Raw genomic sequence first — 55935 nt, forward strand, 5'->3', positions numbered from 1 at the left:
CGACGAGGACCAGGACGAGGCGCTCGACGACCTCCGCACCTCGCTGGTCATGTTCGGCCCGGCCCGAGAGCACATCAAGACGCTGTACTTCCAGTGGGAGCTGATCGACCTCTCGCGACTGATTCTCTACATCGCGATTCCCGCGCTGCTCGTCTCGGGAATGATGATGACGTTCGTCGACGAGACGACGCTCGTCGGAACGGTACTCGGCGTCGAACTCCTCGTCTGGGTCGTCGCCGCGAGCTTTACGTTCACGCTCGCGCCGTTCTTCATGCTGACCGCGTACGTCATGCGGATCGCGACGGCCGCGAAACGGACGCTCGCGATCGGGCCGCTGATCCTGCGCGACTCCCAGCGCTGAGCGCGAGGCGTTCGCGACGGAGGTCTTTTTACTCGACTGCGACCGAGGAGCCGTCCTCGCTCGATCGGTAGATCGCGTCGATCACTCGCTGGACGGTCAGGGCCTGCTCGACCGTGTTCAGTTCGGGCGCTTCGCCGGCTTCGACGGCCTCGAGGAACCGTCTGTCGCTTCCCTCCCAGCCGGTGTAGTCGAGTTCGCCGCCCGTGAGCGTGGAGTCGAGGAGGTGGTCGGTGCCCTGTCTGCCGGCCTGGTACATCGTCAGCTCCTCGCCGCCGAGCTCGAGTTCTGCGCCACCCTCGGTGCCGCGGGCGATGAAGTCGTTCGTCTCGGCCTGGTTCGCAGCCCACGTGACCTCGAGTGAGACCGTCCGGTCGCCTTCACAGCGGATCATCGCCGTCGCCGAGTCCTCGACGTCGAAGACGGCCTCCTCGGTCTCGTCGTACCAGTCGCCGGGGTCCACGTACTCGTCGCGGTGGCCGAACTCCGTCCGCGTGGTGGCGAAGACCTCCTCGACGTCGGGGTAGTCCATCAGGTAGAGCGCGAAGTCGATCGCGTGGACGCCGATGTCGACGACGGCGCCGCCGCCGGACAGTTCCTGGTTCGTGAACCAGGAGCCGACGCCGGGGATCCCACGCCGCCGGACGTAGTTCGCGTCGACGTGGGTGATATCGCCGAAGAGCCCCTCCTCCTGGTAGTCCTTGAACACTTCCGCTGCCGTCGAGACGCGGTTGTGGAAGTTCACCATACAGAAGCCGTCGGCGTCGGCCGCAGCCGCGGCGATCCGTTCGGCGCTCGCGAGGTCGTTCGCGAGCGGCTTCTCGCAGAAGACGTCGTAGCCGTGCTCGAGGGCAGCGATGACGGCGGGTTCGTGGAACGCGTTTGGCGTCGAGACCGCGACGGCGTCGAGTTCCTCGGCCTCGTACATCGCCTCGAACTCCTCGTAGACCGTCGCGCCGTAGGCCTGTGCGAACTCGTCGCGCGTATTGGCGACGAGATCGGCACCCGCGACGACGTCGTGGCCAAACGTCTGGGCGTTCGTGGCGTGGGTCTGTCCCATGAATCCGAGTCCAACTACACCGAGTCGGACGCTGCCCGCTGAGTTACTCATCAGTTCGTGTGAGTGGGCACACCACGGAAAGCGTTGGCGTTGCGGCGAAGACGACGCCTGCCGCCGCGGGACGCAACCGACGACGCTTTGGCCCCGGTGGACGGTCCCTGGCACATGGCCATTCGATTCGTCACGGGAAACGAGGGGAAGGTCGGGGAAGCCCGCGAGTACCTCGAGGGGATCGACGCCGTCGAACAGGTCGACTACGACTACGCCGAACTCCAGAGCGACTCGCTCGAGGAGATCGTCACCCGCGGCGCTCGCGAGGCGTTCGACGCGCTCGGGAGCGAAGAGCCGGTGCTGGTCGACGACACGGGGCTGTTCGTCGACGCGCTGGGCGGCTTTCCGGGCCCGTACTCGGCGTACGTCGAGGACACCGTCGGGATCGAACGCCTCTGGCGGCTCGCGAGCGAGGAGGAGAACCGCCGGGCGCGCTTCCGGACGGTGATGGCGTACGCCGACGGAGAGCGAACCGAGACCTTCGAGGGGACGGTCGCCGGGACGCTCGTCCCCCCGCGGGGCGAAGGTGGCTTCGGCTACGACCCGATTTTCGAATACAACGGGCAGACGCTGGCCGAGATGGACACCGAGGAAAAGAACGCGATCTCACACCGCGGCCGGGCGCTGGCCGCGTTCGCGGAGTGGTACGCCGATCAGCAGTAGCAGTAGTTGGAAATACAGTTTCGTTGTTCAGTCTTCGTTCCGAATCTGAGCCGGCCGAATCGTTACGTAGGCGGGCGAATAGAACACCTAGCGTTGTGTCTGCAGCCTCGACCAACCACCGCCGGGTGGGACTGAAAGGGGCTGGCCCGCTCGAGGTGCGAGGGGACGCAAGCACCGCAGGGAGCGACGCGACCGAGGAGCGCAGCGAGCCGCAGCCCTCGAGCGGGCTAGGGGCTTTCGCGGTATTCACGACGGGAGCAGCTCCTGCTCGCACGAACACACTGGATTGCCACACCCTCCCCAGCCGATTCGCTCACCGCGTTCGCTCATCCCTCGCGCAGTATTATCGACCGACCTTACTGACGTTCGGTCGGTCGACAGCGCGCGCCACCGGAGCAAAGGGTGGGAATCCACGGATGATACATCGTCCGCCTGTACGTAACACGATTGTTACGCGATAGTCTGAATAAAAACCGTGCTACTGTCTACTGGTAGCGCGTCGACAACTGATCGGCCGCCAGCGCTAGCTGATGTCTCACACACTACGCAAAGATTGAACAACTCTGGTTCAGTAGCCGACGGTAATGGTCGAGAAGAACGCCGTTCGTCGGTCGTACGACGAGATCGCCGAGGCGTACGCCGCACAGCGGTCCGAGAACGGTCGGGCAACGCAGTTCCTGGAAGGGTTTCTCGAGTCGCTGCCCGATTCGGCCCGCGTTCTCGACGCCGGCTGTGGACAGGGGACGCCGGTGCTCACCCGGCTGAGCGAGTCGACGACGGCGACGGCGTTCGGCGTCGATTTTTCGCGTGGACAGCTAGAACTGGCCGCGGCCAACGCGCCCGGCGCATCCCTCGTGCAGGGCGACATGACGACGCTTCCGCTCGAGGCCGCGACGGTCGACGCCGTCGTCGCCTACTGGTCGCTGATCCACATCCCGATGGACGACCACCAGGCGGTCGTCGACGAGTTCGCCCGCGTCTTGCGGCCGGGCGGTCGGCTACTGCTGTGTGAGGGTACGAACCGGTGGGCCGGCGAGAACCCCGACTGGCTCGAGAGCGGCGTTCGGATGGAGTGGAACATCGCCGGCGCGGACGCCACGCGGGAACAGTTACGGACCGCCGGCTTCGAGATCGCCGACGAGTGGGGGGTTCCGGAGGAACTGAACGAGGAGAAAGACGCTGACGACGAAGACGCTGACGGCGCTGACGCCGCCGACGAAGACGGTGATGAGAACGCCGGGGAATACCCGTGGACGTTCTTTGCCGCGCGACTCCAACCGGACGGGAACGACTGAAATCGACTATTTTCGATTCGTCTGTAGAGGATCACTGGCAGAGTACTGGTCGATCTAGTTGACTATACTGCTCTCAGTACGATCCAGAGGTATATAGCCGTCGATACCCAACCTACTCGAGCGAAGGCGTGGCTCGGGCTCCCACCCGATACCAGCAGAACAAATCGAACATACACGATATGTCTGAGACCAACGAGACGCTCGAGGAGGTCTGTCGAACCCTCGAGCAACTGTACGACGACGAGGATCCGACCGCGGGACTCGAACAGCGCCGGCCCAACGAGGACGCGGTGGAAACGCAGGCGACTGTCTTCGGGGCGCTCGCGAACGACCACCGAATTCGCGTGCTCGAGGCGCTCCGTGAGGGCGAACTGTGCGCCTGCGAGTTGCAGGTCGTCCTCGAGGCCCCCCAGTCGACGGTCGCGAGCCACCTGCGAACGCTTCGGGATGCGGGGCTGGTAAAATCCAGAAAGAAGGGGAAGTGGACGTACTACCGGATCGCGGACACCGCGGTCCTCGAGTTGCTCGACCTCGCGACCGCCGTTGCGGTTCCGGAGAACGACTGATTCGACACGACAGTTATGACAGACACGGCTAACACACCGACTGACGACACGCCGACCGACGACGTGTCAGCCAACGACACATCGACCGATGTACCGGACTCCGACCAGCGAACGAACGTTCGCGAGGAGTACGGCGAAATCGCCGGTAGCGACGAGGGGTGTTGTGGCTCGAACGCCGAGAGTTTCGACGTGACGGAATCGGAGACGACCACCGATCGAACGCTCTCGCTGGGCTACGAGCGGGACGACCTCGAGGACACCCCCGAGGGCTCGAACCTCGGCCTCGGCTGCGGCAACCCGGTCGCGATTTCGCAACTCGAACCCGGCGAGACGGTGCTCGACCTCGGCTCCGGCGGCGGGTTCGATTGCTTCCTCGCGGCGCGGGAGGTCGGCCCCGAGGGGCGCGTCATCGGCGTCGACATGACGCCGGAGATGCTCGAGCGCGCCAGGGAGAACGCCCGGGAGAGCGACCTCGAGAACGTCGAGTTCCGTCTCGGCGAGATCGAACACCTGCCCGTCGCGGACGAGTCGGTCGACGCGATCATCTCGAACTGCGTCGTCAACCTCTCGCCGGCGAAGCCGCGGGTGCTCGCCGAGGCGTTCAGGGTGCTTCGACCCGGCGGCAGGCTCGCGATTTCCGACCTGGTCGCGACCGAACCGCTCCCTCGAGAGGTTCGAGAGAATCCCGACGCCGTTTCGGCCTGCGTCGGCGGCGCCGCGACGATAGCCGAGATGGAGACCTGGCTCGACGACGCGGGGTTCGTCGACGGCTCGATCACGGTCGAAGGCGAGTGGACCGACGGGGAGCTTCCGATCGTCTCCGCCCGGATCGAGGGTCGAAAGCCAACGTAGGGTAGCGAACGCGGGAGCAGGGGAACGCAGCTACGCTCGAGGATCGCAGTCCGGTCCCGGATACTCGCCGTCTTCGGCCGCCTCGTAGAGGCTCTCGGGATCGAACAGACGGGCGAACGCGTCCGGCGGACGAACGCTCACCGAGACGCGGGGCTGGAGCGAGAGCCCTGCCTTCGCCGAACTGAGTCGCTCGTCGTAGGAGAGGAGGTGTGCCGCCTCCCCGCGATAGGCCGAGGCGAGCGCCGGATGGTCGTCCTCCGGGTGGTCGACGACGACGCGATCGGCCTCGAGTCGCTCGCGGTGGTCCGCGGCGAGGTTCTCGTCCGCGAGCGCGGCGACGAGCCGTTCGGTCTCCTCGAGCAGGTGATCGCTCGCGACGAGTTCGATCCAGGAGTGCCGACGGACGTGATCGAGTGCCGCGCGGGCGTCGCCGCCGACGAGCAGGTCGGCCGCGAGCACCGCCGGATCGGCGACGACGCGGGTCGGGTCGGGCTCGTCGCGGCGCTCACTCATCTCGCTCCTCAGTCTGCGCGTCGTACGTTTCTCGGACGTCCTCGAGGTCGATGTCGTACTCGGTGCCTCGATCGAACAAATCCTCCCAGCTAGCGGTCATTAGCGGACGTTCGATGCGAGGGGAAAAAGGAACTCCGCTCCCGGAGGGATTTTCGTCTCTCGGGAGTCGACGCGACGACTGGCCTCGAGCCGAACCGGTTTCCCGACCGGACGTCGCTTCAGGCGTGCTCGAGGTACTGCTCGACACACCAGACCCACTCGCCGTAGCTGGGGAAGTGGATCCCCCACCAGGTGTAGCCGTCGTTTTCCTCGGGGCCGTTCATGATCTCTCCCTCGGTGCCTTCCGGGTACGTCCGCTTGACCTCGTAGTCGAGGCCGGGGCCTTCGCGGCCGTTGAGATCGGCCGTGGTTCGGACCTGGTCGCCGTCCTGGAACTTGTGATCGCCACCGCCGCCACCGCCATCGCCGGAGAGGAAGTCTCTGTAACGGTCGTTCTCCCAGTCGGGGCCGGGACAGCTCTTGGCCGGCATGTCGTCGCACGTCCCGTTAGACGTGTAGTCCTGTGGCGAGTGCCGGTGCGTGAGGATCCCACCCTCGTACTGACACATCGCGTCCGGGTGGTCGTAGAAGTTCACCGGGATGTCGTAGTGGTCGGCCAGATAGTGGACGAGATCGGCCGACGTCTGGTAACACTCGTCGGTGAAGTAGTTCCCGTAATCCTCGTGCCACTCGTGTTCGATGCCGATCGAGTTGGCGTTCGACCCCCGTGCGTGGTGAGCGATGTCGCCGTGGTTGACCATCTGCGTACAGTGGCCCGGCGCTCCCGACGTATGGTCGTAGTTGCTGACCACGTAGTGGGCGCTGACGTTGCGGTCGTTGTCCCGCTCGAAGTAGTCGATACAGCCCTGGTAGGTGGTCACCGCACAGTGGACGACGATCCAGTTGATGTCCGCCGCGCCGCGGCTCGACGAGGTGTAGTTGTTCGAGTGAGCCGAGACGTACTGATCCGACGGATGATCGTCCCGGTGGTGTGCGCTCGCCTGCATCGAGGCGCTGCCGGCAATCCCCGTCACCGCGAGACCGGATACGGCGGTCTTCTTCAACAAACTCCGTCGTGAGTCCGTGTCGACTTTGGGACCCCGAGGGCGGTCGCCCCCGCCCGCCCCGCCAGTACTCTCTACCGGCCGAACGTCGCTGTAATCGTCGATCTGTTCCGCTGTCTCGTCCGAGTCGTGATATCGACACATCGGTTGGTGTTGCTGATTGTTTCGGCAGATGCCGCTGCCTGCCCGTTAGCTACCCTGTCCGCCAGATTTCACCTCCGAATTGCGTTTCCTGTATAGAACCTCTGTATGAGAATAATACACATAAAATCCATTGTAAGTATTGATATAATAATAGCTAGAACTGTAGTTGGATTTAAACCTGGAAAACCGCCGCCAGTCTCGGCGGGGCAACTGACGAACGGGGACGGATCCACCGAGCGTCACCAGTCTCCGACTGAGCACCCCGACAGAGCGGACCGGTTTCACCGTCGCTACTCTCGGACGATTCAGATCGCACTAACGGATGAGTACCCCCATCTCAATCCAGGCGCGAAACTCCCCAGAACGCGACGGCACCGAGGACGAACGCGACGCCGACGTTGATCGCGAGGCCGACGACCCCGACGCCGACGACGAGCGCGAGCGAGCGTCCGTCGGTAACGGGTTCGAACGCCGCCCGACCGAGCTCGAGCGCGACGACGACCAGCAGGACGCCGAGCAGGGCGAGCGGGAACGCGGCGAGCAGGGCTCCCGCGGCGACCAGCGCGAGCGCGAGGTAACCGATCCCGAGAAGGACGTTCGCGCCGCCGGTTCGCGCGCCGAAGGCGTGTTTGCCCGCCAGCCCGCCGCTGCCGTGACACATCGGGACGCCACCGAACGGGATCGCGGCGAGGCAGGTGACGCCCATACTCTGGGAGAGGTCGTCAGCCCTCACCTCCCGGTCGTAGAGATCGCCACAGAGCAGCGCCGTCGCGATCGCCGCGTTGCCGATCGTCATCCCGAGCTGGGCGACGGTTCCCTCGAGCGCGGCCGTCGTGATCGCCGGCGAACCAGCGGGAAAGAGCGCCGGATCTGGTACTCGAGGCGTCGGAACGCCGGTCGCCGCGACGGCCGCGGTCGCACCGAGCGCGAGGACGACCAGCACGCTCACCCGCCGGTAGCCGACGAGTGCGAGCGCGACGACCACGGCGAGTCCTGCGATCGCGACGGGTACGTTCCCCATCGAGAGGCCGACGGCGGCCTCGAGCAACAGCAGGGCGACGGCGAACTGGACGCCCCGAATCACGGGTTCGCCGACGATGCGCTGGAGGTGGCCGACGAAGCCGAATCGTCCGACTGCGAGCAAAACCCCGCCCGCGAGCAGCCCGGCCGCCGCGAGTTCCGGATAGGAGAGCGAGCCGACGATCGCCAGTCCGACGAGGGCCTTCATCGGCTCGACCGAGAGGGGAATGCCGTAGTAGAGCCCCCAGACGATCTGGAAGACGCCGAAGCCGACGAGGACGTGTGGCAGCGAGACAGTCGTCGTCGCGGCCAGCGCCACGAGAAGCGGAAGGACCGTAATCGAATCACCTAGCGCACCCGTCAGCTCACCCGTCGTGAACTCGAGATCCGGCCACGTCTCGAAACGGACCGAGTACGCCATCTACGGCCGCTTGGACGCCGACGGACTTCACCCTTGTCAGTAATCGTTCGCGATTCATTCGATCAGATAGTGAAACGGGATTCGGTTACGACTCGAGCGCCCGAGAGAGGATCGACTCGAGTTCGGTCTCGTCGTCAGCCTCGAGTGGCCGGAGCGGTCGACGGAGTCGACCCGCGGGCTGATCGCGGAGTTCGAGGGCGGCTTTGACGCCCGGCACGCCGAACCGCGCGGTGACCGCGTGGTTGAGTTCGACGAACGCGGCGTTGCGGTCGCGCGCCTCGTCGGTCCGACCCTCGCGGTGGAGCCGAAACACCTCGCTCGCCGCCTCGGGAACGACGTTCGCGACCGCCAGGACGCCGCCGTCGGCGCCGGCCGCGAGTCCGGCCGCGTAGGTGCTGCCGCTGCCGACCAGCACCGAGAACGACTCCTCGTCAGTGTGATCGACGATCCGCTGGATCGAGCCGAGGCTCCCGCTCGAGTCCTTGATGCCGGCGATATTCTCGTGGCCCGCGAGCGCACCGACCGTTCGCGGCGAGAGCGCGTGGTCCGTAAACTTGGGGACGCTGTAGAGGTAGATCGGAATCGGCGACGCGTCGGCGACGTCCCGGTAGTAGGCGGCCAGCTCCGCGTCGTCGGAGCCGTAGTAGGACGGCGTGATCACGAGCGCTGCGTCAGCGCCCGCCGCCGCGGCGCGTTCGGTGGTCTCGAGCGTCGGCTCGAGCCCCTCCTGGCCCGTGCCCGCGAGCACCGGGAGGTCGGTCGCCTCGGCGACGGTTTCGATAACTTCGACGCGCTCGTCGATCGTCAGCAACGGTGCCTCGCCGGTCGACCCGCAGGGGACGAGGAAGTCGACGCCGGCCGCCTCGAGCCACTCGACGAGCGACGTCAGTCGCTCGTGATCGATCGCGCCGTCGGAAAACGGTGTGACGATGGGAACGCCAGTTCCGTGCATAGGACGGGGTACGGAGAGCCCCGTCAAGGAAGGTGCGGTTCGGGCAGGCCACGTCGCGTCGGTTGCGAACGCCTACCCGGGGTGGCACCGAGTACTCCGGATGGCATCCGATGGCACGGCACCCGAGGTGTTTTACCGGGTGTCAACGAGGTGCCAGTATGGAGATCCGGCGATTCGACGCCGAGGGAACGGCCGACGCACGCGCGATCACTCGCATCAACGCGCTGGCCTGGCGCGAGGCCTACGCCGACCTGCTTCCCGACGAGGTGATCGCGCAGTTCGGGGCCGACCCGTCCGACGAACAGCTACGCGAGTACGCCAACCGACTGACGCACGACCGGGACGGGATCTTCCTCGCGGAGATCGACGGCACCGCTCGAGGCTACAGCTACGTCCGGTGGGGCGACGAGACGAAGGACTTCGTCGGCGACGACGAGGCTGGTCTCAAAGAGATCTACGTCGAACCCGACTACTGGGGCGAGGGGATCGGCACGGCGCTGCTCGAGCGCAGCATCGACGTGCTACCGGAGGGCATCGAGCGGCTGCGCCTCGAGATGCTGGACGGCAACGAGGTCGGCCACCGCTTCTACGCGGCTCGCGGCTTCGACCGAACCGGCAGTTCCGAGTTCGAGATCGCCGGCGAGGCGTATCCGACGGCGATCTACACGCTCGAGTTGTAACGGATTCGCTCGTCCAACCTCTCACTCCGACGGATCATGCACAGCGCTTTTTCGGCAGCCGGGATGGGAACCACACGTGAACGTACTCGTAGCGGGCGCCCACGGCCAGGTCGGACAGCACGCGACCGAACTGCTCGCGCAGAGCGAGCACGACGTACACGGGATGGTCCGTGACGAGGACCAGACGGAAGCTATCGAATCTCTCGGCGCCGAACCGGTCCTCGCCGACTTGACCGAAGACGTCACACACGCCGTCGAGGGACGCGACGCGATCGTCTTTGCCGCAGGATCCGGCGGCGACGACGTGTGGGGCGTCGACCGCGACGGGGCGATCAACATCGTCGACGCCGCGGAAGCCGAGGGGGTAGAGCGCTTCGTGATGTTGAGTTCGATCAACGCCGATCAGCCGGAAAACAGCCCCGAAGCGCTACGGGAGTACCTCCGCGCGAAGGCCGAGGCCGACGACTACCTCCGTGAGAGCGACCTGACGTACACCATCGTCCGTCCCGGACCGCTCACGAACGAGGAGGGGACCGGCGAGATCCGGACCGGGTCGGATCTCGACCGCGACGACGTCGAGATCCCCCGCGAGGACGTCGCGGAGACGCTCGTTATGGCGCTCACGATGGATAGCACGCACGGGAAGACGTTCGAACTCGCGGCCGGAGACGACCCGATCGAACGGGCGCTCGAGGATCCGCTGGGGGACTGATCGGCGCTCGACCGGCGAGTTGGAAAGCGGCCGCCGGCGCGGATCAGCACCGCTAAGAAGGCGCGATCGAATTCACCACCCGTGAGCGACCTCGGCAAGATCGATCGACAGTTCTTCGAGCGCCGCATCGCGCCGAACCTCGGCGCCGACCGGGACGACGTCGCGCTCGGTCCCAGTCACGGCGTCGACTTCGGCGTCCTCGACGTGGGCGGACAGGCGCTGGTCACCGCCACCGATCCGCTCTCGATTCTCCCCGAACTCGGCCTCGAGCGCGCCGCGCGGTTCGCACTCGACCTCGTGCTCGCGGACGTCGCCGTCAGCGGCGTTCCGCCGTCCCACCTCTCGATCTGTTTTACGTTGCCCGAGACGATGAGCGACGACGAGTTCGGGACAGTCTGGGAGACGATCCACGCGGAGTGTGCCGACCTCGGCGTCGCCGTCGTGACGGGCCACACGGCGCGGTACTCGGGCCAGTCCCATCCCTGGGTCGGCGCCGCGACCGCGATGGGCGTCGGCGACCACGACGATATCGTCCGTCCGGACGGCGCACGCGACGGTGATCGACTCCTGTTGACGACCGGTCCCGCCGTCGAGTCGGTCGGCCTCCTGAGCACGCTCTTTGGCGACCAACTTGCGCTCCCCGACGACGTGATCGCGGACGCCCAGGAGCGACTCGAGGAGGTCCACTGCGTCCGCGACGCCCTGACGGCCGCCGCCGCAGGTCCCGTGACGGCGATGCACGACGTAACCGAGGGCGGCCTCGCGGGGGCGTTGAACGAGATGGCCGCCGGCGCGGACGCCCGGTTCGCCGTCGACCGCACGGCGGTTCCGATGCGCCCCGGCGTCGCCGAAGTGTGCGACCACCTCGAGATCGACCCCTGGGCGGCGACCAGTTGCGGCTCGCTCGTGATCGCCGTCGATCCGGACGGCGTCGATGCTGTTCAGGAAGCGCTCGAGGAGCGAGGGACCGTCGTCGCCGAGATCGGCCGCGTCGAGTCGAGCGAGGACGATCGGGGGGCAGTAGTAGACGGGGAGCGACTCGAGCACCCGCGAGTCGACCCCTCGTGGGACGCGTACGCCGAACTGGCCGGCGAGTAGCCCGACAACGAGGCGGTCGTTCGTCGGTCGCCGTCACCGAGTCCGACGGTTTGATTCCAGCCAACTTGGTGGAACTTTACGCGTCGCGTACCTGAGTAGAGGCATGCACTCCGTCGATGCGGTTCTGGCGCTTTCTGACTCTCCGATAGTCCTCCAGACGCTGTCACAGGAAACCATCACCGTCCTCGGCGTCGCCGCGATCGGCGTGCTGATCGCGCTCTCCGCGTTCTTCGCGTCCTCGGAGATCGCTATCTTCTCGCTGGCCGATCACCGGATCGGCTCGCTGGTCGAGGACGACGTCGCCGGCGCCGGGACCCTCGCGGAGCTGAAAGCGAATCCGCGGCGGCTGCTGGTCACGATCCTCGTCGGGAACAACATCGCGAACATCGCCATGTCGAGCATCGCGACCGGACTGCTCGGAATGTACTTCGGTGCGAGCGAAGCCGTGCTCATCGCGACGTTCGGGGTTACCTCGATCGTGTTGCTGTTCGGCGAGAGCGCGCCCAAGTCCTACGCCGTCGAGAACAGCGAGTCGTGGGCGCTGCGGATCTCGAAACCGCTCCGGCTCTCCCAGTATCTGCTCTACCCGCTCGTCGCCGTGTTCGACGTCCTCACCCGCGGCGTCAACAAGATCATGGGAAGCGAAGGGGACTTCGAGAGCGCGTACGTCACGCGCTCGGAGATCGGCGACGTGATCCAGGCGGGCCAGCGTGAGGGCGTCTTAGAGGAGGAAGAACACCGGATGCTTCAGCGGATCCTCCGGTTCCGCAACCGGACCGCCAAGGAGACGATGGTTCCCCGTCTGGACGTGGTCGCGGTGGCCGCAGACGAGGAGCTGTCGACGGCGATCGAAACGTGTATCGACAGCGAATTCCGGCGGCTGCCGGTCTACGAGGGGACCCTCGACGAGATCGTCGGCGTCGTCGACGCGATCGACCTGCTAGCGGCCCGTGAGCGCGATCCGGACGCCTCGCTGCGATCTCTCGCGGCCGAGCCGTACATCGTCCCCGAGACGAAAGACGTCGACGAGATCCTAGAAGAACTCCGCGAGCAGCGTCGAAACATCGCTATCGTCGTCGACGAGTTCGGCACGACCGCGGGCGTCCTGACGATCGAGAACATCGTCGAGGAGATCATCGGCGAGGTCCTCAGGGAGATGGAGCGCGTCCCGATCCGCTTCCTCGACGACGACACGGCCCTCGTCCGCGGCGAAGTGAACCTCCACGAAGTAAACGAGACGCTCGAGACCGATCTCCCCGAAACGGGCGAGTTCGAGTCCATCGCGGGGTTCATCTTTGACAGGGCCGGTCGCATCGTCGAGGAGGGAGAGTCGGTCACCTACGACGACGTGCGACTCGTCGTCGAAACCGCGGAGAACAACCGCATCCTCGAGGTTCGCGTCGAGAAACTCGCTGACCAGCCGCCGGCGTAGGTCCGCCGGAGATCAATCGAGCGTCTCGACCGCACCGGACGAACCGTCACCGCATCGACCACTACCGATTAGTACAACGGACCGATAGCTACACCCATGAGAACGCCAGCACCCGACGCGCGTCCCGTCGCGCTCACGATCGCAGGGAGCGACTCCGGCGGCGGGGCCGGAATCCAGGCGGACCTCGCGACGATGACCGCCCACGGCGTCTTCGGGACGTCGGCGATCACCGCCGTCACCGCCCAGCACACCCGCGGCGTCGAGTCCTCGTTCGCGCTGCCACTCGAGGAGGTCGAGGCCCAGATCGAGGCCGTCACCGGTGATTTCGCGGTCGGCGCGGCGAAGACGGGAATGCTCGCGACGACCGAGATCGTCCAGCTGGTCGCCGACCAGGCACCGGCGTTCGAGTTCCCGCTGATCGTCGACCCGGTCATGGTCGCTTCCTCCGGTGACCGACTGCTCGAGCCGGAAGCCGAACGCGCCTACGAGGACCTGCTCTCGGCCGCGACGCTCGCGACGCCGAACGCCGACGAGGCCGAGGTGCTGTCGGGGATCGAGGTCACCGACCTGGAGAGCGCTCGAGACGCGGCCGAGACGATCCTCGAGACGGGCGTCGACGCGGTGCTCCTCAAGGGCGGCCACGTCCCCGGCGAGACGGTCCGGGACGTGCTCGTCACCGCCGACGGCACCAGAACGTTCGAACATCCACGAATTCGGACCGACGCGACTCACGGCTCCGGCTGTACGCTGGCGTCGGCGATCACCGCCCGCCTGGCGAAAGGAGAGCCCCTCGAGGTGGCCGTCGAGGGGGCGACCGACTTCCTCGCGCGGGCGGTGCGCTACTACTCCGACGTCGGCGAGGGCCACGGCGCGGTCAACCACGCCGTCGAACTCCGGAACGCGGCCGCTCGCGAGCCGACCGCCGAGGCGGTCCAGGCGGTCGTCGATCGGTTCGTCGCCGCGGACGTGTCGGGGCTCGTCCCCGAGGTCGGGGTGAACGTCGTCGGCGCGACGCCGTACGCCGAATCGATCGCCGAGACGGCCGCCGTCGAGGGCAGGATCACGCGAACGCTCGACGGCGTCCAGCCCAACCGCGGCGTCCGCTTTGGCGCCTCGAGCCACCTCGCCGACTTCCTCGTCTCGGCCCGCGAGTACGCCCCCGACCTGCGCTTCGCCGTCAACTGCCGGTTCGACGAGGACGTCGAGCGCGCGCTCGAGACCCTCGAGTGGCCGGTCGCCGAGACCGATCGCTCGACCGACCCGGCGGACGTCTTCGGCGACCGGGAGACGCGACCCGTCGCGGTGATCGACCGCGGCGACGTCGGGAAAGAGGCGATGACCCGACTCGTCGCCGAGGAGCCGGAGACGCTCGCCGACCGACTGCTGACGCTCGACGCGGAGGTGAAGGAGTGAGCGCCCTCGACGCCGATGTCGGCGTGATCCTCCCACAGTACGGGACCGATATCGAGACGATCCGACGCGTCGCGACCGAGGCAGAATCGCTCGGCTACGACGCGGTCTGGCTCGAGGATCACCTCCAGTCCTGGATCGGCGATCCGCGCCGGGAGACCGCCGAGTGCTGGACGACTCTCGCCACGGTCGCCGAGGCGACCGAACGGATCCGCCTCGGCTCGCTCGTCACGAGCCAGTCCTACCGCCACCCGTCGCTGCTCGCGAAGATGGCGACGACGGTCGATCACGTCAGCGACGGCCGACTCGAGGTCGGCCTGGGCGCGGGCTGGTACGCCGAGGAGTACGACCGCTTCGGCTACGAGTTTCGTGAGCCCCCTGCCGAGCGAATCCGGCGGCTCCGCGAGACGGTCGAGATTCTGCAGGGACTGTGGACGAACGAGTCCTTCAGCTACGAGGGCGAGGCACTCGACGTCACGCTCGAGGACGCGTTCTGCGAACCGCAGCCGGTGCAGGATCCCCACCCGCCGATCTGGATCGGCGGCGGCGGCGAGCAGTTCACGCTGCGGTACGCCGCCGAACTGGCCGACGGCTGGAACTACGGCACCCTCGAGCCCGAGGGGTTCGCCGAGAAGCTCTCGGTGCTGCGCGAGCACTGCGAGAGCGAGGAGCGGTACGACGCGATCGAGAAGTCCGCCGAACTGTTCGTCTTCGTCGACGAGACGGACGAGACCGCCGAGCGCAAACGGTCGCAGTTCGCAGAGCAGTACCTGCCCGACGAGCCGTCCGAACCCCGAGAGTTCTTCCTCTCGGCGTACGTCGAGACGGCCCCGACGGGATCTCCGCAGATGATCCGCGAGCGCCTCGAGGAGTACGAAGACGTCGGCATCGAGACGTTCATGCTCGCGGTTCCGAACGCGGTCGACGACGACAGCCTCGCGCTGCTACGCGACGGGCTGCTCGAGTAGCGAGACGGCGAGATGGGCGGAACTGCGAACGCGTAATAGGCGTCGCCCGTTCCGGTTCTCCGTCTCGCAGTTGCGATCGATTCCTCTCGAACGGAGGGAGACGAGAACACGATGGTGAGACTGTGGAGCGAGACCGGAACTCAGTCGGTCGAACGGGTTTCGACGGAGACCGTTCCGTCGCTTTCGATCGTCACGTCGTATCCACAGTAAGTGAAACTCACGCTGGCGTCGACTTCGTGTGGGGTGTCACTCGCCGATCTCCAGAGTCGATCCAGCGTTTCGGGGTCGACGACACTGTAAAGCGGTGGCCGGAGCTCCGACGGCTGGCAGTCCTCGCGCTCGGCCACCGCCGAAATCACCTCGAGACTCGGCCGGCCGAATTCTGCACCGTTCTCTATCGGTACTATCTCAGACATCGTCTCTAGTCTCCAGAGAGAGACGGTTCGGTTTACCGTCTCATAATCAGGCGTCTTATATCAGGTGGAATACTACAGGTGGAGAGAGACTACTACAGGTAGGCCCGCGGATTTTCCACGAAGAGTTCGTCGTACACCTTGTTCGTGATGAGCCGCAGGTGACCCGAAAGCGTCGATCTGGAGATGTCGAGTTCGTCGGCTACTTCGTCAGCCCCTGCGCCGTCGGGATCGAAGTACCCCATCGCCGCCGCCGTCGTCGCGACCTCTTGCTGTCGGTCCGTCAACTCCAGGCCGAGACGCGCCTCACACTGCAGATCGGCGTACGTTTCGACGGGGTACAACCGCTTCAGCTGGTACGTAATCCCCGCTCGGTCGCAGTGCTCGGTCAGTCCAGTAAGGATCTCCCTGTCGCTGACGTACAGCAGATACGTCCAGACTCCCTCGTAGCTACTGGCGGCGAGAACACAGCCGTCGAGATCCGAGATTACCGGCGAGACCGTTCGTACGTCCGGATCCGAGGTCACCCGGTAGAGCCCGGTGTCGTCTATCTCGAGGAGTCGATCCCAGTCGGTGATCGAATCGATCTCGTTGCAGGCTGACTCGAACGCGCCCGTATCGACGTTCGTGACGGAGTAGAACAGCGTCGGTTCGGTGAGATCCGTCACCGGTTGCGGTTTGATCTCGGCGACGGCTTCCGGGAGCGACTCGAGTACCGCCCCCAGATGGAGTCTGGGATGGGTGAACGAAACTTCGGCGATATAACTCATTGCGTCGCACCGTCTATTGCACACCTGTTCGAATGCGATTTATATAAACCCATTATCAATATTCGTGGAATAGTCGGGGAAGATTAACTGAACGATCGTGCTAGTACGCGTCGGCGAGCGGCTCGAATCCTGCTGGGACGATCGATTTTTGATGCACCGATCAGAAAGGAAGATTATGGCAGACATCGAGAGTCCGTTCGACGTCGAGATCCGTGTCGGCGAAGTACTCGAGGCGGAGTCGTTTCCGGAAGCGAACAAGCCGAAGATGACGAAGCTCTGGATCGACCTCGGAGAGGACGACGGCGAGATCCAGTCTGCCGCGCAGCTGGATCACCACTACGAACCCGACGAACTCGAGGGCCGGCAGGTGCTGTGTGCGACGAACCTCGGCACGGTCCGAATCGCCGGCTTCAAATCCGAGGCGCTGACCGTCGGCGTCCCCGACGAGGAAGGGTATCCAGTTCTCGTGGAGCCGGAGGCGGACGTCCCACTCGGCGGACTCCTGTTCTAATCGACGTCGGCGGTATCACGCCGACGGCAGTCGTTCATGTGGTACAATAAAATACGCTGGCGTGAATCATACCCACTATGGGTGATCCATCGCCGCCGGTCGAGGGTAGCAATATCGAGGGTGAGTCGCCCCAGATCGAGCCGACGGTCGAAACCGACGAGGCGTCGATCACCGACGAGGCCGAACTCGAGCGAACGCTCGGACTCTCCGGCGGACTCGCGATCGGGATCGGAACGATGATCGGTGCCGGTATTTTCGTCTTCCCTGGACTCGCGGCTGGTCGGGCCGGGCCCGCCGCAGCGGCGTCGTTCGCCATCGGGGCCGTCGTCGCGCTGTTGGTTGCACTGCCGGCCTCCGAACTCGCGACGGCGATGCCCAAAAGCGGCGGCGGCTACTACTTCATTTCGCGCGGACTGGGCACGCTCGCCGGGGCCGTCGTCGGGCTCTCGCTGTGGTTCGGGCTGGTGTTCGCGACGGCCTTCTATCTCGTCGGCTTCGGCTACTACGCCGTCGACACGCTCGCCGAACTCGGGCTCGCGGTCGGTGGGGAACTCGTCATCCCGCTGGCGCTGTTGTTCGGTGCGGGCTTTACGGTTCTAAACGTCACGGGTACGGAAAACGCAGCGAAGCTCCAGAACGGAATCGTCGCGCTGTTGCTGTCGATCCTGGTCGTTTTTCTGGGATACGGCGGCCTCGACGCAGCCGGGCTCGTGGGCGAACCGACGGCACCCGAGCAGTTCGCTCCGCTCGGGACGATGCCCATACTGACGACGGCGGCGCTCGTCTTCACCTCCTATCTCGGCTTCGCGCAGGTGGCGACCGTCGCCGGGGAGATGAAAGATCCTGGGCGGAACCTGCCGCTGGCGATGGTCGGCTCGGTGCTCGTCGTCGGCGTTCTCTACGTGGCGACGATCTTTATCGCCACGAGCGCGTTCGGGAGCGAACAGCTCTCGCAGTTCGGCGAGACGGCGATGGTCGAAGTGGGTCGCCACTACCTCGGCGCCGTCGGCGCGTTCGCGATCGTCTTCGGGGGGTTGCTCGCGACGATGTCGAGCGCCAACGCGTCGGTGCTCAGCACGTCTCGAGCCATCTATGCCGTCTCGAAGGACGCCCTGTTACCGCGGGGAGCGAGCCGCATCAACCTCCGGTACGGCACGCCACACGTCGCGCTGGGGCTGGCCGGCGGACCGATCCTCGTCCTGACTGCGACCGGTCGCGTGGAGCTCCTCGCCGAGGTCGCCTCGTTCCTGCATCTCATCATGTACGGGCTGATCTGCGTGGCGCTGATCGCACTGCGGCGAAACGAACCGGAGTGGTACGACCCCGATTTCCGGGTGCCCGGCTACCCCGTCGTTCCGGCGCTCGGTGCGATCGCCAGCTTCGCGCTGATCGGGTTCATGCAGCCTGCCTCGCAGTTCGTCGGCATCGGGATCATGATCGCGACCGCCGGCTGGTACCTCTACTACGCTCGCGACGTCAACCTGAAAGGTGCACTATGACACGCATACTCGTTCCGCTGGCGATACTGAAGGGCGAATCGGTCTCGGCCGGGCTGACGACGCTGCTCGAGCCGATGAACGTCACCGTGCTGGGCTATCACGTGTTGCCCGAGCAGACGCCGCCCGACCAGGCACGGCTGCAGTACGAGGAGCGTGCGACCGACGCGCTCGAGGATCTCGCGACGGAGTTCGGGGCAGCGGACGGGACCGCCGACTACCGCCTCGTCTTTACGCACGACCGAAAGCAGACGTTCGATCGAGTCGCTGCGGAGACGAAGTCGGACGTCTACGCCATCCCGGGCGCGACCGGTCCGATCGATCGGCTCCTCGTGGCGCTGACGGGCGACGTCGCCGTCCAGCGAATCGTCTCGTTCGTGGGGGAACTGGTCGGCGAGCGCGACATCGGCGTCACGCTCTTTCTCGCGACCGACGACGGACCCGGTGGCCGAGAACTGCTCGAGACGGCCGCCGTCCCCCTCGCAAACCGCGGTATCGACGTGCAAACCGAGCTCGCGGTCGGCGAACCGCCGCTCGAGGCGCTCGCCGACGCGGCGGTCGACCACGACGCGATCGTCATGGGTGAGCGAGCGCCGTCGCTCCGGACGCTTGTCTTCGGCGAGGACGCCGAACGCGTCGCCGCCGAATCGGTCGGACCGGTGCTCGTCGTCCGGAACGTCGAAGAAAGCGACGAGAGCAACAAACGCGCCGATCGAGCGGCGGCCATGAAGGATTCGTAATCGGAACCGTCCCCGCTGTTCACACGGCTCTCGCCGTGGTTCGTTCTCGGTGGTACGGCGTATCAGTGCGAGCCTATGTGCTCTCGGCAGCGTTCTCTATCCATGGATCAAAAATTCGTTCTGTTCGAGGAGCTGGACGGTCGTCGAGCCGGGAAACTCGTCGGCATCACCGCTCTCGCGGTCGCACTCGTACTCGTCCTTCTGGTCGGCGTGCTCTTCGTGGGAGCGACGGCGGTGGCGTACAACTCGCACGCGAGCGAGTACCAGTACGACGCCAGCGTCACGACGGATCGGGCCGTCGACGAACTGATGGTCACCCTGCCGGTTCCCGCCGACGAGGAGGGTGCGGTCGTCGGTGAGTTTTCCGTCGACACCTACGGTGCGTCCGTCGGATCGTGGGAGGCTGACGTGGCCGAAACCGAGCACGGGCCGATGCTCGAGGTCCACCTCTCGAACGTGTCGCTCGAAGAACGCACGGTCCATCGACAGCCCGACGACGGAGTTCCGGCCGGGCCGGGCAACGTCGAGGACGACGATACCGATCTCCCGGAGATACCCTCGGGGACGATACACCTGCGTACCGTCGTCGAGTCGGACGATCCCATCGAAACCCGATCGCCCCTCGGCAGCGAGCCGGTCGTTTCGCCCGCCTACAACGTGACGGAGGTCCCCAACACGGGTCACGCCGGCTGGGCCGACCGGGCAGAGAGCTACACGTTCGACAGCCGCGTCATGATCGATGGAACAGGTGCCGAGAACGCGTCGATCGACCTCTTCGTCGACCACGCCGGCCAGAACAGCTGGTGGTCCGGCGGGTGGAGCGGGAACTACTACGACGGCCGCGTTTCGGCGGTCGACCGTTCCGTCGACGAGGAGTGGCAGTCCGTCTCGGGCGAGTTCCACTCGGGGAAGGGAAGTTATCCGTGGATCTTTCGGTAGGCGCTTCCGTCGGGGCACACGCCGCCTCGAGACGGATCAGGGGGAGTCGTTGATCACGTCGACGTCGTCCGTCTCCACGGTCTCGCTGCCGGTCGCGTCTCCGTTGTCCCCCTCGTCCGCCTCGAGATACTCTCCGCGAATCACCAGCACCGGATCGACCGTCCCTCTGGCCAGCGTCTTCGCCCGGTCGCGGAAGATGAACCGGCGAATCGACGGTCGACTCTCGCCGACGACGAGCAGGTCCTGATCGCTCGCGGCGTCGAGAATCTCCCGGGTCGGTGAGCCGTCGACGACGAGCGAGGTGTCGATCCGGTCGCGGCCGACGCCGGTGTCGGCCAGCTCGTCGACGGCAGTGTCGAGGAGTTCGGTACCGCGCTCTCGCTCGTCCTCGTCGGGGACGACGTGGAAGAACGTCACCTCGAGATCCGTGTCGATGAGCAGTCCCCCGAGGAAACGGGCGATGTACTCGAGATTGACGTCGCCGCGGATCGCGACGAGAACGCTCTCGAGAACCGGTGCAGGGTTGAGCAGCAAGACCGCGTCGCACGACGTTTCGACCGCGACGCGTTCGAACGTCTTCAGCCGGTCGTGCGTGAAGACGAGCCGCGACGAGACGTCGAGGCAGCCGGCGTCTTCGAACACCTCGTGCAGTTCGTCGAGTTCGGCGCGGGCGCGCGTCCCGTACTGGTCGCGCGCCTGGTCCGGCGGCGTCTGTTCGGGGAGTTCGTGGTAGCCCAGCAGGACGACCGGAACCGACGCGAACGCGTCGATAACCGTCCGCGGGACGCTCTCGCCGCCGAGGACGTCGATCGGAACGAGCACGCGGTAGTCGCGAGGAGCAGCCATGATGGGGGTAAACAACATACGACAGCGAGCGTAATAGTCCTCCGTAGCAACGTCGATGACTGTCATCACGGACAACCACATCGGATGATCACTTTCACCGCGGATCCCGCAGGGTTTTTGTCGTGGCCCGCCAGTCACCGCGTATGACCGAGGCGACGGGCATCGTCGGCGAATTCTTCTCGCTCAAAGAGGGCACCGACGCCGACTTGCTGGCGATGCAGTGTGGCGACTTCTACGAATTCTTCGGCGAGGACGCCGAACTCGTCAGCGAGGAACTCGATCTCAAAGTCTCCCAGAAATCCTCGCACGGCTCCTCGTACCCGATGGCCGGCGTGCCGCTCGACGATCTGACGCCGTATCTGAAGGCGCTGGTCGAACGCGGCTACCGCGTGGCCGTCGCCGATCAGTACGAGACCGACTCCGGACACGCACGCGAGGTCGTCAGAGTCGTCACGCCTGGCACCCTGCTCGAGACGAGCGACGCCGACGCCCAGTACCTGGCCGCGATCGTGGCCGACTCGAGCGCCGGGTCGGCGGACGACCCTGCGTACGGACTCGCCTTCGCCGACGTGACGACCGGCCGGTTCCTCGTCGCGGAGGCCGGCGACGCCGACGAAACGCTGACGGAACTCTACCGGTTCGACCCCGTCGAGGTGCTTCCGGGCCCCGACGTTCGGACCGACGACGACCTGCTGAATCTGGTCCGCGAGCGCGTCGACGCGACGCTGACGCTCCACGACACGGAGGCGTTCGCCCCGAAGCGGGCGACCCACGCCGTCCGCGATCAGTTCGGCGGAGAGACCGTCGAGCGGCTGGCGGTCGACGAACCGGCGGTCGCCGCCGCGGGCGCGGTGCTCGACTACGTCGAGGAGACCGGCGCCGGCGTGCTGGCCTCGATGACGCGCATCCAGGCCCACCGCGGCGACGACCACGTCACGCTCGACGCGACCACCCAGCGCAACCTCGAGCTCACCGAGACGATGCAGGGCGAGCGCGAGGGATCGCTGTTCGCGACGATCGACCACACCGCGACGAGCGCCGGCGGCCGCCTGCTGAAGGAGTGGCTCCAGCGTCCCCGTCGGTCGCTCGAGGTCCTCGAGCGCCGCCAGGAGAGCGTCGCGGCGCTGTCGACGGCCGCGCTCGCTCGCGACGAGATCCAGGACACCCTCGGCGACGCCTACGACCTGGCGCGGCTGGCCTCGAAGGCGAGCCACGGCAGCGCCGACGCGCGGGATCTGCTGGCCGTCCAGGAGACGCTGGGCGTGTTGCCCGCGGTGGCCGACGCCGTCGCCTCGAACCCGGAGCTGGCCGACTCGCCGCTCTCGGGGATCGTCGATCGACCGGATCGAGACGCCGCCCGCGAGTTGCGCGAGACGCTCGAGGAGGCCATCGCCGAGGAGCCGCCGTCGACGGTGACACAGGGCGAACTCCTCCAGTACGGCTACGACGACGAACTCGACGAGGTGATCGAGCGCCACGACGAAATCAAGGGGTGGCTCGACACGCTCGCCGAGCGCGAGAAGCGCCAGTACGGCCTCTCACACGTGACTGTCGACCGGAACAAGACCGACGGCTACTACATCCAGGTGGGCAAGTCCGCGGCCGACGGCGTCCCGGACCACTACGAGCAGATCAAGACGCTGAAGAACTCGAAGCGGTTCACGACCGACGAACTCGAGGAGAAAGAACGCGAGATCCTGCGCTTAGAGGAGCGACGCGGCGACCTCGAGTACGATCTGTTCGAGGAGCTTCGGGAGGAGGTAGCGACGCGGGCCGAACTGTTGCAGGACGTCGGCCGGACGCTTGCGACCGTCGACGCGCTCGCGAGCCTGGCGACCCACGCGGCGGAGAACCGGTGGGTCAAACCCGACCTGCAGCGGGGCGACCGACTCGATATCGACCAGGGTCGTCACCCGGTCGTCGAGCAGACGACGGAGTTCGTCCCGAACGACGTGCGACTGGGGCCGGCGGCTGGCGCCGCCGGCCAAGAACGCGCCAGTGGGCGCGCAGACGAAGACCGGGGCTTCCTCGTCGTCACCGGCCCCAACATGTCCGGGAAGTCGACGTACATGCGCCAGGTCGCCGGGATCGTCCTGTTAGCCCAGATCGGGAGCTTCGTTCCGGCGAAGGAGGCCGAGATCGGGCTGGTCGACGGCATCTTTACTCGAGTGGGAGCGCTCGACGAACTCGCACAGGGTCGCTCGACGTTCATGGTCGAGATGAGCGAACTCTCGAACATCCTGCATACGGCCACCGAGGAGTCGCTCGTGATCCTCGACGAAGTCGGTCGCGGGACCGCGACGTACGACGGCATCTCCATCGCCTGGGCCGCCACGGAGTACCTCCACAACGAGGTCAAGGCGAAGACGCTGTTCGCGACTCACTACCACGAACTGACGGGGCTCGCCGAGCGGCTCCCCCGCGTCGCCAACGTCCACGTCGCGGCCGACGAGCGCGACGGCGACGTCACCTTCCTTCGAACGGTTCGAGACGGCCCGACCGACCGCAGCTACGGGATCCACGTCGCCGACCTTGCCGGCGTCCCCGACCCCGTCGTCGACCGAGCGCAGGACGTCCTCGAGCGCCTGCGGGAGGAGAAGGCCATCGAGGCCAAAGGCGGGGGCTCGAGCGAGCCCGTCCAGACGGTGTTCGACGTCTCGAGCGGGCAGTTCCGGGGGCCAGCAAATGCGGATGGGGGTGAGCGAACCAACGGTGAGCGCGAGCGAAGCGAGCGCGATCCACATCGGAACGCATCGCGTTCCGAGGGCGGTTCGCGATCCTCGTCGGAGGGGACCTCTGACGGAGGCGACCCCAACGAGACACTCGATCCCGATGCGAAGCGCGTGCTCGAGGACCTCGAGGATATCGACGTGAACGAGACGGCGCCGGTCGAGTTGCTCTCGAAGGTCCAGGAGTGGAAACGGACGCTCGAGGAGAACTGATACGGTCCGCTGGAAGCCGTTGCCGGGGCAACCGCAGACGTATCGCGGTTGCCCCGGTAAATCGTTACGACAGGCCGTATGAGCCGCCGTCGAGGCGGGCTGTCGATTAGGGGTCCCGGACGGTTCGATCGACGGATGGCGGTAGGATTATTCCACTGTCGGGTGACGAGACAGTATGATCGACGGTATTTTTCTCGGTGCAGAGGTCGTGCTACAGAACGGCGTCGACGTCGACACCGGGCTCGACGGGCCGTCCAGCCTCGTCAGCGGTGCGATCGGGGCGTTCCTGACGACCCTCATTATCGGCGCGATCCTGGTTGCAGTGTCCCCCGAATACACCGAGCGGATGGTCGAAGACGTCCCCCAGGATCCGCTCGCGTCCTTCCTCTACGGGTTCCTCGCTCTGATACTGCTGGCGCTAGCCATCGCCGTTCTCGTGCTCACGATCGTCGGAATTCTGGTAGCGATCCCGCTCGTCATCGTCGCCTATCTCGCCTGGGCGGTGGGGGCGACGATCGCGCTTCTGGCTATCGGTGTCCGACTGGTAGGCCGCGAGGACGGATGGACGAAGCCACTCCTCGTCGCTGCAGCGATCAACGGCGGGCTCGCGCTGACCGGCGTCGGGGGACTCGTTTCGTTCGTCATCGGCGCCGTCGGGTTCGGCGCGGTCCTGCGGGGCGTTTTCGGCTGACCGGTTCGCTGAGCAGGAGTTCGAGTTTTGTCGGCTGGCACCCTACGTAGCGTATGCGATCCCGCACTGCCGCCCTGATTTCCGCCGCCGGCGCCCTCCTCACAGCCTGGATCGGCTGGGGCGCGTACGTCATCAAGACGACCGAGCGCGTTCCCTACGATACCCTCGACTCTGCGGACGATTTCGAAATCCGTCGCTACCCGCAGACCGTGCTGGTCGAGACGACCGCCGAGAGCGAGAACGACGCCTTCTGGCGCCTGTACCGGTACATCACCGGGGAGAACGAGGCGAGCGAGGAGATCGCGATGACCGCACCGGTCGCCTCGAGCGGCGAGTCGATTCCGATGACGGCACCGGTACGAACGACCCGCGGCGACGGCGAGTCGGTCGCGATGACGGCACCGGTTCGAACCGACCGAGCGGCGGAGACGGTGTCGATGGCGTTCTACCTCCCGCCGGAGTACACGCCCGAAAGCGCGCCGATGCCGACCGATCCGTCGGTCCGGCTCGTCGTCGATCCACCGCAAACGGTTGCAGCGCGGCGCTTTTCCTGGTACGCGACGGACGGGCGCGTCGAACGGAACGAGCGAGCGCTGCTCGAGGCCCTCGGCGAACGGGGGCTCGAGGCCCGCGGCAAGCCGGTCCTCTATCAGTACAACGATCCGTGGACGCCGCCGTTCATGCGGCGAAACGAGGTCGTGGCGCCGGTCGACTACTGATCCAGAGCGAGGCCACGGGTTCGAACTCACACGCGAACGGGTTCCGTCGAGTCCGTTTCGTCGTCGGTGTCCGTTCCGTCGTCGGTTCCGAACTCCTCACCGGCGGTGTGGTAGCCGCCGATCACGACGTTCACTGCCGTGCCGACGAGCAGGACGAGCGCGTTGCCGTAGAGCCAGACGAGCAACAGGATGACCGCCCCGAGCGTCTCGTAGGTGCCGACGGTGTCGACGAGGCCGACGTAGACGCCGAAGACGCCCTCGAGCAGGACCCACCCCGCGGCGGCGACGATCGCCCCGGGCAGGGCCTCGCGAACGGCCAGATCGGGGTCGGGAAAGACGTAGTACATCGGGAAGAACGCGACGGTCAGCCCGGCGAACAGCGCGAACGGGGCGACCGCCTCGACGAGCGGATGATCGACCGCGGCGAACGTGGCCGCGACGAACCCCGCGCCGACGGTCGCGATCAGGATCACGCCGAAGACGACGACGCCGTCGAGCAGTTTTTTCGGGAACGAACTCCCCTCCCCGCCGTAGAGTTCGTCGAACGCCGTGTTGATGCCGCGGAAGATCCGCAACATACCCCACAGCAGCGAGGCGACGCCGATGAGCGACGCGCCGGCGCGCTCGGAGGCGTGGGTCAGCGCCTCGAACACCAGCCCCTCGCCGGCGGGGCTGAGGTGTTCGTGTGCCATCGCGACGACCTGTTCGGTCAGGTACTCGTTACCGACCGCGCCGACGACGATGAACAGCAACAACAGCAGCGGAAGGATCGAGAGAAACGCCGCGTGGGCGATGCTCCCGGCCATGAACGTCACGTTGTTTTCGCGGATGACGCTCACCACGTCTCGAGCGACGGAGCCGGCCCGTCGCAGGTCCATACCGAACGGACGGCCGCGACGCCGAAAAACACCGGGCCGGCAGACGCTCGAGGCCGTCGGATCGAGGCGCGATCCGTAGTCATAGGTGTCGACTTCGACGGCTCGAACTCCTACCGTTTACGGTTCGCCGCAGTAGAGCGAACGTCGTACACGAATTTGAAACTCGTAGCTTCCATCGATAAAAATATGGTGGCGAGCGATCCAGTAAGGATGATGCACGAACCGGAGTTCGGAGTTGCGGGGAAGACAGCGATCGTCACGGGTGCGAGTCAGGGAATCGGACGTGCCATCGCGGAGACGCTGGCGGCGGGCGGCGCCGACGTCGCGATCTGTTCTCGCTCGATGGATCGCGTCGGCCCGGTCGCCGAGGAGATCAACGAGGCCGAGGACGCCGGTGAGGCGTTCGCCATCGAGTGTAACGTCCGGGAGCGCGAGCAGGTCGAGGCGTTCGTCGAGGAGACGGTCGAGGAGTTCGGCGACATTGACATCCTCGTGAACAACGCCGGCGGGGAGTTCGTCGCACCCTTCGAGGACATCTCGCCGAACGGTTGGAACTCGATCATCGACCTGAACCTCAACAGCACGGTCCACTGCGCGCAGGTCGTCGGCGAGGTCATGCGCGAGGGCGACGGCGGGGTCATCGTCAACCTCTCGAGCGTGAACGGCCAGCATCCGGCGCCGAACGAGAGCCACTACAGCGCGGCGAAGGCCGCGATCATCCGGCTGACAGAGACGCTCGCCGTCGAGTGGGCCGACGACGGGATCCGGGTCAACTGCGTGGCGCCCGGGCTGATCCAGACGCCCGGCGTCGCGGACACGCTCGGCATCCGGAGCGAGCAGATGCCGTCGCGCGAGGAGACCGACCGCCGGATCGGCCACAGCGAAGAGATCGCCGACGTCGTCCAGTTTCTCGTGAGTCCGGCCGCCTCGTTCGTGACCGGCGAGACGATCACCGCGAAGGGCGTTCCGCGGCCCGGAAACTCCTTCGACGTCGATCTGGGCCTCGAGTAACCCCGCGGACGCGTAAGATCTAACCAGCCGCCCTGAGTACGATGTATCGATGACACGCGGGAACGGTCGGACGCTCGAGTTCACCGACGTCACTACAGTACCATGAGCGACGACAGCCCACCGGATGGAACCGAGATTCGACAGCTCGACGAGGATACCGTCGCCCGGATCGCCGCCGGCGAGGTCGTCGAGCGACCCGCAAGCGCGGTCAAGGAACTCGTCGAGAACAGTCTCGACGCCGGCGCCTCGAGCGTCGACGTCACGATCGAATCCGGCGGCACCGAGCTGATCCGGGTCGCCGACGACGGCCGCGGCATGGCCGAGGCGGACCTCCGGGCGGCCGTCCGCCAGCACACGACGAGCAAAATCGAGGGACTCGAGGACCTCGAGTCCGGCGTCGCGACGCTGGGCTTTCGCGGCGAGGCGCTGCACACCATCGGTTCGGTCTCGAAGCTGAACATTCGGAGCCGGCCCCGGGACGCGGACGGCGCCGGGACCGAACTCGTCTACGAGGGTGGCGACGTCGTTTCGGTCGAGCCGACGGGCTGTCCCGCGGGGACGACCGTCGAGGTCGAGGACCTCTTCTACAACACTCCCGCGCGCCGGAAGTTCCTCAAGACGACGGCGACCGAGTTCGCCCACGTCAACCGCGTCGTCACGCGCTACGCGCTGGCGAACCCCGACGTCGCGGTCTCGCTGACCCACGACGGCCGCGAAGTCTTCTCCACGACCGGACAGGGCGACCTGCAGGCCGCCGTCCTCTCGGTCTACGGCCGCGAGGTCGCCGCCGCGATGATCCCGGTCGAGGCCGACGGCGACGAGCTCCCGGTCGGCCCCCTCGAGTCCGTCACCGGACTGGTCTCCCACCCCGAGACGAACCGCTCGAGCCGGGAGTACCTCGCCACGTATGTCAACGGCCGAGCAGTGACGGCTGACGCGGTCCGGGAGGGGATCATGGGCGCCTACGGCACCCAGCTCGGCGGCGATCGCTACCCGTTCGTCGTGCTCTTCCTCGACGTGCCCGGCGACGCCGTCGACGTGAACGTCCACCCCCGGAAGCGCGAGGTGCGGTTCGACGACGACGACGCGGTCCGCCGGCAGGTCGACGCCGCCGTCGAGCGCGCGCTGCTCGAGCACGGTCTGTTGCGCTCGCGGGCACCCCGCGGCCGATCGGCTCCCGACGAGACACGACTCGAGCCCGGGACCGGGAGTGCCGACGATACCGCGGACGGTTCGACCGCAGAGGGCTCGAGGGGTGCCGACGATACCGAGACGGCGGAGTCTCAGGGGACGGCGTCTGGATCCGAATCGGAGCCCGGACCCGGGACGTCCGCGTCCCCGCCGACGGGGTCCGAGGCGCGAACGCAGCCGTCGGCGGGGCCTCGAGCGGGCGGAGCCGAAGGAGGGGGGTCGGTCTCGCCCGACGCGAGCACTCCCAGCGACGTGGATCGACCGGACGGGGACGAGACGCTCTCCTCGGAGTCTGCCGGCGACGATTCCGAAGCGTCGCTCGAGGCGGATGCCGACCGTCCGCAGTCGGTCGAAGACGATCTGCAATCGCCGGACGACGACAACGCGGTGACCACCGGATCGACTCAGGGGCGCGACCGAGACGCGACCGAACTCCCTCAGCACGATCGTGACGACTCGAGCCAGCGCTTCTCCGGCCCGACCGAGCAGCGAACGCTCGGCGGAGAGGCCGCAAACGGCGAGGCGTCCGACTTCGACTCGCTCCCGCCGCTGCAGGTGCTCGGCCAGTACCAGGATACCTACCTCGTCTGCGAGGCGCCGACGGGGCTCGTGCTCGTCGACCAGCACGCCGCCGACGAGCGCGTCAACTACGAGCGTCTGCGGGACGCCTTCGCCGACGACCCCGCCTCGCAGGCACTGGCCTCGCCGGTCGAACTCGAGCTAACCGCTGCGGAGGCCGAGGCGTTCGAGAGCTACCGCGAGGCGCTCGCTCGGCTGGGGTTCTACGCCGACCGGGTCGACGATCGGACGGTCGCGGTGACGACCGTCCCCGCGGTGCTCGAGGAGACGATCGAACCCGCCCGGTTGCGAGACGTCCTCACCTCGTTCGTCGAGGGTGATCGCGAGGCCGGCGCCGAGACGATCGACGCGCTGGCCGACGAGTTCCTCGGCGACCTGGCCTGTTACCCGTCGATCACGGGGAACACCTCGCTGACCGAGGGCTCGGTCGTCGACCTGCTCGCGGCGCTTGACGACTGTGAGAACCCCTACTCCTGCCCGCACGGCCGGCCCGTCGTCGTCCAACTCGACGAGGGCGAGATCGAAGACCGGTTCGAGCGCGACTATCCCGGCCACGGCGGGTAGCGACCGCGGCGCAACCGCCCTGCTGGCGCCCCCTCTCGCGAGTCGGCGAACCGAGACGGCCAGCCGAACGGGAGGCGTTCGGCAACGGTACGTCGCTCGAGACCGAACCTCCAGTCATGCGCGAACTCGACGGCTCGAACGCGGGCGGCCAGTTCGTCCGGTCCGCCCTCACGCTGTCCGTGCTCGAGAACGAACCCGTACGACTCGAGAACGTCCGCGGCGACCGACCCGACCCGGGCCTCGCCCACCAGCACCTGGCCGTCGTCGAGACGATGGCCGAGCTCTGCGACGCCGAGGTGTCGGGGGCCGAACTCGACGCGGAGACGGTCGAGTTCGATCCGGGGCTATCGAACGGGAACGAGAGCGATTCCGACACGGCCAGCCTCGAGGGCGGCAGCTACGCCGTCGACATCGGCACCGCGGGGAGCGTGACCCTGCTGTTCGACGCGCTCCTCCCGCTCGCGACGGTGCTCGAGTCGCCGCTGTCGATCACCGTCACCGGCGGCACGGACGTGGCGTGGTCGCCGCCGCTCGATTACACGAGACAGGTGAAACTGCCCCTGCTGGGCCGGTACGGGCTCGTCGCGTCCTGCGAGGTCGACCGACGTGGATTCTTCCCGAACGGTGGCGGACGAGCGACGCTGCGACTCGCGCCGTCGACGCTCGAGCCGATCGAACTCGTCGAGCGGGGTACCCTCGAGGGCGTCCGGCTCTACTCGACCGAGGCGGCCGCGCTCGCGGAGCAGGACGTGGCACACCGACAGCTCGAGGGGGCACTCGAGCGACTCGATCTCGTAGGCGAGCGCGCGGAAGACGGCGGGGACGGCGAGGATGGCGACGCGGACGGTCTCGAGGTGCTCGAGCGCCAGGAGCGAACCGCGACGAGCCCTTCACCCGGCTCCGCGCTGGTGATCCGCGTCGATCACGGGAGCGGCATCGCCGGCTTCAGCGCCCTCGGCGAACGCGGAAAGCCGGCCGAACGGGTCGGTGAGGACGCGGCCGACGCCGCGAACCGATTTCTCGAGGGGAGAGCCCCCGTCGATCCGCAGATGGGCGATCAGCTGCTCGTCTACCTCGCGCTCGCTGGTGGGCGCGTTCGCGTGCCGCGCGTAACCGACCACGTCGAAGCGAGCCGCGAGTTGCTCGACGCGTTCGGACTCGAGACCGCACTCGAGCGCGAGCGCGACGACGAGGCAGTCGTCTCGCTCGAGTCGGCGCCGTTGCTGTAGCCGTTCGTCACGCGCCACATCGCCACCACTTATAGCGCACCCGTGCCATCCATCAGGTATGACTGTCACACCGATCACCGCGAAAGCGACCCGGAGGGCCGAACCGTGAGCGACGTCGTCACCTTCGGAGAGACGATGCTCCGCCTCTCGCCGCCCGACCACCGGCGGCTCGAGGACACCGACGAACTCGAACTCCGCGCCGCAGGAGCCGAGAGCAACGTCGCCATCGCCGCCCAGCGCCTGGGGTCGGCGGACTCGACCTGGACCTCGAAGCTGCCCGACTCGCCGCTCGGCCGGCGCGTCGTCGCCGAACTCAACAAGTACGGCATCGAGACGGACGTCGTCTGGAGCGACGAGGGACGACAGGGAACGTACTATCTCGAGCACGGCGGGAAACCCCGCGGCACAAACGTCATTTACGACCGGGGTAACACCGCCATCTCGACCGCCGAGGCCCAGGAGTTCGACGTCGATCTGATCCAGGGTGCGGACGTCTTCTTTACCACCGGGATCACGCCCGCGCTCTCGCCGACGCTCCGCGAGACGACGATGAACATGCTCAAGGCGGCCAGACAGGGCGGAACCACCACCGCCTTCGACTTCAACTACCGGCGGAAGCTCTGGTCGCCCGAAGAGGCGAAGGGGACGTTGACGAAGCTCTTCCCGGGTATCGACGTGCTCGTGATCGCCGCTCGAGACGCCCAGAACGTCCTCGACATCGACGGGGATCCGCGACAGCTCGCACACACCCTCGGCTCGCAGTTCGACTTCACCACCGTCGTCGTCACGCGCGGCTCGAAGGGGGCGCTGGCCTGGCACGACAACACGGTCTACGATCACGGTGCCTACGAGACCGAAACCGTCGACCCGATCGGGACCGGTGACGCGTTCACCGGTGCGTTCCTCGCTCGCCGACTCGACGGCGACGACGTGCCGACCGCGCTCGAGTACGGCGCGGCGACGGCGGCGCTCAAGCGAACGATTCCCGGCGACGTCGCCCTCGTCACCAGAGAGGAGGTCGAGGGGGTCGTCTCGGAGGACGACGAGGAAATTTCGCGGTAGTCTTCACCCGGGACGAGCCTCGTTTCCGGACCGTCGCACACCAGCCGAACAGTCGAATTGTTCTACGAACGGTTACGTATCCGATCGTCTTCCGCTCGCAGGCGACTGACCCGTCCTGCAGAACGTCTTTTTGCCCCACCGGCGTATCCGGGGTATGGTTCACGTCGCGATCATCGGGGCGTACGGAAGCGCAGGGGTCGCCGTCGCCAACGGATTACTCGACCGAGCGGGGAGACTCCCCGAACTCGAACTGACGCTGATCGACGACGGCGATCCCGGCGGCGGGCTCTGTATCCTGGATGGCTGTATGCCCTCGAAGGAGATCCTTTCGGCCGGCAAACACCGCTACCAGGCGCGCCACGACGAGCGACTCGAGGGCGTCCCCGAGGTCGACCCGGAGGCCGTCGTCACCCGGAAGGACGAGCACATTTCGAACTTCGCCGAACACCGTCGCGGACACGTTCACGACCTCGCGGAGCGTGAGAACGTCGAATTTATTCACAAGGCCGCGCGATTCGTCGACGACCGAGTGCTCGAGGTCGACGGCCGTCGGATCGAGCCCGATTACGTCGTCGTCGCGACCGGTTCGACGCTCAACGTGCCCGATCTGCCGGGGATCGACGAGGTCGATTTTCAGGCCAGCGCGGACGTCCTCGACGCGACGACGTTTCCCGACTCGGGCATCGTCATGGGCTTTGGCTACATCGGCCTCGAACTCGCACCCTATCTCAGCGAGGTCGGCGGCGTCGATCTCACCGTGATCGAGCACGACGACCACCCGCTGGACGAGATGGAACCCGCCTACGGCGAGACGATCCTCGACCTCTACCGCGACCACTTCGGCATCGAGGTGCTGACGAACACCGACGAGAAGCGACTCGAGCGAACCGACGACGGCGGCGTCCGGCTCTCCGCCGAACGAGACGGGGCGGAGCGAGGCGAGGAGCAGGTGCTCGAGGCCGACGAACTCTACTGCTTTACGGGTCGACGCCCAAATCTGGACGGGCTGGGGCTCGAGTCGACGGGACTCGAGCCCGGCGACGGCTGGGTGGAGTCGACGATGCAGTCGACCACCGACGAGCGGGTCTTCGTCGTCGGCGACGCGAACGGCCGCGAGCCGATCCTCCACGTCGCGAAGGAACAGGGCTTTGCGGCGGCGGAGAACGTCGTCCACCACGCCCGGGACGAGGAGTGCGAACCGTACGCTGCCGTCCCGCACCACGTGATCTTCTCCGGACTGGGAGCGTATCCGTTCGCTCGCGTCGGCCACACGCCCGCGACGGCCTCCGCCTCCGACATGGACGCCTTCGTGGTCACGCGCGAGGCCAGTTCCGACGGCGTCTTCAAGACGAAAAATCACCCCGAGGGGCGGGCGACGCTCGTCGTCGACGCCGAGAACGGATCCGTGCTGGGCTACCAGGGACTGCACCTCCACGCCGACGTGATGGCGAAGACGATGCAGATCGCCGTCGAGATGAAACTGGACGTCCGCGAGGTGCCAAAGCGGGCCTACCACCCCACGACGCCGGAAATTCTCGACGGACTCCTCCGGGAGGCCTGCGAACGACTCGCCGACGAGCAGGACTGCGTCGGCGACACCGATTCCCGCGATATGGCACTGTAGCGGCGTGCTATCCCGTGTCCAGGAACCTTTATTATCAATTGTGGCCTATATATCTCGATCACCCATGAGATCCTTCGACGAAATGAACCGCATGTTCCGCGAGATGGACCGCATGTTCGACCAGTTCCGGTCGTCCTGGATGGACGAGTTTGCAGCGCAGGGATACCGACCCGCTCGACCGATGCTCGAGGGGGGCGTCGACGTGAAGGCGCTCGAGGCCGAGCCGACGGCGAACCTCGAGGACGAGGGCGACGCCTACGTCTTCGTCGTGGATCTGCCCGGCTTCGAAAAGGAGGACATCGACCTCTCCTTCCGCAACGGCACGCTCTCGGTACGTGCCCACACCGACGCCGAGGACGGCTCGGACGCCTACCGATCCATGCGCTCGCGCCGGGTCGCAAAGCAGGTCCCGGTCCCGAAGGAGATCGTGACCGACGAGATCACGGCGAGCTACCACAACGGCGTCCTCGAGGTTCGACTCCCAATCCTCGAGGACGAGCGCGACGAGGACGGCCACCGGATCGACATCGAGTAGGGACGCACTCGAGGCCAGTACCGGTAGCTAGCACGGATTCGTTATTCGGCGACGCTCTCGATGTCTCCGACACGAAATTATTAATCAATTTACTTACCGAATTGATATTTTCGACAACTATCAGAAGCAGCGTGCCGAAAGCAGAGCAATGGTACAGCACGACGACTCCGTTTGTTTCACGCCGAAATAAGTGAACCATCCGCTCACTACACGTGCATACCGAACTTTTGCGCTGCGGACGCGACTCCGTCGCGCCCTCGGCAAAATCTCGAGAGAGCGAAGCTCTCTCGGACCTCGCGGGATCTTCGATCTCGCTTAGCTTCGATGAAAAGCACGGCATCACCCCCTCAGACGCGCCGTTGGCGCAGCTTCGAGGGATTCCTTGGCCCGCTCGCAGATGCTATCGGTAACGCCTCTGCCTGTACTTACCGATCACTAACCCTCCCAGATCCTTTCTCAGTCTGTACCACATTCGCGCTCTGCATTCAGCAAATCTTGATCGAACTACCGAACCACTGTCAAGAGCGGCGTGCCGAATAGAGAGGGTGAACGCAGCACGATGCTCGCGCACATTCCGCTCGATCCACTGCAGCAGCCGTGCTGTAGAGCGTGCAGATGTACCTGGATTGAACACGGTGGGTAACGTATGGATGGTATGTCTTCGGTGACGCTCCATCCTGCCGAAGGGGACCTTGATTACGCCAGGGACCTCCTCAATCGGAACGATTTGCCCGTTCAGGACCTCGCAGCGGCCCCGGCGGAGTTCTACTACGCGACAGCCGACGGTGAGCGCGTCGGAATCGGCGGCCTCGAACGTTACGAAGACGTTGGATTGCTCCGATCAGTCGTCGTCGAAGCTCCGAAACGAGGTCAGGGATACGGAACTACGCTCTGTGAAGCGCTGGAGACGGCCGCACGGGACAACGGCATCGAAACGCTGTATCTCCTCACGACGACTGCATCGGCGTTTTTTGCTGCAGAAGGGTACTCCACTGTCGAGCGGCCGGCCGTACCGGATGCCATTCGAAGCACGACAGAGTTTACGGATCTCTGTCCATCAACGGCCACCTGTATGCGAAAGTCATTATAGTGCTCACTGTATGGTCTGTACTGACCGAATCAGGCAATCCTTGATTTTGGAACTACGACGTGCTGTATTCGCGCCCTTTATTCAGCATGGCCCTACCAACATCACTCGGATACTTCAGATGCAGCCCCAGTGGCAGATGCGGAAACATATCACCAGAACTACTTTCGGGAGGCTGTGTACGGTATTCGTATGAACTGGACCGTCCGGCCGGCGACGCCGGATGACGCACCGGTCGTCCCCGAGATCGCCCGCGAGAGTTGGCACGCCGCCTACGACGAGTTTCTCGGCGCCGACCGCGTTGGGAACGCGGTTGCGGAGTGGTACGCGATCGAGGAACTCGAGGCGTCGATCCTCGAGGCGGCCGACCGGGAGAACGCGACCTTCCAGCTGGCCGAACGTGGCGGTGACGGCGACGCAGATCTCGTCGGCTTCGCACACGCAGGCGTGCACGCCGACGATGCCGACGTCGCGACTGCGGAGCTGTTTCGCCTCTACGTTCGACCGGACGTGTAGGGCAATGGCGCCGGAACGGCGCTGCTCGAGCGCGTCGAGTCCGACCTCCAAGACGTCTGTGACGGACTCCAACTGGTCGTCTTCGCGGCTAACGAAGTTGGCGTCTCCTTCTACGAGTCATCGGGGTTCGAACGGGTCGAGACTCGCGAGTCAGATTTCGGGGAGGGGCTCGAGGAGTACGTCTACGAAAAACCGTTGTAGCGGACGAGCCTCGACCGGAACCGTCTAGATCGTGTTGTCGGCTTCCTCGTCGTCGACGACTTCGATACCGCGGTTGTTGACGGCGGCGGGGTCGAGTCCGACCTCCTGGAGGAACCCTTTGTACTCCCGTTCGCACTGTTCGGCGTCCTTTTGCTTGTCGCTGGCGCGGTCACAGAGTTCGACGAGGTTCTCCGGGACGTCGTTCTGGTAGACGATCCAGTGGTTGATCAGGTCACTAAGCCTGCGAATCGGGCTGGTGAAGTGGCCGTAGATCTCGAAGTTCAGCGCGTGGTGGCCGCCGAAGGGGTCGTTCATATATCTCGCGCGGGGCATCACCTTCATCACTGCCCACTGAATCTTGTCGAGTTGGCGGCCGGGTGCCTGCTCGAGCGTGGCGTTGACGGCCTTGCGCGGATCCTCCCACTTGTCGCCGGGGATCGAAACGCCGTCCAGATCCTGGATCTCTCGGAGCGCCTTCGACCACTCGTCGGGGCTCGGCTGCGGGTGAACGCGGTACATCGCCTCGACGCCGCGGTCCCACATCAGCGTGTGCGTGACGGCCTTGTTGGCCTTGAGCATACACTCCTCGATGATCGTGTGGGCGCGGTCGCGAGCCGGGTTCAACACCAGCGAGCCGTCCTCCTTGCGCTGCTCGTGCATCTGGTTGGCGAGTTCGTACACCAGCGCGTTCTCCTCGTGCAGCGGGGCGTCGGAGTCCTCGAGTCGGTTTTCAGCCTGGCTGTAGGTGAGTCGCTCGTCGGACTCGATGACGGATTTGTAGATCTCGATGTTCTCGTAGCCCAGGTTCTCCTTGTCGAGGTGCATCTCGACCGTGTGGGCGAGGCGATCCTCGTTGGGAACGAGTGAGCAGACCGTCTCGGCCAGCACCGGCGGCAGCATGTGGATAGTGTAGCCCGGCAGGTAGACCGTGTTGCTCCGTTCGACGGCCTCGTCCCACATCGCCGAGTCGGGGTGGACGTAGTGGGTGACGTCGGCGATGTGAACCCAGAGCACGTACTCGTCGTCGCGCTCCTCGATCGAGATCGCGTCGTCGAAGTCCTGGGCGTCGATCGGGTCCGTCGTCCAGGTCGTCAGCTCTCGCAGATCCTTCCGCTCGTCGATCTCGTCGGCGATCTCCGTCTGGACCCCTTCGGTGCGCTCCCGGGCCTCCTCGAGGACGTCCTCCGGAAACTCGTCACGGATCTCGAACTTCTCGAACAACTCCTCGCGCTTGTTCTCGAGGTGGCGTGCGAGGTCCTCGGAAATTTCGACTGGGCCCTGTCCTTCGGCCGTTCCGGCCTGGGCCTGTGCGTCGTCGCTCATACGGAGTGGTACGGACGTGAGGGTCAAAGTCGTGTCGGGATACGACGGCGACCTCAGGACTCCTCCTCGAGCGGGCCGTACCGCTCCTCGACGGTCGTCAGGTAGCCGGTGAGAAACGCGGCCTGATCGGCGTCGCCGGCCTCGAGTTCGACGAGCAGTTCCTCGAGACCCCCTCGAGGGTGATGACAGAGTTCGTTGTGGCAGGGTTTACAGAGGTACTCGAACGCCTTGTTCTCGCGATCCCAGCGGTCGCCGTACTTGTCGTACTCGCGGGCCGTCGACCGGGGTACCTCGCCGCCACAGGCGAGACAGATCACCGATGGATCTCGGTTCCGGGATGGCCACATAGTAGCGATGAAACCGTGCACATACTTAGCGATTATCACACCACTCGTCCGGACGGACTCTCAGCGTGATCGGTCGGTCACGGGAACGGTCGTTTTATACCGGGACCGGCCGTTCTCTCGGGTATGCAGGTCAAGTCTCGACACCACCTTCGGAGCGACGCTATCTCCGACATCGAGGAGATGCTGTCCGAGCAACTGGGCGTCTCGCCGGAGGGTGATACCTACGAGCGCGTCGAGTTCGAGGAGACCGACTGGGAGGTCGTCCTGATCGACGGCGAACCACGGATCGCGTTCTTCGACGACGAGCCGTTTCTGACCGTTCGCGGAGCGAACGCCTACGACCCCGAAAACCGGCTCGTTACCGTCGATACCGGCGCCATCTCGTTCGTCAGCGACGGCGCCGACGTCATGCGCCCCGGCATCACCGAGGCCACCGACGACATCTCCCCCGACGATCTGGTTCTGATCGCCGAGGAGTCCCACGGGAAGGTGCTCGCCGTGGGTCGCGCTCGAGTCGAGGGCACCGAGATGGCCGGCGACGAGGGGAAGGTCGTCGACTCGCTGCACCACGTCGGCGACGAACTGTACGAGTTCACCGGCTAGCGCTCGATACGGACCGGTTGTGGGTATCACTCGTTCCGCTATCAGACGGGCGACGCGAGGGGCGCGTCGATAGGTGCTCCCTCTGTACTGAGCGTCCCGCTGCCGACGCGCTCGTCATCGTCCCGACGCGGAACAGAACGACGGTGAACAACTCTTTCGCCCGCGAGAACTGAGCAGGATCCGCGAGAGAGCCCCTCCCGAAACCAAATAGCCACCGCAAGGCTGGAGACGACTCGAGGTGTGCGACGAGCAGCGCGTCGCGGTCGTCGCCGGTAACCACTGTGCCGGTGGCCGGCCGCATCTTCCCGCGAACCGAGATCGCGCAGCGACGGGGCTCGACGAAGTTTTTCCACCAGGTGGTCTCGTCCGGCGGCGTGACGACGACGAAATCCCCGTTCTGGCGGGAGTAGACCACAGGAAAGGTGTACTGAGTCCCGGAGTGTCGGCCTTCGTACGAGACGAGAAGCAGTCGATGGCTCGCGAGCCAGTGGAGGCGAGACCGAAGGAGCCAGCGAAGCGCCGGGTTGGCGATCCGTCGCTCGAGGACACGCTGCACCGTCGAGACCAAATCCGAGGCGGACGAATCGCTTGACTGTCGGTTCATCTTCTCGAGTGCGAAGACGACAGCCGACGAGATAACGGTCGTTCGTAAGTCGGCGTGAAAGTACAAGGTGAGACTGTTTGCTGCCAGCTAACCAATCGTCCGCTCGTGAGTCAGTTCACCAAAGAGATGCTCGCACAGATCGATCAGACGACACAAGACGAGTTCGATCTGGGCACGCGAGAGGCAGCAAAGCGGAAAGAAGGCTCGAGGCGAAATGCGTACCAGAAAGGGCTCCGCGAGGTCCAGGACGTCGCTGGAAAAGACGCTGCGCGGGAGTTAGCGGAGTGGATTCAGGACGAGATCCGAACCGCCGAGCGATTCCCGACCGCGCGAAACGTTCGCAAGAGAGGAGCCAAGATCTGTCGGGAACACGGGCACGAAATTTCGACTGGAAGTTGGCTCGGGGCGTAATCGTCCCCGAGACCGGGACGGATAGGAGTCAGAGCGACCGTCGACGGCAATCGAGGACGACGGATCCGCTCGATCAGTTCGCGGCTTCGTCCAGCGAGTCCTCCTCGTAGGCCTCCGCGTACCGGGCCAGCGTATCCTCGTAACCCTGTACGGCGAGGGCGTATGTTTCCCGCAGTTGTGCGATGGGCGACTCCGTCGCGTCGACCCGCAGATCGTTGTACGACGGCGTCACGTCGTGTGTTTCGGTCGTCTCGACGACGACGGCGGCGCTCTGGATCGGGAGCTCCTCGCGCTTGTCACCACCCTCGAGGTGGCCCGCCGCCAGCGCGTCGATCAGCCGCTCCGCGAGCGGGTCGGCTCCGTTGCCCTCCCGTGGGCTCCCGGTCGTGTCGTCGGTCGTCTCGTGGACGGCGGTCGCCTCGTAGGTCGACGCAGTTTCCTCGAGCACCGACTCGCCCGTCAGCAGGTTGCCCGCGACCGTGTAGTGGTCGCCCTCGAGGTGGCCGTACCAGCCCCGGCATTCCTCGCCGGAGAAGGTGAACGTCGCGTCGGCGTCGACGCCGTGGAGTTGGCGCTGGGGCGCGCCGTCGTCGGCGTTGAGCAGTGCCTCGAGCGCGTCGTCGACCGCCAGTCCGTCGTCGACGTACTCGATCCCCCGCCGGCCGAGGTCGACGTTGACCAGGCTCTGGGTCGCGATGGCGCCGTTCTCGCTGGCGAACGGACAGAGCGTGCCGACGCCCGGCAGTCGCGTCGTGACGGCGACGCCAAACCGGTCGTGGGTCTCGCCGTCCGGCGTCTCGTACGTCTCGTGAACGCAGATGCTGAACGTCATATGCGAGGGCACAGACCAAACCGATAAAAAACAGTGCGTCTCGGCAGATCAGTACGCGCGAGTGTCGCTCGTCTCGTTACCGCTTTCGTCGACGACGGTGAGACGGACCTCCTCGGGTTCGTCGTCCGAACGGAGTTCGTGCTCACCCGACGCGCTCGAGCCGCCGACGCTCGAGGATTCGCTGTCGAGAACGACCCCGTCGGCGGCGAGCAGTTCGCTCGTTACCGACTCGAGGGCGCCATCGCCGTCCGAGACCGCCCAGTCGACGTCCGCGCGGTTCCAGCGACCGCTGGTTCTGGTGGAGACCGTGAACTCGTCGATGTCGGGATCGGACTCCGGATCGGACTCGTCGTCATCATCGTCATCGTCGTCATCGTCGTCGCCGTTGCTCTCGAGGTCGAGCGCATCGGCGACGTTCAGTCGACCCGCGCCCTGTTCGTTGTCGTCGAGTCCGACGTCGTCCGCCGCGTCTTTCAGTTCCGCTCGGACGTCGTCGGGGTTGGTTCCTGCGGCGATGAGCGTCGCGGCTGCGCCAGCGACGTGGGGCGACGACATCGAGGTGCCGGAGAACTCGTCGTAGTCGTCCCGCGGGATACTCGAGAGCACGTCGACGCCGGGTGCCGCGAGTTCGACCTCGGGGCCGGTCGAGGAGAAGTCCGCGAGGTCGTCGTTCTCGTCGGTCGCCGAGACGGCGATGACCTCGTCGTAGGCGGCCGGGTAACCGACGCAGTCGGTACAGGGGCCGTCGTTGCCGGCGGCGGCGACCATGACGACGCCCTGCTGATCGGCGTAGGCGACGGCGTCGGCGACGACCTCGCTCTCGTCGCCGCCGAGGCTCATGTTCTGGACGTCGTGGCCCTGGTCGGCGGACCACTGGATCCCGGCGGCGATGTCGTCGTACGTCCCCCCGCCGTCGCACTGCAGGACCTTCACCGCGTGTAGTGTTACGTCGGGTGCGACACCCAGGACGCCAGCGTCGTTGTCCGCCGCTCCCGCGGTTCCCGCACAGTGAGTGCCGTGGTCGTTGTCGTCGTCCCACTCCTCGAGACACTCGTCGATGTCGTTGCCGCCGCCGAACGGACCGCCGCCGCAGTCGGTCGTACACGCGGCGTCTTCCGTCGCGTACCCGTCACCGAGGTTCTCCTCGAGGGTCTCGTGCTGGGCGTCGATCCCCGTGTCGATGATCGCGACGCTGACGCCGTCGCCCGTCTCGCCCTCGTCGATGGCGACGTCGGCCTCGACCTTCTCGATGCCGTAGGGCGTCTCCTGCTCGAGCGCCCACATCAGTCCGTTTCGCTCGACGTACCGGACGTTCGGGTTGTTCTCGAGGTTCGCGACGGCCTCGTCGGAGAACCGTCCGGCGACCGCGCGTCCGACCCGGCCGAAGTCCAGTTCCCGGCGAACCGATTCGGCTTCTTCGCGGGCCCGCTCGAGACCACGGTCGGGACCGACGCCGACGATATACTCGGCTTCGTCGCCCTCTCTCGCCGATGTCTGTCCAACCAGAGTCGTTCCGGCGACGCCGGCGCCGACACCCTGCAGAATCGTTCGCCGTGAAATGTTATCGTTTGCCATGAGATTTCAAGCCACGAAATTGAGAAGAATCTACTACTATAAATATTTCCTGTATATTTCGCCTAATGAGAAGTGTCAAACCAGGAGAAAGGATACCGTTCGAGTTTCGTTCAACCCCTGTCGACCGGTATCAAATCCGAATAATCCGTCTGACGTAAGAACTATACTGGCGGCCACGGAGGATAACGCCAATGGGATTTATGGATAAGATCGTCGGCGGCGGGCAGTCCAGCTCCGTCGACGACTACGTCGAACTGGATCTCGACGACGTATCGACGGAGTCGGCCGAGGCGGCAATGCACGTACATATCGCCGAAATCAGCGGCCAGGCCGATGCCGTCGACATCAAGGACGCCGTCTACGATGGCGACATCGTAATCGCGGATATTACTCGGCTGCGCACCAACGACAACACCGTCGAACACATCGTCGACGAACTTCGTCAGGTCGCCCACGAGGTCGACGGCGACATCGTTCGGAAGGGCGACGATCAGATCATCGTTACCCCGACGGCGATCCGGATCAGCCGCGAAAAGCTCTGATAGCGGCTCGAAAGCGCTTTTCACTGTATTTTCGAACCGGCAGCGTCGAGTCACTGCGCCCGCCTCGGCCGTTTCCAGCCGGTAGGCCCGACAAGTGCGCGGATCGGACCGCGCTATCGCACCGACGCGATTCGGCTGCCTCGAGCGGTCGAGAACACGAGGCGCACCGACCGGTGAACGTCGCTACCAGCGAGCACATCTCAACTGGGCGGAACGAACCCCCGGCCAACGTTGCCGGATCCGATGACGAACCCCTTTGCCGGTGGATCGGCCGATTCCGTGGTCGTACGGGTCGATCCCGCCTCGGCCGATCGATAAACACCGGCCGTATGAAGGGTAACGTCGCTGTCACTACTGCTGCGCTCGCCCTGCCGTCGTCCCGGAGCCGCGGTGTGACTTACCCGAACGCGTAGCTGAAAGGCGTAGCCGGGGCAATCGCCGTCTACGGCAATGAGTACGCGATTACCTTACCGACGGCAGATCGGGTGGCGATCGGCCCCACGAACGAGGAGGCGCGGTCGACCGTGACTGAGACACCGACGGTCGTTTCGCCGGCCTGGCTCGAGACCCATTGCGAGACGGTCACGGTCGTCGACGTCCGCGACCGGCGCGAGTACGAGGACCTGGGTCACGTCCCGGACGCAGTCAACGTGCCCGCGGATCGATTCCGGGATCCGAGCAGCGTCGCGGCGGGGAAACTGCCCGACCCGGACGCGTTCGCCGACCTGCTGGGTGAACGCGGGATCGATTCGGGGGACTCGCTCGTCGCCGTCGGCGACGAGAACGGGGTCCTCGCGGCCCGGTTCCTGCTCACGGCGAGCGTCTACGGCCACGAAGGGGAGCTCTACCTCCTCGACGGCGGCCTCGAGGCCTGGCGCGAAGAGCACGAACTCACGACCCAGGCACCCGCCCTCGAGCCGACGAGCTACGAGGCGGAACTGCGAGACGACGCGCCGATCGTCGACCGCCAGGCGGTCGAGGCAGCCGCCGAGGGCGACGCCGTGGTCGTCGACACCCGAACGCCAGCCGAGTACGACCAGTCGCACATCCCGGGCGCGGTCCAGCTCGGCTGGGAAGCCCTTCTCGACGATGCCGGCCGGCTGAAGCCCGACGACGAACTGGAGGACCTGCTCACCGAGCGGGGGATCAGTCGGGACGAGCGGATCGTCCTCTACTGTAACACGGCGCGTCGGCTCAGCCACACCTACGTCGTGCTTCGCTCCCTCGGCTACGGGGACGTCAGGTTCTACGAGGGGAGCCTCACCGACTGGCTTCGGGCGAACTCGCCCGACTGGGATCCGATCCAGCTCTACGAGAACGTCCGAGAGGTCGCCTCGAATGGGTTCGAGGCACTCCCCCGCGAACTCGGCGAGGACGTGTTCGGCCGGCTGCACCTGATCGGGCTCTACACTCAGAGACAGGAGGGGTACTTTATGCTGCGGACGAAAGTTCCCGGCGGCATCCTGACGGCCGAACAGGCTCGAGCGTTCGGAGAGATCGCCGAGGAGTTCGCCACCGCTCCCGAGGAACACGGCGGGAGCGAACAGAATCCGGTTCACGGCGACGGCTTCCTCGACGTGACGACCCGGCAGGGACTCCAGTTACACTGGATTCGGATCGAGGACATGCCCGAGATCTGGGACCGCTACGACGAGGTCGGACTCACGACGATTCAGGCGAGCGGGAATACGCTCCGGAACGTCGTCGCCTGTCCGGCCGCGGGCCTCGGCGACGAGACGATCGACGTTCGCCCCATCGCCGAACGGGTCGCCGACAGGTTCGAGGGGGACCGCGAACTCGCTAACCTCCCGCGGAAGCTCAAGGTCAGCGTCGCAGGCTGTCACGAGAACTGCGGCCGCGCGGAGATCCAGGACCTCGGCTTCACGCCCGCGATCAAGGGCGGCCGCGACGGCTTCGCCGTCAAAGTCGGCGGCGGCCTCTCCGACGGACCGCGCGCGGCGACGGACCTCGGAATATTCGTCGAACCCAACCAGGTGGCCGACCTCTCGGAGGCGGCCGCGAAGCTGTTCATCGATCACGGCAGCTACCTCGATACGGCCGTCAACCGGCTACGGTTTATCGTCGCCGAGTACGGCGTTGATGCGTTCCGCGACGAACTCGAGCGCTACGCGCCCTTCGCGTTCGAGCCGTACGACGAGGCGTTCACGACCGACTACCGCGGCGATCACGTCGGCGTCCACGAGCAGGACGACGGGACCTCCTACGTCGGCGTGAACATCCCGACGGGTCGCATCGGCGGCGACGAGTTCGCCGAACTCGCGGCCCTCGCCGAGGAGTACGGTTCCGGCCAACTCCGGCTCACGCCGAACCAGAACGTGGTCCTCACGGGCGTTCCCGACGCCTCGCTCGAGGCGCTGCAGGACGAGCCGTTGCTCTCGACGTACTCACCCGACCCAGGGCCGTTCTCGCGCGGGATCGTCACCTGCACCGGTCGGGAGTTCTGCAAGTACGGCGTCGTCGAGACCAAGGGTCGCGGCTACCGGTGGGCGAAAGGGCTCGACGAGTGGGCCGAGGAGACCGGCCTCGCGGACGCACTCGAGACCGTTCGCGTCCACATGTCGGGCTGTTCGGCCTCCTGTGCTCAGCCACAGATCGCGGACGTCGGCCTGCGCGGCGAGGTCTACCGCGACGACTACGAGAGCACGCGCGCCGCGGACGTCGGCCTCGGTGGCGACCTCGAGAACGACGCGTTCGTCGACTGGCTCGTCGGCTCCGTGCCGATCGACGGGATCCCGTCGGTCATCGAGCGGACGGTTCGAGCCTACGAGATCGACCGCGAGGACGGAGAGTCCTTCGCCGACTGGACCCGCCGCATGCCGGATACCGAACTGCGGCGGCTCGTAGCGGAGGGCCCGGAGCCGAACCGGCCCGTCGTCGGGACGGAGGTGAGCTAGATGTCGAAATCGAATCAGCCACGAATCCCGGAGACGAAAGGCGTCGGCGGCGACCCGCGCGAACGGCTCGAGGACGTCGCGGATCCGCCGGGGAAGATCTGGTTCCGCGACCTCGACGAGGCCGTCATCGAGGCCGATCGCTGTATCCAGTGTGCCTCCTGTGTCGCGGCCTGTCCCTCCGACTCGATCGGGATCGACGAGGCGGAGGGGCGGCCGACGCTGGTCCGGATGTGCACCGGCTGCTCGCGCTGCTGGGACTTCTGTCCCCGCAGCGGACTGCGCTACGAGCGCGTCCTCGAGTTCGCCGCCGAGGAACGGGCCCTCGAGGAGCCCGCGATCTACGCCGCCAAGGCGTCCGACGACGCCGCGGCCGCCGGTCAGGACGGCGGCGTCGTGACGGCGCTGCTGGCCGAGCTGGTCGAGGCAGGCGAACTCGACGGCGCCGTCGTCGCCAGAGAGCGCGACGACGACCCGCTCCGCGGGGAAGCGTTCCTGGCGACCTCTCGGACGGAGCTGCTCGAGGCGGGCGGCAGCATCTACAACCAGACGATGGGGCTCGGCCAGGTCGACGACCTGCTCGCCGACGCCGACCTCGAGACGGACGACCCCGACCTCGCGCTCGTCGGGACGCCCTGTACGATCCAGGGGGTTACCGCGCTCGACCGGTACGACAACCCGGCCGCCGACCCGATCGCGCTCACGGTGGCGCTGATGTGTACCCGGAGCTTCGAGCACGGCCGGCTAGTGTCCCGGCTCGCGGAGTTCGACGTCGATCCCGAGGCGGTCGACGGACTCGACGTTTCGGGCGGGACGCTCTACGCCTACGATGCCGACGGGGGCGAACTGCTCGCCGAAGACGTCGACGCCTTCGGTGCTGCGGGGCTACGCGGCTGTGACGAGTGTACGGACTTCGTCGGCGGTGCGGCCGACGTCAGCGCCGGCAGCGTCGGCACTGCGGACGGCGAGACGACGATCGTCGTCCGCACCGAGACCGGGGCCAGGGCCTGGGACGCGGCCGCCGCCGCGCTCGAAGCGACGGCGGTCGAGCGACCGGAAACGCTCGAGAAACTGTCGGCGTGGAACCGCCGCCGTGCCGAGTCGATCCTCCCGCGGGAGTTCGATCCCGAGGGCGAAGTCGGGATCACGTACGAACAGCACCTGGAGGCGTACGACGGGACCGATCGAGAACCGGAGCCGCTGAACCCGGCCCGGGTCCATCAGTACGAAGAGTGGTGTTGATACTGTCGGACAGAAGTCAGTGAGACGCCGGTCGCGAAATTCCGGTCGTCACTGGTGGAGACGACCGAGTTCGAGGGACCGATCTTCGAATAGTTCTGTCCGACAGTATGAGGAGGCGGCACCGATCCCGCCTGTTCCGCCGTATCCGCTACTGGATCGTCACCGGGATCGAATAGCTCGCCCCCGCGCTTAGCGCCTGTGGTGAAGGGGGGAGTTATTTCCACCGCGTGGGAATTGCAATGTCGGGTTATTACGGTTGGGATGGTATCCCCTATTATGACGGGCTTTCGAGCAACGGTCGTCGTCAGCGACCCCTCCCGATGTCCCGTCGCCGACGTCTCCGGGGGTGCCGACGAATCGATCACGTCAGTGACCTGGTCGCGGGCGGGAGCCGACGGAACGGTCGTCGAGGAGTTCAGCGTCGGTCCGGACGCCGATGCCGCCGAAGCGACGGAGGTCGAACTGACACCGGTTCAGTCGAACGATCGGGAAGACGTGTACCGATTCGAACGCGAGGAGTCCGCCGACTGCGCCTGCGAACTCGTCGAGAAGACCGGAACGCCGGTTTCGTCAGTGCGGGCTCAGGATGGCGCCCTGTTCCTGTCGTTCAATACGCTCGAACTCGAGGAGATCGCCGAGATCGTCGACGAACTCCGCAACGCGTTCGACGGCGTCGTCGTCGAAGAACTCACGCAGGACCACGAGGAGTCGTCGGCGGATCCGGTCATCGTCGATCGAGACCACCTCACCGCTCGACAGCGGGAGATCCTCGAAACGGCCCACGAGATGGGGTATTTCGACTACCCGAAGGGAGCGAACGCGACGGACGTCGCCGACGAACTCGGGGTGGCACGCTCGACGTTTACCGAGCACCTGGCAGCCGCCCAGACGAAACTGATGAACGCGATCCTCGAGCACTGAGCCGGGCGGTCGTGTGAGCCGGACGGTCGTGTAAGCCGGACGATTGTGCAAGCCGGGTGGTCGTGTGACGGTCCGTGGTTCACGCGTGTCGACTCATCCATCCGACGACCCCACAGCCGGTCATTCAGGGAGCCGAATTCAGCACTTCGGCCGCGTTCGGTCGGCACAGCCTGCAAACGATAATACTTTTCCATTACCCTGTGAAACTCCGACTATGGCTGACGATCTCAATAAAGGGCTGGAAGGAGTTCTGGTTGCGGAGTCGGAACTCAGCTCGATCGACGGTGATGCCGGGCGACTGATCTACCGGGGATACCCGATCGAAGATCTCGCTCGTGGTGCGAGCTACGAAGAGGTCGTCTATCTCCTCTGGCACGGCCACCTCCCGGACGAAGACGAACTCGCCACCTTCACGGAGTCGCTCAACGAGGAACGAACGGTCGACGAGGACGTGCTCGAGACGGTGAAACAACTCGCTGACGCCGGCGAACAGCCGATGGCCGCGCTGCGGACCGCGACCTCGATGCTGTCGGCGTACGAGCCCGAAGGCGACGCCGATCCGGACGACTTCGACGCCACGCTTCGGAAGGGGCGACGGATCACCGCCAAAATCCCGACCGTCCTCGCGGCGTTCGAACGCTACCGGCTCGGGGAGGAGCCCGTCGACCCCCACCCCGACCTCGGACTGGCGGCGAACTTCCTCTACATGCTGACCGGCGAGGAGCCCGACGACCTCGCCGCCGAGACGTTCGACCAGGCGCTCATCCTCCACGCCGACCACGGGCTGAACGCCTCGACGTTCACCTCGATGGTGATCGGCTCGACGATGGCAGACATCTACAGCGCCGTCACCGGCGGCATCAGCGCCCTCTCCGGTCCGCTCCACGGCGGTGCGAACCAGGACGTCATGGAAGTGCTGATGGAGATCGACGAGAGCGATCTCGACCACCGTGAGTGGGTCGAGCAGGCGAACGAAGAGGGACGACGCATCCCCGGCTTCGGCCACCGCGTCTACAACGTCAAGGACCCCCGCGCGAAGATCCTCGAGGAACGCAGCGAGGAACTCGCCGCGGACGGCGAGGACAAGTGGTACAACTACACCACCACTATCGAGCAGTATCTCTCCGAGGAGCAGGGCCTCGCCGAGAAGGGGATCGCCCCGAACGTCGATTTCTACTCCGGTTCGGTCTACTATCAGCTCGGAATCCCGATCGACATGTACACGCCTATCTTCGCGATGAGTCGTGCCAGCGGCTGGATCGCACACGTCGTCGAGTACCAGGACGACAACCGGCTCATCCGTCCACTCTCGCGGTACACCGGACCCGAGGACCAGGAGTTCGTCTCGCTCGAGGAGCGGTAATCGGCGACCGGTCGCGAGAGCGAATCGGCTTCGTTTTCGAACGATATCGAGGCCGTCGACGGAAGACCCACAGAACGGTACGCTATTTTCGACTCTCAGACCCGGTGCAGTTCCCGGACCAGCAGCGAGATGCCGATCAGCGAGCCGAGCAGTACGAGGAGATTGAACGCCGCGTGCATCAGCGGCTGGTGCCGGGGCTCGACCCAGAGGTCGATGACGTCGGTCGTGCTGGCGTAGAACTGGACGAGCGCGAAGAGAGCGAGCACCGAGCAGAGGCCGAGCGCGGCCCAGCCGAGGTACCGCCAGATCTCGGCGGCCGACGGATCTCCGACGACGGCCGATCCCGAGTTCGATCGATCGCCGGTACGCTCGGTGTTCGTGTCGGCGCTCTGGTTCGTCGGCTGTTCGGTCTCCGCGTCGATCTCCGTCTGTGATGTCGTTTCAGTCATGCGTCTGCCTCCGTATCAGTGCGATCGTGGCGAGTAGTGCAACCGCGCCGGCGGCGAGACCGAGGCCCGGCGTGGCGTCTTCGGTGTCCTGTTCGGCAGCATCCGCGTCGTCCGTTGTGTCTATTGCCCCGTCATCGGCCGCGCTGTCGCCCGCCGTTTCCTCCGTCTCGAAGCCGTCCTCGCTCTCGTCGAAGTCGCTCGTGTCGAGTCCGTTCCCATCAGTCGACTCGTTGGTCGCGTCCGGCCGAAGGTCGGCGCCCGCCCGATCCGTGGCGACGATCGTTCCGTCGAGCCAGAGGATCGCGTCGAGGTAGTACTCGTACTCCTGGGCGACCTCGAGATCGGCGGTCGGCGTCACCGTCTCGCCGGGTTCGACGGCGTCCAGTTCGACGGTCGCGGAGTCCGCGACGATATTCGAGTCTGCCTGCCGGGCCTTCACTTCGAGTTCGAGGTCGCCGGTCGTCTCGTCGCCCGTGTTGGTGAGGAAACTGGAGACCTCGAGTGCGACCTCGTCGTCCGTCGTTGACTCGACGGAGTACTCGATCGCGGGGACGTCGGCCAGCGCGCCGCCATAGTCGCCACCGAAGCGGTGGAACTCGAGACTGGTGTCGGCGTAGGAGGGCGTCAGCGTGTCGACACCCGAGATCGTGTGGGTCGTCGACTCGGTTCGGACGCCGTCGACGTAGACGAACGTCTCGAGTTCGTGCGTCCCGTCCCGCGGAACGTCCACGGATTCCGAGACGACGACCTCGGACTCGTCGTCGAGCGTCCCAATGTCGGCTTCGACGGTATGCTCGACGAGGTTGGTGTTCGTGTTCGTTGCTCGGTGGACGACGGTCACGTTCTCGACGGCGTCACCGTGGTGCTCGAGGTGCGTATCGACCTCGAGGGAGGCCGCCTCGCCGCCGACGTCGCCGGCAGCGATCGTCACCTCCAGCAGCGACGCGTCGCCGGAACGATCGACCGAGGCGTCCGTCTCGGTGTCGCCCGGATCGGAGACTGCACCGGAGAGGGCAAGGGTCGTGAGCGAGGCGACTACGATCACGACCGCGGCAATCGCCAGGACCGATTCGCGTCTCATGTTGGTCACGTTTCAGTAATTCTATAAGTGCTTTGTGTAACTCGAAAAGCAATATGCAAGCGCCTGGACGATGAACGACCGTGCGTGTACGTCTTCGTCTACGGAACGCTGACCGATCCGGATCGGGTCGAAACCGTCCTCGCGAGCGTCCCTGGCGCACGGTACGAACTCGAGTCGGGCGCGATCCTCGAGGGACTGCGTCGGGTCGAGGGCGAGTATCCGACGCTGGCTCCGGGCGACCGCGTCGAAGGACGCCTGCTCGCGGTCGACGAGCGCGGACTCGAGGCTCTCGATCGGTACGAGGGCGTCGATCGGGGACTGTACGAACGGATCGCGGTTCCGATCGCCGACGAGCGGGGCGGCGACGGCGACGTCTGGATCTACGTCGGTGATCCCGACCGACTCGGGGTCACGGAACGCGTCGACTGGCCCGACGGAGAGTCGCTGGCGGAACGCGTTCGAACCTACGTTTCGCGCCAGGACGTCGTGGCACGCCGTGACGAATGACGACCGTCTGTCTCACGTCTGACGCCGGGATTTTCCCGCCGCCCTCTTGCGGTTTCACTTTCGCTCCGGGTACATGGGTTTTATGTTCCCTGCGTACGCGACTACAGTCGCACGTCACACGCCGTGCAATACCCTGTATTCCCTGTCGTGTTGCCGTTCCGGCAGCACCGACCTATCGGGCGTGCAATGGTGGGGGCCCGTTTCCGGACCCCATTCCCGATAGTAAATCCTTACAGTAGGTAGCGAGTAGTCAACGGTATGCTTCACCTCTCGGATATTCTCGAGGCTCGCGACCGCGTTCGCGAGACGTCGCGACACACGCCGCTCGAGTACTCCCACACCTACTCGTCGATGACCGGTGCCGACGTCTACCTGAAACTGGAGAACGTTCAGCGAACGGGATCATTCAAGATCCGCGGTGCGACGAACCGGATCGCGACGCTCTCGGACGAGGAGAAGGAAGCCGGCGTCGTCACGGCGAGCGCGGGCAACCACGCTCAGGGCGTCGCGCTCGCGGCGACCCGTTCGGGCGTCGACTCGACGATCGTCATGCCCGAACACGCGCCGATCTCGAAGGTGAAGGCGACCAGAAACTACGGCGCGGAGGTCGTCCTCGAGGGAACCGACTACAGCCAGGCCGCCGAGCGCGCCCACGAGATCGAGCGCGAGGAGAACCGGACCTACCTCCACGCGTTCGACGACCCGGACGTGATGGCCGGCCAGGGGACGATCGGCCTCGAGATCCTCGAGGACGAACCCGACATCGACACCGTCGTCGTCCCGATCGGCGGCGGTGGACTCATCAGCGGGGTTGCGACGGCGATCAAGGAACGCAATCCGGATGCGCGCGTGATCGGCGTCCAGGCGGACGGGGCCTCGAGCGCCGCGCCGTCACTCAATAAAGGCGAGCGGGTTTCGATCGACGGCGTCGACACCATCGCCGACGGGATCGCGACCCGCAGCCTCGGCGAACGGCCGTTCAGGACGATCCAGGAGCACGTCGACGACATCGTGACCGTCTCGGATCCGGAGATCGCCGTCGCGATCACCTACCTGCTCGAGCGCTCGAAGACCGTCGTCGAGGGCGCGGGCGCCGTCTCGCTCGCCGCCCTCCTGTTCGAGACGTTCGACTACGACGAGGACGAGACGATCGTCCCCATCCTCAGCGGCGGCAACGTCGACCTCAACACGCTCACCAACATCATCGTCCGCGGTCTCGTCGAGACCGGCCGCTATCTCAAGATCAGAACGGTGCTGAAAGATCAGCCGGGTTCCCTCGAGTCGCTGCTCGCGATTCTCACGGCCTACCAGGCGAATATCTATGCGATCCACCACGACCGCACCTCGCGGGACGTCGAGATGAACGACACCGAGGTCGAGATCGAACTCGAGATGCGCGGCCAGGAACACGTCGACGACTTCCTCGCGGCGCTTCGGGACGACGGGTACGACGTCGACGTCCTCGCGTAGGAACCGTCGAGTCGCTCGGCGACGGTCAGTTCGACAACAGTACCGTTAAGTTGTGCTGTGCGGACAGTTCGAGCATGAAACGGATCATCAGCACGGACGAGGCACCCGCGGCCGTCGGCGCCTACAGTCAGGCGGCGACCGACGACTCGCTGCTGTTTACCGCCGGTCAGATTCCGCTCACCACCGACGACGAACTGCTCGACGACGAACCGATCGAACGCCAGACCGAACAGGCCCTCGACAACCTCGTCGCCGTGCTCGAGGAAGGGGGCGCGGACGTCGGGGACATCCTCAAGGTAACCATCTTCCTCGACGATATCGGGGACTTCGACGCGATGAACGAGACCTACGCCGGCTACTTCGACGACGAGCCGCCGGCTCGGAGCGCCGTCGAGGTCGCCGCCCTCCCCAAGGGCGTCGGCGTCGAGGTCGAAGCCATCGCCTCGCTCGAGTGACGACACGGATGACCGGGGGCGGCACCGAGGCGGAGTCCACGCTCTCGCCACGAGTGAAGTCGGCCCTGCTGTGGGGCGCCGTGGGCGTCCTCTCGTTTCTGGTGCTCGTCCAGGGATACGCCCTGCTCGTCGAACCGCTCGTGACGATCACGCAAGGCGTGGTGATCGCGCTTCTCGTCGGTGTCGGTGCCGCTGGCGGGGCCTACCTGCTCGAGCATCGAGTCGCCGCGTGGTCGGCGCAACGGGCGTCGGAGTGACCGCGTCTCGTAACAGTTAAACGACGGACGTGGTTAGGATAAGCTGAGCCAGGATGGCCGAACGGTAAGGCGCACGCCTGGAAAGCGTGTTCCCTTTGGGATTCTGGGTTCAAATCCCAGTCCTGGCGTATTTTGCCACGAGCAAACTCGCGAGTGGCAAATACCCGACGAGTGGGATTTGAAGCCCTGGAAGTCGCAGCCCCGGAACGGCCGAACGGAGTGAGGCCGCATGCCCGGAACGTCTTCCTATGGGTTCAAATCCCAGTCCTGGCGTCTCTTCGATCTCAACCCACCGAGCGGCGCGAGTCGCTCGAGCAGCCCCCGCCACCTACTGTTCGATCTCGACCGGCCGGTCACAGGCGATCCAGCGATCGGGGTCCTCGCACTCGCGAACTTCGAAGAAGCCGTCTTCGCTGAACGACGCTTCGTAGGTCGGATCCTGATTCGAACTCATAGGCGAGGCGAGTACGGCACCCCCAATCAGTACGAGCGACTTACTGGCGCCAACTGGCGGTAAACCGGCGCCTACGCCTCCGTTTCGTCCCGTGAAATGGGTAGGACTCGCTCGAGCGGCGGATCGCCGCTCGGGCGGTCTACGGTCGGGAGCGTACCGGATCGAGCCATCACTAACAGCCGGTTGCCTGGAAAGATATTGTCTACCACATCAACTCCTGGAAACGAGACTGCCTTTGGTATGGACGGCGTACTGCGACGCATGTGCGGCCGCTACACACTCTTCGTCGAGCAGGACGACCTCGAGGAGCGCTTCGACGCCCGGTTTCGTGACTCGTTCTCGCCGCGGTACAACGCCGCGCCGGGACAGCAGTTGCCGGTGATCACGAACGACGAACCCGAAACCGTACGGCGGCTGAAGTGGGGGTTGGTACCGTCGTGGGCCGACGACGATAGCGGCGGGCTGATCAACGCGCGTGCGGAGTCCGTCGACGAGAAACCGAGTTTCCGGGCGGCATACGAGCGACGCAGATGTCTGGTCCCGGCGGACGGCTTCTACGAGTGGGTCGAGACCGGCGACGAAGGCGGGAAGCAGCCCTACCGGGTCGCCTTCGAGGACGACCGGCCGTTCGCGATGGCGGGGCTGTGGGAGCGGTGGGAGCCCGAAACAACCCAGACGGGTCTCGACGCGTTCGGAGGTGGAGTCGAAGCGGACGGTGATGACGGCCCGCTCGAGACGTTTACCGTGATCACCACCGAGCCGAACGACCTGGTCGCGGAGCTACACCACCGGATGGCCGTGATCCTCGAACCCGGCCGCGAACGAGAGTGGCTGACGGGCGACGATCCCCAGGGGTGCCTCGAGCCGTATCCGGCCGACGAACTGCGAGCGTACCCGGTCTCGACGGCCGTCAACGATCCAGCCACCGATGAGCCGTCGCTGGTCGAACCGCTCGAGTCGTGATCGGCGCCACAGCATCTACTTAAATATCGCCGATGATCGCATCGACTACTCGACGAGACCCATGATATAGTGTGACATAATATTGCGCTCACCAGCGCGCACTACTGCGGTTTCAGCTACACGATCTCGCTAACCGGGGTCACCACAGACACTCAATAACGGCATATTTATATAGAAGGGCAATCAATGATTCGAGCGACTATGAGCCAGCGAATGCAGCAGGGTCAGCCGATGATCGTGATGAGCGAAGATTCCCAGCGCGTCAAGGACCAGGACGCGCAGGATTACAACATTCGCGCCGCTCGAGCGGTCGCTGAGGCCGTTCGCTCGACACTCGGCCCGAAGGGAATGGACAAGATGCTCGTCGACTCGATGGGATCGGTAACGATCACCAACGACGGCGTCACCATCCTTCAGGAGATGGACATCGACAACCCGACGGCCGAGATGATCATCGAGGTCGCCGAGACCCAGGAGGACGAGGCTGGCGACGGCACCACGACGGCCGTCGCGATCGCCGGCGAACTCCTCAAGAACGCCGAGGACCTCCTCGAGCAGGACATCCACCCGACGGCGATCATCAAGGGCTTCCACCTCGCCAGCGAGCAGGCCCGCGAGGAGATCGACGACATCGCCACCGACGTCGACACCGAGGACGAGGACCTCCTGCGTTCGGTCGCCGAAACCTCGATGACGGGCAAGGGCACCGAGGTCAACAAGGAGCACCTCGCCCAGCTCATCGTCGACGCCATCAGCCAGGTTACCGTCGAGAGCGAGGAGGGCGACAACGTCGTCGACCTCGAGTTCCTCAACATCGAAACCCAGACCGGCCGCAGCGCCGGCGAATCCGACCTCCTCGAGGGCGGCATCATCGACAAGGACCCCGTCCACGACAACATGCCCACCGAGGCGGAAGACGCCGACATCCTGCTGCTGAACTCCCCGATCGAGGTCGAGGAGGCCGACGTCGACACCGAGGTCTCCGTCACGGATCCCGACCAGCTCCAGAAGTTCCTCGACCGCGAGGAGAAGCAGCTCCGCCAGAAGGTCGACAAGATCGTCGACCTCGACGCCGACGTCGTCTTCTGCCAGAAGGGCATCGACGACCTCGCACAGCACTACCTCGCCAAGGAGGGCATCCTCGCCGTCCGCCGCGCAAAGAAGTCCGATCTCGAGTTCCTCAAGGAAGTCGTCGGCGCGAACATCGTCTCCGACCTCGAGAACGCGACGACCGACGACCTCGGCTACGGTGACATCACCCGTGACGAGGAGGGCGAGATGTTCTACGTCGAGGGCGACAACGCCCACGGCGTCACGCTCCTGCTTCGCGGCTCGACCGAACACGTCGTCGACGAACTCGAGCGCGGCGTCAACGACGCGCTCGACGTCGTCGCACAGACCGTCTCCGACGGCCGCGTCCTGGCCGGCGGCGGTGCGATCGAGGTCGAACTCGCCTCGCGCCTCCGTGACTACGCCGACTCCGTCTCCGGTCGCGAGCAGCTGGCCGTCGAGGCCTTCGCGGACTCGCTCGAGCTCGTTCCGCGCGTGCTCGCCGGAAACGCCGGACTCGACTCCATCGATACGCTCGTCGACCTGCGTGCGGCCCACGACGACGGCGACATTACGGCCGGTCTGAACGTCCTCTCGGGCGACGTCGAGGACACCTTCGAGGCTGGCGTCGTCGAGCCGGCTCACGCCAAGGAGCAGGCCGTGACCTCCGCATCCGAGGCCGCGAACCTCGTGCTCAAGATCGACGACATCATCTCCGCCGGCGACCTGTCG

Annotated in this window: 55 protein-coding genes, 1 tRNA gene and 1 pseudogene (2 of these 57 running past the window's edge); 40 read left to right on the forward strand and 17 right to left on the reverse strand. The window is 65.8% G+C overall.

What is annotated here, in order from left to right; translation table 11 throughout:
- A protein-coding gene (locus CV102_RS13490; protein ID WP_148858533.1) for a hypothetical protein crosses the window boundary here: on the forward strand, nucleotides 1-361 show its 3' portion. The gene continues 650 nt to the left of window position 1, outside the view; the window shows 361 of its 1011 coding nt (coding positions 651-1011); the start codon falls outside the window, past its left edge; it ends in the stop codon at nucleotides 359-361.
- Between the two features lie 28 nt (nucleotides 362-389).
- On the opposite strand, the gene CV102_RS13495 is transcribed toward CV102_RS13490, so the two are convergent.
- Nucleotides 390-1469, reverse strand: a complete 1080-nt coding sequence (locus CV102_RS13495) for a Gfo/Idh/MocA family protein (RefSeq protein ID WP_148858534.1) — start codon at nucleotides 1467-1469, stop codon at nucleotides 390-392.
- 114 nt (nucleotides 1470-1583) lie between these two features.
- Here CV102_RS13495 and CV102_RS13500 point away from each other — a divergent pair, with 114 nt between their 5' ends.
- From CV102_RS13500 to arsM, 4 genes are all read left to right on the forward strand, one after another.
- Complete coding sequence (locus CV102_RS13500) at nucleotides 1584-2132, forward strand: XTP/dITP diphosphatase (protein ID WP_148858535.1); 549 nt, start codon at nucleotides 1584-1586, stop codon at nucleotides 2130-2132.
- 584 nt (nucleotides 2133-2716) lie between these two features.
- Complete coding sequence (locus CV102_RS13505) at nucleotides 2717-3427, forward strand: class I SAM-dependent methyltransferase (RefSeq protein ID WP_148858536.1); 711 nt, start codon at nucleotides 2717-2719, stop codon at nucleotides 3425-3427.
- Nucleotides 3428-3606: 179 nt separating this feature from the next.
- Nucleotides 3607-3993, forward strand: a complete 387-nt coding sequence (locus CV102_RS13510; protein ID WP_148858537.1) for an ArsR/SmtB family transcription factor — start codon at nucleotides 3607-3609, stop codon at nucleotides 3991-3993.
- A gap of 15 nt (nucleotides 3994-4008) precedes the next feature.
- Nucleotides 4009-4845: an arsenite methyltransferase gene (gene arsM, locus CV102_RS13515; RefSeq protein ID WP_187432965.1), complete on the forward strand. Its 837-nt coding sequence runs from the start codon at nucleotides 4009-4011 to the stop codon at nucleotides 4843-4845.
- Between the two features lie 30 nt (nucleotides 4846-4875).
- On the opposite strand, the gene CV102_RS13520 is transcribed toward arsM, so the two are convergent.
- From CV102_RS13520 to CV102_RS13535, 4 genes are all read right to left on the reverse strand, one after another.
- Nucleotides 4876-5358 carry a DUF7384 family protein gene (locus CV102_RS13520; RefSeq protein WP_148858538.1) on the reverse strand — a complete coding sequence of 161 codons (483 nt, stop codon included), beginning with the start codon at nucleotides 5356-5358 and terminating at the stop codon, nucleotides 4876-4878.
- Between the two features lie 218 nt (nucleotides 5359-5576).
- Nucleotides 5577-6461 (reverse strand): peptidoglycan recognition protein family protein, encoded by an 885-nt coding sequence (locus CV102_RS13525; protein WP_187432966.1) that lies wholly within the window; start codon nucleotides 6459-6461, stop codon nucleotides 5577-5579.
- Nucleotides 6462-6942: 481 nt separating this feature from the next.
- Entirely contained in the window at nucleotides 6943-8046 is a 1104-nt protein-coding gene (locus CV102_RS13530) for a putative sulfate/molybdate transporter (RefSeq protein ID WP_148858540.1), read from the reverse strand.
- Between the two features lie 85 nt (nucleotides 8047-8131).
- Complete coding sequence (locus tag CV102_RS13535; protein WP_148858541.1) at nucleotides 8132-8998, reverse strand: dihydrodipicolinate synthase family protein; 867 nt, start codon at nucleotides 8996-8998, stop codon at nucleotides 8132-8134.
- A 158-nt stretch (nucleotides 8999-9156) separates the two neighbouring features.
- Here CV102_RS13535 and CV102_RS13540 point away from each other — a divergent pair, with 158 nt between their 5' ends.
- From CV102_RS13540 to CV102_RS13565, 6 genes are all read left to right on the forward strand, one after another.
- Nucleotides 9157-9678 carry a GNAT family N-acetyltransferase gene (locus CV102_RS13540; RefSeq protein ID WP_148858542.1) on the forward strand — a complete coding sequence of 174 codons (522 nt, stop codon included), beginning with the start codon at nucleotides 9157-9159 and terminating at the stop codon, nucleotides 9676-9678.
- Between the two features lie 76 nt (nucleotides 9679-9754).
- Nucleotides 9755-10390, forward strand: coding sequence for an SDR family oxidoreductase (locus CV102_RS13545; protein ID WP_148858543.1), 636 nt, complete (start codon nucleotides 9755-9757; stop codon nucleotides 10388-10390).
- 81 nt (nucleotides 10391-10471) lie between these two features.
- Nucleotides 10472-11488, forward strand: coding sequence for an AIR synthase family protein (locus tag CV102_RS13550; protein ID WP_148858544.1), 1017 nt, complete (start codon nucleotides 10472-10474; stop codon nucleotides 11486-11488).
- Between the two features lie 103 nt (nucleotides 11489-11591).
- Nucleotides 11592-12920: a hemolysin family protein gene (locus CV102_RS13555; RefSeq protein ID WP_148858545.1), complete on the forward strand. Its 1329-nt coding sequence runs from the start codon at nucleotides 11592-11594 to the stop codon at nucleotides 12918-12920.
- Between the two features lie 96 nt (nucleotides 12921-13016).
- A complete protein-coding gene (gene thiD, locus CV102_RS13560; protein WP_148858546.1) occupies nucleotides 13017-14333 on the forward strand; it encodes a bifunctional hydroxymethylpyrimidine kinase/phosphomethylpyrimidine kinase in 1317 nt (438 codons plus the stop codon).
- The gene (locus CV102_RS13565) at nucleotides 14330-15298 is read left to right on the forward strand and encodes a TIGR03560 family F420-dependent LLM class oxidoreductase (RefSeq protein ID WP_148858547.1); all 969 of its coding nucleotides are present in this window, start codon (nucleotides 14330-14332) and stop codon (nucleotides 15296-15298) included. The genes thiD and CV102_RS13565 overlap by 4 nt, the downstream gene beginning before the upstream one ends.
- A gap of 140 nt (nucleotides 15299-15438) precedes the next feature.
- On the opposite strand, the gene CV102_RS13570 is transcribed toward CV102_RS13565, so the two are convergent.
- A complete protein-coding gene (locus tag CV102_RS13570) occupies nucleotides 15439-15714 on the reverse strand; it encodes a HalOD1 output domain-containing protein (RefSeq protein WP_148858548.1) in 276 nt (91 codons plus the stop codon).
- Nucleotides 15715-15806: 92 nt separating this feature from the next.
- Entirely contained in the window at nucleotides 15807-16481 is a 675-nt protein-coding gene (locus CV102_RS13575) for a helix-turn-helix domain-containing protein (protein ID WP_148858549.1), read from the reverse strand.
- Between the two features lie 175 nt (nucleotides 16482-16656).
- On the opposite strand from CV102_RS13575, the gene CV102_RS13580 reads away from it, so the two are divergent.
- The 4 genes from CV102_RS13580 (at nucleotide 16657) to CV102_RS13595 (ending at nucleotide 20167) form a co-directional block, all read left to right on the forward strand.
- A complete protein-coding gene (locus CV102_RS13580) occupies nucleotides 16657-16992 on the forward strand; it encodes a tRNA-binding protein (protein WP_148858550.1) in 336 nt (111 codons plus the stop codon).
- 77 nt (nucleotides 16993-17069) lie between these two features.
- Nucleotides 17070-18491, forward strand: coding sequence for an APC family permease (locus CV102_RS13585; RefSeq protein ID WP_148858551.1), 1422 nt, complete (start codon nucleotides 17070-17072; stop codon nucleotides 18489-18491).
- Nucleotides 18488-19228: a universal stress protein gene (locus tag CV102_RS13590; RefSeq protein ID WP_148858552.1), complete on the forward strand. Its 741-nt coding sequence runs from the start codon at nucleotides 18488-18490 to the stop codon at nucleotides 19226-19228. The genes CV102_RS13585 and CV102_RS13590 overlap by 4 nt, the downstream gene beginning before the upstream one ends.
- A gap of 102 nt (nucleotides 19229-19330) precedes the next feature.
- Complete coding sequence (locus CV102_RS13595) at nucleotides 19331-20167, forward strand: hypothetical protein (protein WP_148858553.1); 837 nt, start codon at nucleotides 19331-19333, stop codon at nucleotides 20165-20167.
- Between the two features lie 36 nt (nucleotides 20168-20203).
- Here CV102_RS13595 and CV102_RS13600 read toward each other — a convergent pair whose 3' ends face one another.
- Nucleotides 20204-21013, reverse strand: a complete 810-nt coding sequence (locus CV102_RS13600) for a universal stress protein (protein WP_148858554.1) — start codon at nucleotides 21011-21013, stop codon at nucleotides 20204-20206.
- Between the two features lie 143 nt (nucleotides 21014-21156).
- Between CV102_RS13600 and mutS the strand changes: the two genes are divergently transcribed.
- From mutS to CV102_RS13615, 3 genes are all read left to right on the forward strand, one after another.
- The gene (gene mutS / locus CV102_RS13605; RefSeq protein WP_148858555.1) at nucleotides 21157-23955 is read left to right on the forward strand and encodes a DNA mismatch repair protein MutS; all 2799 of its coding nucleotides are present in this window, start codon (nucleotides 21157-21159) and stop codon (nucleotides 23953-23955) included.
- Nucleotides 23956-24130: 175 nt separating this feature from the next.
- Nucleotides 24131-24646 carry a hypothetical protein gene (locus tag CV102_RS13610; RefSeq protein ID WP_148858556.1) on the forward strand — a complete coding sequence of 172 codons (516 nt, stop codon included), beginning with the start codon at nucleotides 24131-24133 and terminating at the stop codon, nucleotides 24644-24646.
- Between the two features lie 53 nt (nucleotides 24647-24699).
- The gene (locus tag CV102_RS13615) at nucleotides 24700-25365 is read left to right on the forward strand and encodes an SOUL family heme-binding protein (RefSeq protein ID WP_148858557.1); all 666 of its coding nucleotides are present in this window, start codon (nucleotides 24700-24702) and stop codon (nucleotides 25363-25365) included.
- A gap of 26 nt (nucleotides 25366-25391) precedes the next feature.
- On the opposite strand, the gene CV102_RS13620 is transcribed toward CV102_RS13615, so the two are convergent.
- Nucleotides 25392-26243, reverse strand: a complete 852-nt coding sequence (locus CV102_RS13620; RefSeq protein WP_148858558.1) for a YihY/virulence factor BrkB family protein — start codon at nucleotides 26241-26243, stop codon at nucleotides 25392-25394.
- 213 nt (nucleotides 26244-26456) lie between these two features.
- Between CV102_RS13620 and CV102_RS13625 the strand changes: the two genes are divergently transcribed.
- The 8 genes and pseudogenes from CV102_RS13625 (at nucleotide 26457) to CV102_RS13660 (ending at nucleotide 35842) form a co-directional block, all read left to right on the forward strand.
- Nucleotides 26457-27254, forward strand: coding sequence for an SDR family NAD(P)-dependent oxidoreductase (locus CV102_RS13625; RefSeq protein ID WP_148858559.1), 798 nt, complete (start codon nucleotides 26457-26459; stop codon nucleotides 27252-27254).
- Between the two features lie 102 nt (nucleotides 27255-27356).
- Nucleotides 27357-29588, forward strand: coding sequence for a DNA mismatch repair endonuclease MutL (gene mutL / locus CV102_RS13630; protein ID WP_148858560.1), 2232 nt, complete (start codon nucleotides 27357-27359; stop codon nucleotides 29586-29588).
- 116 nt (nucleotides 29589-29704) lie between these two features.
- Nucleotides 29705-30817 (forward strand): RNA 3'-terminal phosphate cyclase, encoded by a 1113-nt coding sequence (rtcA, locus tag CV102_RS13635; protein ID WP_148858561.1) that lies wholly within the window; start codon nucleotides 29705-29707, stop codon nucleotides 30815-30817.
- Between the two features lie 105 nt (nucleotides 30818-30922).
- A complete protein-coding gene (kdgK1, locus tag CV102_RS13640; RefSeq protein WP_148858562.1) occupies nucleotides 30923-31879 on the forward strand; it encodes a bifunctional 2-dehydro-3-deoxygluconokinase/2-dehydro-3-deoxygalactonokinase in 957 nt (318 codons plus the stop codon).
- A 154-nt stretch (nucleotides 31880-32033) separates the two neighbouring features.
- Entirely contained in the window at nucleotides 32034-33503 is a 1470-nt protein-coding gene (locus CV102_RS13645; protein WP_148858563.1) for a dihydrolipoyl dehydrogenase family protein, read from the forward strand.
- A 64-nt stretch (nucleotides 33504-33567) separates the two neighbouring features.
- On the forward strand, nucleotides 33568-34038 hold the full coding sequence (locus CV102_RS13650) for an Hsp20/alpha crystallin family protein (RefSeq protein ID WP_148858564.1): 471 nt from the start codon (nucleotides 33568-33570) through the stop codon (nucleotides 34036-34038).
- Nucleotides 34039-34684: 646 nt separating this feature from the next.
- The gene (gene arsN2, locus CV102_RS13655; protein ID WP_148858565.1) at nucleotides 34685-35128 is read left to right on the forward strand and encodes an arsenic resistance N-acetyltransferase ArsN2; all 444 of its coding nucleotides are present in this window, start codon (nucleotides 34685-34687) and stop codon (nucleotides 35126-35128) included.
- Between the two features lie 189 nt (nucleotides 35129-35317).
- A pseudogene (locus CV102_RS13660) lies at nucleotides 35318-35842 on the forward strand (N-acetyltransferase family protein).
- A gap of 24 nt (nucleotides 35843-35866) precedes the next feature.
- Here CV102_RS13660 and CV102_RS13665 read toward each other — a convergent pair.
- Complete coding sequence (locus CV102_RS13665; RefSeq protein WP_148858566.1) at nucleotides 35867-37165, reverse strand: RNB domain-containing ribonuclease; 1299 nt, start codon at nucleotides 37163-37165, stop codon at nucleotides 35867-35869.
- A 53-nt stretch (nucleotides 37166-37218) separates the two neighbouring features.
- The gene (locus CV102_RS13670; protein WP_148858567.1) at nucleotides 37219-37512 is read right to left on the reverse strand and encodes a DUF7562 family protein; all 294 of its coding nucleotides are present in this window, start codon (nucleotides 37510-37512) and stop codon (nucleotides 37219-37221) included.
- 123 nt (nucleotides 37513-37635) lie between these two features.
- Between CV102_RS13670 and CV102_RS13675 the strand changes: the two genes are divergently transcribed.
- Complete coding sequence (locus tag CV102_RS13675; protein WP_148858568.1) at nucleotides 37636-38115, forward strand: RNA-binding protein; 480 nt, start codon at nucleotides 37636-37638, stop codon at nucleotides 38113-38115.
- Here the strand turns inward: CV102_RS13675 and CV102_RS27225 are convergent.
- Nucleotides 38105-38719 (reverse strand): nitroreductase/quinone reductase family protein, encoded by a 615-nt coding sequence (locus tag CV102_RS27225; RefSeq protein ID WP_148858569.1) that lies wholly within the window; start codon nucleotides 38717-38719, stop codon nucleotides 38105-38107. The genes CV102_RS13675 and CV102_RS27225 overlap by 11 nt on opposite strands.
- 105 nt (nucleotides 38720-38824) lie before the next feature.
- Between CV102_RS27225 and CV102_RS13685 the strand changes: the two genes are divergently transcribed.
- The gene (locus CV102_RS13685; RefSeq protein WP_148858570.1) at nucleotides 38825-39130 is read left to right on the forward strand and encodes a hypothetical protein; all 306 of its coding nucleotides are present in this window, start codon (nucleotides 38825-38827) and stop codon (nucleotides 39128-39130) included.
- Between the two features lie 73 nt (nucleotides 39131-39203).
- Here CV102_RS13685 and CV102_RS13690 read toward each other — a convergent pair whose 3' ends face one another.
- Complete coding sequence (locus CV102_RS13690) at nucleotides 39204-39962, reverse strand: DUF1028 domain-containing protein (protein WP_148858571.1); 759 nt, start codon at nucleotides 39960-39962, stop codon at nucleotides 39204-39206.
- A gap of 48 nt (nucleotides 39963-40010) precedes the next feature.
- Entirely contained in the window at nucleotides 40011-41537 is a 1527-nt protein-coding gene (locus tag CV102_RS13695; RefSeq protein ID WP_187432967.1) for a S8 family serine peptidase, read from the reverse strand.
- Between the two features lie 191 nt (nucleotides 41538-41728).
- On the opposite strand from CV102_RS13695, the gene CV102_RS13700 reads away from it, so the two are divergent.
- The 5 genes from CV102_RS13700 (at nucleotide 41729) to citZ (ending at nucleotide 48517) form a co-directional block, all read left to right on the forward strand.
- Nucleotides 41729-42079 carry a cell division protein SepF gene (locus CV102_RS13700; RefSeq protein WP_148858572.1) on the forward strand — a complete coding sequence of 117 codons (351 nt, stop codon included), beginning with the start codon at nucleotides 41729-41731 and terminating at the stop codon, nucleotides 42077-42079.
- A gap of 524 nt (nucleotides 42080-42603) precedes the next feature.
- Nucleotides 42604-44994, forward strand: coding sequence for a rhodanese-like domain-containing protein (locus tag CV102_RS13705; RefSeq protein ID WP_148858573.1), 2391 nt, complete (start codon nucleotides 42604-42606; stop codon nucleotides 44992-44994).
- Nucleotides 44995-46233 (forward strand): Coenzyme F420 hydrogenase/dehydrogenase, beta subunit C-terminal domain, encoded by a 1239-nt coding sequence (locus CV102_RS13710; RefSeq protein ID WP_148858574.1) that lies wholly within the window; start codon nucleotides 44995-44997, stop codon nucleotides 46231-46233.
- Between the two features lie 276 nt (nucleotides 46234-46509).
- Nucleotides 46510-47154, forward strand: coding sequence for a helix-turn-helix domain-containing protein (locus CV102_RS13715; protein ID WP_148858575.1), 645 nt, complete (start codon nucleotides 46510-46512; stop codon nucleotides 47152-47154).
- Nucleotides 47155-47368: 214 nt separating this feature from the next.
- A complete protein-coding gene (citZ, locus tag CV102_RS13720; protein WP_148858576.1) occupies nucleotides 47369-48517 on the forward strand; it encodes a citrate synthase in 1149 nt (382 codons plus the stop codon).
- A gap of 95 nt (nucleotides 48518-48612) precedes the next feature.
- On the opposite strand, the gene CV102_RS13725 is transcribed toward citZ, so the two are convergent.
- Nucleotides 48613-48966, reverse strand: coding sequence for a hypothetical protein (locus CV102_RS13725; RefSeq protein WP_148858577.1), 354 nt, complete (start codon nucleotides 48964-48966; stop codon nucleotides 48613-48615).
- Entirely contained in the window at nucleotides 48959-50047 is a 1089-nt protein-coding gene (locus CV102_RS13730; protein WP_148858578.1) for a DUF7490 domain-containing protein, read from the reverse strand. The genes CV102_RS13725 and CV102_RS13730 overlap by 8 nt, the downstream gene beginning before the upstream one ends.
- An 84-nt stretch (nucleotides 50048-50131) precedes the next feature.
- Between CV102_RS13730 and CV102_RS13735 the strand changes: the two genes are divergently transcribed.
- The 5 genes from CV102_RS13735 to CV102_RS13755 all read left to right on the forward strand — a co-directional run bounded on the left by CV102_RS13735 (nucleotide 50132) and on the right by CV102_RS13755 (nucleotide 52864).
- A complete protein-coding gene (locus tag CV102_RS13735) occupies nucleotides 50132-50554 on the forward strand; it encodes a gamma-glutamylcyclotransferase family protein (protein WP_148858579.1) in 423 nt (140 codons plus the stop codon).
- A 258-nt stretch (nucleotides 50555-50812) separates the two neighbouring features.
- The gene (gene ilvA / locus CV102_RS13740) at nucleotides 50813-52024 is read left to right on the forward strand and encodes a threonine ammonia-lyase (protein ID WP_148858580.1); all 1212 of its coding nucleotides are present in this window, start codon (nucleotides 50813-50815) and stop codon (nucleotides 52022-52024) included.
- A gap of 74 nt (nucleotides 52025-52098) precedes the next feature.
- On the forward strand, nucleotides 52099-52479 hold the full coding sequence (locus CV102_RS13745) for a Rid family detoxifying hydrolase (RefSeq protein ID WP_148858581.1): 381 nt from the start codon (nucleotides 52099-52101) through the stop codon (nucleotides 52477-52479).
- 8 nt (nucleotides 52480-52487) lie between these two features.
- Nucleotides 52488-52736 carry a hypothetical protein gene (locus CV102_RS13750; RefSeq protein WP_148858582.1) on the forward strand — a complete coding sequence of 83 codons (249 nt, stop codon included), beginning with the start codon at nucleotides 52488-52490 and terminating at the stop codon, nucleotides 52734-52736.
- 47 nt (nucleotides 52737-52783) lie between these two features.
- Nucleotides 52784-52864, forward strand: a tRNA-Ser gene (locus CV102_RS13755).
- 200 nt (nucleotides 52865-53064) lie between these two features.
- Here CV102_RS13755 and CV102_RS27015 read toward each other — a convergent pair.
- Nucleotides 53065-53190: a hypothetical protein gene (locus CV102_RS27015; protein ID WP_256493303.1), complete on the reverse strand. Its 126-nt coding sequence runs from the start codon at nucleotides 53188-53190 to the stop codon at nucleotides 53065-53067.
- Nucleotides 53191-53451: 261 nt separating this feature from the next.
- Here CV102_RS27015 and CV102_RS13760 point away from each other — a divergent pair, with 261 nt between their 5' ends.
- Together CV102_RS13760 and thsB are read left to right on the forward strand one after the other, a co-directional pair.
- Entirely contained in the window at nucleotides 53452-54153 is a 702-nt protein-coding gene (locus CV102_RS13760; RefSeq protein WP_148858595.1) for an SOS response-associated peptidase, read from the forward strand.
- A gap of 201 nt (nucleotides 54154-54354) precedes the next feature.
- Nucleotides 54355-55935 carry the 5' portion of a thermosome subunit beta gene (gene thsB, locus CV102_RS13765; RefSeq protein WP_148858583.1) on the forward strand. Its footprint extends 84 nt past the window's final position, so 1581 of the gene's 1665 nt are visible here — the first part of the coding sequence; its start codon is at nucleotides 54355-54357; the stop codon falls past the right edge of the window.

The organism is Natronococcus pandeyae (assembly GCF_008122205.1).
GTDB lineage: Archaea > Halobacteriota > Halobacteria > Halobacteriales > Natrialbaceae > Natronococcus > Natronococcus pandeyae.

Excerpts from the sequence above, each read along its gene's own strand:
- CV102_RS13495 (WP_148858534.1), bottom strand. The coding sequence starts at position 1,469 with ATGAGTAACTCAGCGGGCAGCGTCCGACTCGGTGTAGTTGGACTCGGA.
- CV102_RS13500 (WP_148858535.1), top strand. The coding sequence starts at position 1,584 with ATGGCCATTCGATTCGTCACGGGAAACGAGGGGAAGGTCGGGGAAGCC.
- CV102_RS13505 (WP_148858536.1), top strand. The coding sequence starts at position 2,717 with ATGGTCGAGAAGAACGCCGTTCGTCGGTCGTACGACGAGATCGCCGAG.
- CV102_RS13510 (WP_148858537.1), top strand. The coding sequence starts at position 3,607 with ATGTCTGAGACCAACGAGACGCTCGAGGAGGTCTGTCGAACCCTCGAG.
- arsM (WP_187432965.1), top strand. The coding sequence starts at position 4,009 with ATGACAGACACGGCTAACACACCGACTGACGACACGCCGACCGACGAC.
- CV102_RS13520 (WP_148858538.1), bottom strand. The coding sequence starts at position 5,358 with ATGAGTGAGCGCCGCGACGAGCCCGACCCGACCCGCGTCGTCGCCGAT.
- CV102_RS13530 (WP_148858540.1), bottom strand. The coding sequence starts at position 8,046 with ATGGCGTACTCGGTCCGTTTCGAGACGTGGCCGGATCTCGAGTTCACG.
- CV102_RS13535 (WP_148858541.1), bottom strand. The coding sequence starts at position 8,998 with ATGCACGGAACTGGCGTTCCCATCGTCACACCGTTTTCCGACGGCGCG.
- CV102_RS13540 (WP_148858542.1), top strand. The coding sequence starts at position 9,157 with ATGGAGATCCGGCGATTCGACGCCGAGGGAACGGCCGACGCACGCGCG.
- CV102_RS13555 (WP_148858545.1), top strand. The coding sequence starts at position 11,592 with ATGCACTCCGTCGATGCGGTTCTGGCGCTTTCTGACTCTCCGATAGTC.
- thiD (WP_148858546.1), top strand. The coding sequence starts at position 13,017 with ATGAGAACGCCAGCACCCGACGCGCGTCCCGTCGCGCTCACGATCGCA.
- CV102_RS13570 (WP_148858548.1), bottom strand. The coding sequence starts at position 15,714 with ATGTCTGAGATAGTACCGATAGAGAACGGTGCAGAATTCGGCCGGCCG.
- CV102_RS13575 (WP_148858549.1), bottom strand. The coding sequence starts at position 16,481 with ATGAGTTATATCGCCGAAGTTTCGTTCACCCATCCCAGACTCCATCTG.
- CV102_RS13580 (WP_148858550.1), top strand. The coding sequence starts at position 16,657 with ATGGCAGACATCGAGAGTCCGTTCGACGTCGAGATCCGTGTCGGCGAA.
- CV102_RS13585 (WP_148858551.1), top strand. The coding sequence starts at position 17,070 with ATGGGTGATCCATCGCCGCCGGTCGAGGGTAGCAATATCGAGGGTGAG.
- CV102_RS13590 (WP_148858552.1), top strand. The coding sequence starts at position 18,488 with ATGACACGCATACTCGTTCCGCTGGCGATACTGAAGGGCGAATCGGTC.
- CV102_RS13595 (WP_148858553.1), top strand. The coding sequence starts at position 19,331 with ATGGATCAAAAATTCGTTCTGTTCGAGGAGCTGGACGGTCGTCGAGCC.
- CV102_RS13600 (WP_148858554.1), bottom strand. The coding sequence starts at position 21,013 with ATGGCTGCTCCTCGCGACTACCGCGTGCTCGTTCCGATCGACGTCCTC.
- mutS (WP_148858555.1), top strand. The coding sequence starts at position 21,157 with ATGACCGAGGCGACGGGCATCGTCGGCGAATTCTTCTCGCTCAAAGAG.
- CV102_RS13610 (WP_148858556.1), top strand. The coding sequence starts at position 24,131 with ATGATCGACGGTATTTTTCTCGGTGCAGAGGTCGTGCTACAGAACGGC.
- CV102_RS13615 (WP_148858557.1), top strand. The coding sequence starts at position 24,700 with ATGCGATCCCGCACTGCCGCCCTGATTTCCGCCGCCGGCGCCCTCCTC.
- CV102_RS13620 (WP_148858558.1), bottom strand. The coding sequence starts at position 26,243 with ATGGACCTGCGACGGGCCGGCTCCGTCGCTCGAGACGTGGTGAGCGTC.
- CV102_RS13625 (WP_148858559.1), top strand. The coding sequence starts at position 26,457 with ATGCACGAACCGGAGTTCGGAGTTGCGGGGAAGACAGCGATCGTCACG.
- mutL (WP_148858560.1), top strand. The coding sequence starts at position 27,357 with ATGAGCGACGACAGCCCACCGGATGGAACCGAGATTCGACAGCTCGAC.
- rtcA (WP_148858561.1), top strand. The coding sequence starts at position 29,705 with ATGCGCGAACTCGACGGCTCGAACGCGGGCGGCCAGTTCGTCCGGTCC.
- CV102_RS13645 (WP_148858563.1), top strand. The coding sequence starts at position 32,034 with ATGGTTCACGTCGCGATCATCGGGGCGTACGGAAGCGCAGGGGTCGCC.
- CV102_RS13650 (WP_148858564.1), top strand. The coding sequence starts at position 33,568 with ATGAGATCCTTCGACGAAATGAACCGCATGTTCCGCGAGATGGACCGC.
- arsN2 (WP_148858565.1), top strand. The coding sequence starts at position 34,685 with ATGGATGGTATGTCTTCGGTGACGCTCCATCCTGCCGAAGGGGACCTT.
- CV102_RS13665 (WP_148858566.1), bottom strand. The coding sequence starts at position 37,165 with ATGAGCGACGACGCACAGGCCCAGGCCGGAACGGCCGAAGGACAGGGC.
- CV102_RS13670 (WP_148858567.1), bottom strand. The coding sequence starts at position 37,512 with ATGTGGCCATCCCGGAACCGAGATCCATCGGTGATCTGTCTCGCCTGT.
- CV102_RS13675 (WP_148858568.1), top strand. The coding sequence starts at position 37,636 with ATGCAGGTCAAGTCTCGACACCACCTTCGGAGCGACGCTATCTCCGAC.
- CV102_RS27225 (WP_148858569.1), bottom strand. The coding sequence starts at position 38,719 with ATGAACCGACAGTCAAGCGATTCGTCCGCCTCGGATTTGGTCTCGACG.
- CV102_RS13690 (WP_148858571.1), bottom strand. The coding sequence starts at position 39,962 with ATGACGTTCAGCATCTGCGTTCACGAGACGTACGAGACGCCGGACGGC.
- CV102_RS13695 (WP_187432967.1), bottom strand. The coding sequence starts at position 41,537 with ATGGCAAACGATAACATTTCACGGCGAACGATTCTGCAGGGTGTCGGC.
- CV102_RS13700 (WP_148858572.1), top strand. The coding sequence starts at position 41,729 with ATGGGATTTATGGATAAGATCGTCGGCGGCGGGCAGTCCAGCTCCGTC.
- CV102_RS13710 (WP_148858574.1), top strand. The coding sequence starts at position 44,995 with ATGTCGAAATCGAATCAGCCACGAATCCCGGAGACGAAAGGCGTCGGC.
- CV102_RS13715 (WP_148858575.1), top strand. The coding sequence starts at position 46,510 with ATGACGGGCTTTCGAGCAACGGTCGTCGTCAGCGACCCCTCCCGATGT.
- citZ (WP_148858576.1), top strand. The coding sequence starts at position 47,369 with ATGGCTGACGATCTCAATAAAGGGCTGGAAGGAGTTCTGGTTGCGGAG.
- CV102_RS13725 (WP_148858577.1), bottom strand. The coding sequence starts at position 48,966 with ATGACTGAAACGACATCACAGACGGAGATCGACGCGGAGACCGAACAG.
- CV102_RS13730 (WP_148858578.1), bottom strand. The coding sequence starts at position 50,047 with ATGAGACGCGAATCGGTCCTGGCGATTGCCGCGGTCGTGATCGTAGTC.
- ilvA (WP_148858580.1), top strand. The coding sequence starts at position 50,813 with ATGCTTCACCTCTCGGATATTCTCGAGGCTCGCGACCGCGTTCGCGAG.
- CV102_RS13745 (WP_148858581.1), top strand. The coding sequence starts at position 52,099 with ATGAAACGGATCATCAGCACGGACGAGGCACCCGCGGCCGTCGGCGCC.
- CV102_RS13750 (WP_148858582.1), top strand. The coding sequence starts at position 52,488 with ATGACCGGGGGCGGCACCGAGGCGGAGTCCACGCTCTCGCCACGAGTG.
- CV102_RS27015 (WP_256493303.1), bottom strand. The coding sequence starts at position 53,190 with ATGAGTTCGAATCAGGATCCGACCTACGAAGCGTCGTTCAGCGAAGAC.
- CV102_RS13760 (WP_148858595.1), top strand. The coding sequence starts at position 53,452 with ATGTGCGGCCGCTACACACTCTTCGTCGAGCAGGACGACCTCGAGGAG.